This window comes from Endobacterium cereale, assembly GCF_009617585.1.
In the GTDB taxonomy this organism is placed as follows: Bacteria; Pseudomonadota; Alphaproteobacteria; order Rhizobiales; family Rhizobiaceae; genus Neorhizobium; species Neorhizobium cereale.
In genome coordinates, this window is the sequence record NZ_WIXI01000049.1 from 288,358 (window position 1) to 346,028 (window position 57,671).

Genomic DNA, 57,671 nt, shown 5'->3' on the forward strand with positions numbered 1-57,671 from the left:
CATGGTCACCTTCGTCATCGGCGGCATGACTGGCGTCATGCTGGCAATTCCGCCGGCCGACTTCGTGCTCCACAACTCGCTCTTCCTCATCGCCCACTTCCACAACGTCATCATCGGCGGCGTGCTGTTCGGCCTGATGGCAGGCGTCACCTACTGGTTCCCGAAGGCATTCGGCTACAAGCTCGATCCTTTCTGGGGCAAGATGTCCTTCTGGTTCTGGCAGATCGGCTTCTTCTTCGCCTTCATGCCGCTCTACGTTCTCGGTCTTATGGGTATTACCCGTCGTGTTTCGCAGTTCGAAGATCCGTCCCTGCAGATCTGGTTCATCATCGCTGCCTGTGGCGCCGGTATGATCGCGATCGGCATCGCCTCCTTCGTCATCCAGCTCGTCGTCAGCTACTTCAAGCGCGAACAGCTGAAGGACGTCACCGGCGACCCGTGGAACGGCCGCACACTCGAATGGGCGACCTCTTCGCCGCCGCCGGACTACAACTTCGCGCTCACCCCTGTTGTCTACGACCATGACAGCTGGGATGACATGAAGGCGCGCGGTTACGTTCGCCCGACCGAAGGCTTCCGCAAGATCCACATGCCAAAGAACACCGGCACGGGTGCCATCCTCAGCGGTCTCAGCGTCGTCCTGGCGTTCGCCCTGATCTGGTACATCTGGTGGCTCGCGATCGTCGCTTTCGTCGGCATCATCGCAGTCTCCATCGCCCATACCTTCAACTACGATCGTGATTTCTACATTCCGGTGGAAGAAGTCATCGCGACCGAAGGCAAGCGCACTGAACTGCTTGCAAAGCAGGTGTCATGACCATGAGTGAGATCAACACACAGACGGCTGAAAAGCCGGAATTCTACCTGACGGAAGACCACCACCCGGAAAATTCTACCAATCTGGGTTTCTGGCTCTACCTGATGAGCGACTGCCTGATCTTCGCAGTGCTGTTCGCCACCTATGCCGTCGTCGGCCGCAACTATGCGGCCGGCCCTTCGCCGGCCGACCTGTTCGACCTGAAGCTCGTCGCCATCAACACCGCGATGCTGCTTTTCTCGTCGATCACCTACGGTTTCGCGATGCTGCAGATGGAGCGCGGCGCCAAGGCGGAAACGCTGTTCTGGCTCGGCATCACCGGCCTGTTCGGTCTGGCCTTCCTGGGTCTCGAACTCTATGAGTTCTACCACCTGATCCACGAGGGTGCGACGCCGCAGCGTTCGGCCTTCCTGTCGGCCTTCTTCACGCTGGTCGGTACCCACGGTCTGCACGTCACCTTCGGCATCATCTGGCTGATCACGCTGATGGTGCAGGTCTCCAAGCGCGGCCTGATCCCGGAAAACCGCCGTCGCCTGATGTGCCTGTCGATGTTCTGGCACTTCCTCGACGTCGTCTGGATCGGCGTGTTCTCTGTTGTCTATCTCATGGGAGTAGTCGGATGAGCTCTAACGCCCCTTCGCACGAAGATGCACACGATGCGCATCACGCCCACAGCCACGGTCATGAGGCCAGCCACGGTTCGCTGAAAAGCTACGTGATCGGTTTCGTCCTGTCGGTCATCCTGACGGCGATCCCGTTCTGGCTGGTCATGGGCGAGGTCATCGAAAGCAAGGCCGCTCTGGTCGCTGCGATCATGATCCTCGGCGCCATCCAGATCGTTGTTCACATGGTGTACTTCCTGCACATGAACACCAAGTCGGAAGGCGGCTGGACGATGATGGCGCTGATCTTCACGATCGTTATCGTCGCCATTGCGCTCGCCGGTTCCTTGTGGGTGATGTACCACCTGAACGCCAACATGATGCCGCAGATGTCGCCTGAGATGATGCGAAACCTGCCCTGACGGGCTCAAGTCTTCAAAGGGCGGCTTCGGCCGCCCTTTTCTTTTGATGCCGCGGCGAAAACGCCGCCAATGATTTTACGGCACTCCATCGATGTCTTCCGAGAATGCAAAACCGGCCGGCAAGGGCCGCATCATCCTGTTCGTGGCAATGCTGATCGTCACGGCAGCGACCACCGCGCTCGGCGCCTGGCAGGTGCAGCGCCTGATCTGGAAACGCGAATTGATCGCCCGTGTCGACGCACGCGTTCACGCCGAACCAGTCTCGCCTCCCCCGGCCTCCGCAAGCGTCACGGCGGCGAACGACGAATACAAACACGTCCGCGTTGCGGGCACCTATCTGAACGACAAGGAAAGCTTTGTTCAGGCGGTCACCTCGCACGGCCCCGGCTTCTGGGTCGTCACCCCGCTTCTGACGGCGGACGGTTCACACATCCTGATCAACCGGGGTTTCGTGCCCGCAGATCGTCGTGATCCATCAAAGCGTGCCGAAGGTCAGGTGGAAGGCCAGACGGAGGTCACCGGACTGTTGCGCATGACCGAGCCGGGCGGCGGTTTCCTGCGTGAAAACGACGCTGCCAACGATCGCTGGTATTCCCGCGACGTCACTGCTATTGCAGCCGCAAGAAACGTTGCACCGACAGCGGCCTATTTCATCGATGCGGAGGCAAATCCGGCCGCAGCGACCGCGCCCGTAGGCGGGCTGACGGTGATAAAATTCCCCAACAACCACGCTTCCTACATCTTCACGTGGTTCGCACTGGCCGTGATGTCGGCAGCAGCAGCGTTCTACGTGCTGCGCGGTCACTGGCCGTTCATGAAGCGCAAAACAAAAGCCTGAAACGACAAAGGGCGCTCGACCCTTGCGGGGAGCGCCCTTGCCTACCCGGAGGATTTCGAACGCGATCGCTAGACGCTGAACAACGGAGCGGCTCGCAAGAAATCATCGAAACGGGTGGTAGGCCTTAGATGCGCATGCCCGGCACTGTTTTCAAGAGGCAGCTTAAACAAGCCAACCGGGCGCGACAGCGCTACTGAAGCCGATAATTACGCCAGGCGCTCGGTGTCATGCCGGTTTCCCGTACGAAGGACCGAGACAGATGGCTGTGATCGGTAAAACCGCATCGGTGCGCGATCGTCTGCAAACTAAGCGAACGCTGGCTTAGCAAATCCTTGGCGCGATCGATTCGCACCTGCATCAGCCATTGATAGGGCGTCACCCCGGTCACCTGACGGAACCCGAGCGATAATTGCCGTATCGACACCCCGGCGACGGCGGCAATCGACCCGACAGTCAGGTTCTTCTGCAGGTTCTCCAGAACATAGTCCTTAACTGCCTTTTCTTGAGCCTTGGTCAGGATATTCGGTTCGCTATCGACGAAGGTTTCCATTTCGGGCAGGCGACCATAATCATGCAGGAGATGCGTGCACAGGGCGATAGCCATATGCCGCAGCGTCGCCGTCGAACACGGATCATTTCGCTCGAAAAGTGGCAACAGCGCCTTGCCCATGTGATCGATCATTGCATCGGCAATGCCTCGACGGCATTGCAGGCTGCAGGCCGCCAGATCCGTCATCAACTCTCCAAGCTCGTCGAAAAGATCATACGGCACGATGAATGCAAGCGAGTCGAGACGTGATTGCAGCATGATCGCCGCGCCGTCTTTCAGATCGACCAGACAGATGGAACCGCGTGGATAATGCCGGGCAGCGGTGAGGGAACCATCCTGACGAATGTCGCAATGGCTGACATCATCGAGATAAAGCATGACAAGATAGGCATTCTCGGCAGGTATCCTGACGGCGGCGGGGATGCTGCGCGATACGTTCCGGCAAAGTCGCGTGACGGAGAAGGCTGCACTCCTGACGGGAACCACAGTCAAGCATGGTGCGCTCGAAACCCCAAAGCAACGACCGACCCTATCCAGATCATGAGCAAGCGTTTCCAATGACTTCACCAGAAATCCTTTGATTGGAAGTCAATCTGCAAACAGGACAGCACTACCATAAAGTAGCCCGAAATGCCGTGCAACAAAAAGAAAAGACAATTAATAATTGCATAACAAACTAACAAGGCAAAACATTTGTTCCATAAGCGCGGTGGATACCATCACGCGAAACGGCATCGTCTGCCTGATAACAGACAATTCCGTCACAGTAACATATTTTTGCGCAATATCAGGAATGCGACGTTGAGAATTGCCATTTCCGAGTCTATGGCAGGTTAGCAATTCACGCTCGGATTAGCCACCGGCCAACACAGGATTGTCCGGCAGCGGACAAAACAACCCCATCCCGAAGACGCCAAACCTTTTGAAATATCGATTTTTGACAACCTGTTAGCCTCGATCAACATCTCGTTGGGTGCAAGCCTGCTTGCTTGACTTAATTGTCGCAGGGGTGGATTCTGCCAAATTAGAAATGACTTAAGTTGAGGAGAATATTCATGAATATGGATCTCTCGCGGCGCAGCTTTATGAAGCTAGCCGGAGCGGGAGTGGCGGCAACATCGCTCTGTGCGATGGGCTTCAGCGAAGCGGAGGCAGCCGAAGTCGCGCATGTCCGCGCCTTCAAGCTGGCAACGACCACCGAAACCCGTCAGACCTGTCCCTACTGTTCCGTCGCCTGCGGCATCATCATCTATTCCAAGGGTGACGTTCGCAAAGGTGATCATGCGGAAGTCGTTCACATCGAAGGCGATGTCGACCATCCGACCAACCGCGGGACGCTCTGTCCCAAGGGGGCGGCGCTGAAGGACTTCGTGAAGTCTCCCACCCGTCTCCTTTACCCGATGCACCGCAAGCCTGGCGCAGACACGTTCGAGCGCATGTCCTGGGACGAGGCTCTCGATCGCATCGCGCGGCTGATGAAGGACGACCGCGACGCCAACCTTCTTCTGAAAAACGAGAAGGGTCTGGACGTCAATCGCTGGACGACCACGGGCATGCTCGCAGCGTCGGCCACATCAAACGAAACGGCATGGGCGACCTTCAAGTTCGCCAAATCGATAGGCATTGTAGGTTTCGACAATCAGGCACGCGTCTGACACGGCCCGACGGTGGCGAGTCTCGCCCCATCATTCGGCCGTGGTTCCATGACCAACGCCTGGACTGACATCAAGAATACCGACCTCGTCGTCGTCATGGGCGGCAACGCGGCGGAAGCACACCCCTGTGGTTTCAAGTGGGTGACGGAAGCAAAGGCCCATCGCGGCGCCAAGCTGATCGTCGTTGACCCGCGTTATACCCGCACGGCCTCCGTATCAGACTTCTATGCTCCGATCCGTCAGGGTTCGGACATCGCTTTCCTCAACGGCGTGATGAAGTACTGCATCGATAACGGCCGGGTGCAGTGGGAATATATGAAGGCCTTCACCAACGCGTCCTACATCGTCAAGGACGGCTTTGGGTACAAGGACGGCCTGTTCACCGGCTATGACGAGGAAAAGCGCGATTACGACCGCTCGACCTGGGATTACGTGATCGGCGAGGACGGCTTTGCCGTGACCGACCCGACGCTCGAACATCCGCGTTGCGTCTGGAACCTCCTGAAGGAGCATCTCGCCCCTTACACGCCGGAACTGGTCGAACAGGTCTGCGGCACACCGAAGGACAAATTCCTGAAGGTGGCCGAAATGATCTCGGAATGCTCGACGCCGACAAAAACGATGACGTCGATGTATGCGCTCGGCTGGACCCAGCATTCCAAGGGTTCGCAGAACATCCGCGCCATGGCGATGCTGCAGCTGATCCTCGGCAATATTGGTGTACGCGGTGGCGGCATGAACGCCCTTCGCGGTCACTCGAACATCCAGGGTCTGACCGACCTTGGCCTGATGTCGCACCTCCTCACCGGTTATCTGACGATGCCGAGCGAGAAGGACACCGACTTCGAGACCTATATGTCGACGCGTCAGTTCAAGCCGCTTCGTCCGGGTCAGACCAGCTACTGGCAGAACTACAAGAAGTTCATGGTCTCCTTCCAGAAGGCCATGTGGGGCGATGCCGCGACAGTCGAAAACGGCTGGGCATTCAACTACCTGCCGAAACTCGATGTTCCGGCATACGATGTCCTTCGCATGTTCGAACTGATGAACAACGGCAAGGTCAACGGCTATCTTTGCCAGGGTTTCAACCCGATCCTCGCCTTCCCCAACCGTGCCAAGATCACGTCTTCCCTGTCGAAGCTGAAGTTCATGGTCACTATGGACCCGCTGGAAACCGAGACCTCGCGGTTCTGGGAAAACCACGGCGACTTCAACGACGTGGACACGGCATCGATCAAGACCGAAGTGTTCCAGCTGCCTACGACCTGCTTTGCAGAAGAAGACGGCTCGCTGACCAATTCGGGCCGTTGGCTTCAGTGGCACTGGCAGGCAAGCTCGCCTCCGGGCGAAGCCAAGCATGACTCGTGGATCATCGCGCAGATCTTCCTGCGCATGCGCGAACTGTACCGCAAGGAAGGCGGCGCCTTCCCCGATCCGATCCTCAACCTGTCATGGGATTACGAGGACGAGAACGAACCGACGGCGGAAGAACTGGCGAAGGAGATCAACGGCCGCGCGCTGTCTGATGTCATGGACCCGACCGATCCGACCAAGGTTCTGGTTGCGAGCGGCAAGCAGGTGGTCAACTTCTCGCAACTCAAGGACGATGGCTCCACCATGTGCGGCTGCTGGGTTTATTCCGGCTGCTGGAACGAAGTTGGCAACAACATGGGCCGTCGTGACAACCACGACCCGGACGATACCGGCGCCTATCTGGGCTGGACGTTTGCCTGGCCGCTGAACCGCCGCACGCTCTATAACCGTGCGTCGGCGGATATCAACGGCAAGGCCTGGGATCCTACTCGCAAGATCATCGAGTGGGATGGTGCCAAGTGGACCGGTTATGACGTTCCGGATATCGCCCCCACGGCGAAACCCCAGGATGTCGGCCCGTTCATCATGAACCAGGAAGGCGTTTCGCGTCTGTTCGCGCGCGGCATGATGCGTGACGGTCCGTTCCCAGCTCATATGGAGCCTTTCGAGTCTCCGGTCGAAAACGTGTTCAACCGGAAAATGCGCGGCAACCCGGTTGCCCGCGTATTCGCCTCGGATGCGGCACAGCTCGGCACGTCGGCGGAGTTCCCCTATGCGGCGACCTCCTACCGCCTGACCGAACATTTCCACTACTGGACGAAGCACAACCGAGTGAACTCGGCGCTTCAGCCAGAATTCTTCGTGGAGATTTCGGAAGAGCTGGCCAAGGAAAAGAACATCGAACAGGGCGGCTGGGTCCGCGTCTGGTCGAAACGTGGTTCGGTGAAAGCAAAGGCTGTGGTGACGAAGCGCATCCGGCCGCTCATCTGCGACGGAAAGCCGGTTCATATCGTCGGCATCCCGCTGCACTGGGGCTTTACCGGCTCGGCGAAGAAGGGCTTTGGCCCCAACTCGCTCGCGGCCTTTGTCGGTGACGCCAATATCGAGACCCCGGAATCGAAGGCGTTCCTCGTCAATATCGAACCCTCGACCGCACCCAAGGACAAGGAGGTGAACGTCTGATGGCCAATACCATGGACAGCCCACGCACCGCCGTCAGCAATCCGCCGGTGCAGCCGATGGAAACCAACCTGACGCAGCGCGACCTTATCCGTCGCTCCGCAACATCCGAGCTGCCGCCACCCGAGCGGCAGCTCACCCCCGTCGCAAAACTCATCGACGTGTCGAAATGCATCGGCTGCAAGGCCTGCCAGTCGGCCTGCGTGGAGTGGAACGACACCAATCCGGAAGTCGGCGAAAACGTCGGGGTCTACACCAACCCGCATGACCTCACCGCCGACATGTTCACGCTCATGCGGTTTTCGGAATGGATCAATCCGGAAACCGATAATCTGGAATGGCTGATCCGCAAGGACGGCTGCATGCATTGTGCCGATCCGGGCTGCCTGAAGGCCTGTCCGTCGCCGGGTGCGATCGTGCAGTATTCCAACGGCATCGTCGACTTCATCCACGACAACTGCATCGGCTGCGGTTATTGCGTGAAGGGCTGTCCCTTCAACATTCCCCGCATCTCCAAGGCGGACCACCGTGCCTACAAATGCACGCTCTGTTCCGACCGTGTTGCCGTTGGCCAAGGCCCTGCCTGCGCAAAGGCCTGCCCCACCCAGGCGATCGTCTTCGGCACCAAGGAAGACATGAAGAAGCATGCGGAAGGCCGCATCGCCGACCTGAAGTCGCGCGGTTACGCCAATGCCGGCCTTTATGATCCGCCAGGCGTCGGCGGCACGCATGTCATGTACGTGCTTCACCATAACGACAAGCCGCATATCTATGCGGACCTGCCGGACAACCCGGCCATCTCAGCTGTCGTACAGACATGGAAGGGCGCAACCAAATATGCCGGCCTCGCCGTCATGGGTCTTGCCGCTGCCGGCACCCTCCTGCACGGCCTGTTCGGCCGCGCCAACCGCGTGTCGAAACACGAGGAAGAAGAGGCAAAGGAACTGGTCGACGAGAGCGTCGAGCATGTTGAAAAGCGCGAGGAGGATGCCTGATGAGCACGCCTGCCAGCACAAAACACACGAAACTCGGCAGTGAGGATTCCATCCGTCGCGGCCCGCCCGTCGAGGTGGTCCGTTACGGACCCGGCAAACGCATCAACCACTGGGTGACGGCGATCAGCCTGATCCTGCTGCTATTGTCCGGCCTTGCCATGTTCCATCCGTCGCTGTTCTTCCTCACCGAACTGTTCGGCGGCGGGCAGATGACGCGCTGGATCCATCCGTGGATCGGCGTCGTACTGTTCATCTCCTTCTTCATCCTGTTCGCGCAGTTGTGGAAGCTGAACATCCCGAACCGCGACGACGTGAAGTGGGCCTCGCAGATCTCTGACGTAATCGGCGGCAATGAGGAAAACCTGCCGGAACTCGGCAAATACAATGCCGGCCAGAAGTTCATCTTCTGGGGCATGGCATCCCTCATCATCGTGCTGATCGTCACCGGCATCATGGCCTGGGAACAGTATTTTGGTCAGCTGACAAGCATTCCCACGCAGCGTATCGCGCTGCTTGTGCATTCGCTTGCCGCCGTCGCCATCATTCTGATCTTCATGCTGCATGTCTACGCGGCCATCTGGACCCGCGGCACTATTCGGGCGATGACCCGTGGTACCGTGACTGGCGGCTGGGCATGGCGACACCACCGCAAGTGGCTGAAGGACATGGCTGGACGCGGCCGGATTGATCCGACAAAATAACCGTCACAGACGGCAAAAGCCGCGCGCCTTCCTTTTGGGCGCGCGGCTGACCGTATCCCTGAAGTGCGTGTCGCGAGCCATCAAGGCCGATACGCTTGATTTGAGAAAGCTGTGGCCGGTCGGCCCTGCGAGGTTTTATGTCCGTATCTTCCATTCAGCCCGATCCCTCGATGATCGGCGGCATTTCCAAGGCGCCCTTTGCCCTGATGCCCAATCCCGCCCGTTTCTTTCAGGAACGCGCCACCCGTTTCAAGATCCTTGCCGATACAAGCAATCTCGGCCCCTATCTCAGATTTCTGAGCGCGATCGCCGATCTGCAGGCAAAACTCATCGAAGAACTGCCACAGGTGACATCGGTCGACGCCGATCAGGTCGCTCGTGCCCGTGAAAACACCATGCCGCCGATTGATCGCGCCGCCATGGTGAAAAGCGAAGACTACCGCAAGACGCTCGCCCTTTTCCTCCAGCGCGCAAAAAGCATCGAAAAGCCGGTAGCCGCACAACAGGTTCTCGAGGCCGTTATCGCCGCCGGAGAAGACACGCTCGACTGGATGATCGGCAATGTGATCGCCGATACGATGCCGGTCGAGGGCCTTGCTCATCACCTATATATCGCCGCCGCCACGCAGGTTCATGCCGCACGTCTCGCAGCCGGCCTCGATGCGCTGAAACTCGTGCCAGTCGCGCCGGGCGTCTGCCCCTCCTGCGGCGGCAAGCCGGTCGGCTCGATGGTTTTAGGCGTTCAGGGTGCCGAAGGCGCCCGTTATGCCTGCTGCTCCGGATGCGCGACGATGTGGAATGAGGTGCGTGTGAAATGCATCGCCTGCGGCACCACCAAGGGCGTCGGTTATCGTGCCGTCGAGATCGAAGGTGATCCCGAAGGCAAGACGGCGGTCATCAAGGCGGAAGTCTGCGACGAGTGCAAAAGCTGGACAAAGATCCTCTACCAGAACAGGAACCCGTCGCTGGAAATCATCGCTGATGATGTCGCAAGCCTCGGCCTAGACCTTCTGATGAAGGACAGCGAATACAAACGTGCCGGTTTTGATCCCTTCCTTGTGGGGTACTGAGACCATGGCGGATCTTTCGAGTTTGCGCCACCTCCCCTCGGTGGACCAGATTCTCAAAGCCCCGGAAACGGCGCCGCTTCTGGATACCTATGGCCGCGCCACCGTCACCGACGTTTTGCGCACGCTTCTCGACGAAATCCGCACAGCCATGCGCGGCGGCGCGCCTCTGCCGGATGTCGCCGCTATTCTCGCCTCGCTGACCAGCAAACTCGAATATCACGATCGCTCCAACCTGCGCCCGCTGATCAATCTCACCGGCACCGTGCTGCACACCAATCTCGGCCGCGCGCTGCTGGCCGAGGAAGCGGTGAAGGCCGCCGTTGATGCCATGCGCGAGGCCGCGGCGCTTGAATTCGACCTCGACACCGGCAAGCGCGGCGAACGCGACAGCCATCTGCGCGAGCTTCTGTGCGAACTGACCGGCGCCGAAGACGCCACCATCGTCAACAACAATGCTGCCGCCGTGCTGATCGCGTTGAACGCCGTTGGTGCCGGCCGTCAGGCCATTGTCTCGCGGGGCGAACTGATCGAAATCGGCGGCGCATTCCGCATGCCCGACATCATGGAACGCGCCGGCGTCCAACTGGTCGAAGTCGGCACCACCAACCGCACCCACCCAAAAGATTACCGCAATGCCATCCGTGAAGAGACGGCGCTGATCCTGAAAGTGCACACATCCAACTACCGTATCGAGGGTTTTACGGCCGAAGTTTCGGGCGCGGAACTGGCCAAGATCGCGAAAGATGCAGACATTGCTCTGTTGAACGATCTCGGCTCCGGCACGCTGGTCGACCTCTCCCAATACGGCCTTGCCCGCGAACCGACAGTGCGCGAGGCGGTGGCTGAAGGCGCGGATCTCGTCACCTTCTCCGGCGACAAACTGCTCGGAGGCCCGCAGGCCGGTTTCATCGTCGGCCGCCGCGACCTGATCGCCGAGATCAACCGCAACCCGCTGAAAAGGGCGCTGCGCGTTGACAAGATCCGCATCGCCGCCCTCGCCGCAACGCTTAAACTTTATCGCGATCCGGATCGCCTCGGCCAACGCCTGCCGACCTTGCGCATGCTGTCGCGCCGCCAGAGCGACATTGCCGAACAGGCCGAACGCCTGTTGCCGCACGTCTCCGAGACGCTGGCAAAATTCGGCTACGCGGTGGAAACCTGCCGCTGCGCCAGCCAGATCGGCTCCGGCGCGCTCCCGGTGGATACGATACCGAGCGCGGGACTGCGCATCGGACACACCAGCGGCGGCGCTCTCGAAAAGCTGGCCGCAGTGTTTCGCGCCTTGCCCCGCCCCATCCTCGGGCACATCCGCGATGGTGCCTTGATCCTCGACCTGCGCTGCCTCAACGATGAAACCGCCCTTCTCTCCAGCCTTTCGCATGTGAATGCCAATGCGCTGGCTTGATCGCTTTTTCCGCAGCACCACAGTGCCGACTGATCGAACGCAGCAGACAGCCACAACAGGCCATGCAGGCGTATCCGACAATGCCGCAGATGCCGGGCCAACTGGTTCGCCCCGGCCATCCATGTCACCCGACACTGCGCTTGCCCAGATGAACGCCGCCCTCACCGCCGCCAAAGCCGGCGATTACGACACGGCCCTTGCCCTATGGGAGCCGCTCGCCCGCGCCGGCAATGCCCGTGCGCAAAACAATATCGGCGCCTGTTTTGCCGAAGGTCTGGGCGTGCCTTCCGACCGGCCGTTGGCGCTGAGGTGGCTGACACTCTCCGCAGACGCCGGTGATCCCGTCGGCCAGCGCAACTGCGCCGCCTTCCACATGCAGGGCAGCGATGCGACCGGTTCCGATGCCGATCCGGCCAAGGCCGCAAAACTCTATCGCCTTGCCGCCGAACAGGGTGATGCACCCTCGCAGGACATGCTGAGCTGGCTGTTGCTCGAAGGCGAGATAATCCCCTCCGATCGGGCTGAAGCCAAACTCTGGGCCGAACGCGCAGCCGAAGGCGGTGTTGCCGCCTCGATGACGCGTCTCGGCATGCTCTATCACAACGCCATCGGCGTGGACCGCGACCCGGATAAGGCCGTGTTCTGGTGGCGCAAGGGGGCGGAAGGCGGTGATGCCGACGCGCAGGCCATGCTGGGTGCTGCCTGCCATATGGGTGCCGGAACGCAGGTTGATCGCATCGCTGCTCTCGCTTGGCTGATCCGTGCCATGCATGGTGGCAGCGCTCTTGCCCAACCGTTCCTCAATCCCGTTCGCGAAAACCTGTCAGCCGCGGATATAGCGGAAGCAGAACGCCGCGCCCGTCTGCCGCTTGTTGAGATGATCATGGCAGGAGATGAATCATGATTTTTGACGGCAAAGGTTCTGCAGACACCTGCACATCGGGTGATCACCTCGCGCAAAAACCGGCGACGGCCAAACGCCGTGCAAAACGGTCTCTTTCGGCGATGATCGCGGGGAGCAACCCATGATTATCGGCACAGCCGGCCATATCGACCACGGCAAGACGACGCTGGTGAAAGCGCTGACCGGCACCGATGCCGACCGCCTGAAGGAAGAAAAGGCGCGCGGCATCACCATCGATCTCGGTTTTGCCTATGCCAGATTTGCCGGCGATGCCGTCACCGGTTTTATCGACGTGCCCGGCCATGAAAAGTTCATTCACACCATGCTGGCCGGTGCCGGCGGCATCGATTATGCGCTGCTGGTGATCGCAGCCGACGACGGCATCAAGCCGCAGGCACGCGAACATCTTGCCATTCTCGACCTTCTCGGCATTTCTCGAGGCATCGTCGCTCTCACCAAGGCCGATCTGGTTGATGCCGACCGCCTGACCGTCGTCACCAACGATATTCGCGCCTTGCTCGTCCCGACACGGCTGAGAGACATCGACATCCTGCCCGTGTCGGCCGCGACGGGTCAAGGGATCGAAGAGCTGAAATCCATCCTTGCCGAAGCCGAGCGCAACACGGTCGAAACCGCCACGGAAGGCCGGTTCCGTCTCGCCGTCGACCGTTCCTTCACGCTATCGGGCGCCGGCACCGTCGTCACCGGCACGGTATTGTCCGGCTCGGTTGCGATCGGCGATACCGTCACCGTCTCGCCCGCCGGCCTCCTCGCCCGCGTCCGCTCCATCCACGCCCAAAACATGGCTGTCGAACGCGGTTTTGCCGGCCAGCGCTGCGCCCTCAACGTTGCCGGCGAGGCGATTGCCAAGGACGCCATCCATCGCGGCGACATGGTGGTCGATCCCGCCCTGCACGCCCCGACCGAACGCATCGACGCCGAGCTTACCGTTCTCGCCAGCGAACCAAAAGCTATTGGCCAATGGTTTTCTGCCCGCTTTCATCATGAAAGCGTCGAGGCCGGTGTTCGCATCGTGCCGCTCGAAGGTCCGGTCGCGCCCGGCGACACCGCGCGTGTGCAGCTCGTGCTGGACCGCCCGATTGCCGCCGCCGTCGGCGACCGCTTCATTCTCCGCGATGTCTCTGCCCAGCGCACGATCGGCGGCGGCGCCTTGATCGACCTGCGCCCGCCGGCCAGAAAACGTCGCACTCCCGAACGGCTAGAACAACTGACGGCAGCAGCCAAACCCACGTCTGCCGAACAACTGTCCGCCCTCATCGATACCGCCCCCTATCTGGTCGATCTCAACACATTTGGCCGCGACCGAGCGATGTCGCCGCAGCAATTGAATGCCGCGATGGCAGCAGCCGGCATCGTGCTGGTCGAAGCTTCCGGCATTGCCTATGCCATGTCGGCAAAAAACCGCGCTGCCTTTACGACACAACTCACCGACCTGCTGACGGCTTTCCACACGGAAAACCCGGAACTGCAGGGTCAGGGCCGCGAGCGCCTGCGCATGGCGATGACACCCCGCCTGCCCGCCCCCGCTTTCCTTGCCGTCATGCGTACAGAGACGGCAGCAGAAAACATCGTGCTCGAGGGCGCTTTCGTGCGCCTGCCCGGCCACATCGCCCAGTTGGGCGAAACGGAAGAAGCGCTTTACGCCGAAATCCTGCCGCATCTCACCGGTGAGAACCGTTTTCGCCCGCCGCGCGTGCGCGATTTTGTTGAACTGATCGGCGGCGATGAACGCGAGATCAGGCGTGTCCTAAAACTCTGCGCCCGGCTCGGCCGCGTCGACCAGATCCGCCACGATCACTTTTTTACCCGCTCGACGACAGCTGAGATGGTGGAGATCATTCGCGAAATCGCAGTCGAAGCGGAACATGGCGAATTCCAAGCCGGCGCCTTCCGCGACCGTGTGACGAGCGGTCGAAAGGTTGCCATCGAGATCCTCGACTTTTTCGACCGACATGGTGTAACGCTTCGGCGAGGCGATCTTCGCCGCATCAATCCGCATCGGCTCGATCTGTTCGGCCCGTCCGTTCCTGATGCTGATAATGGAAGAGATTCGTCCCCGGTGGGGCGTCCGGACTTCAAATCCGGGTGGGGCAGCGACGCTGTCTTGGGTGGGTTCGACTCCCATTCTCTTCCGCCATCAGGAGAAAGATCGTGAGCAATCCTTCCGCCGAGACCGACTTCGACGACTGGGTGATCGACACTTATGCGGATGCCGGTTCCTTCACCATGCTGTTCATTCTGGTATCGATCAGCGAGACCAGGGTCGAACTGCTGCGCTCCGCCTATCTGCATGTGGTGGGTGATGAATTGCGCTGGCCGGACATGGCAAAGCTGTTTGCCGGTGCGGGTGTAAACTGGTCCGGCGTCGTCTTTTACCGCGCCGGCCGCGAAGGACTTGTCGAGGACAGGCAAGCCAAGTCACGCCTTGCGTCGCTCGTGCGCAAGCTGGATGAAGACCGCTCGCTAATCCGCGATGGCGAGTTTTTTAATGAAGACGGGTTGCGGTTGATGATCGAGGAAATCAAGCCGAATTGATTGGCGGAGGTTGGGGGCTGCCCCTCATCCGCCTGCCGGCACCTTCTCCCCGCAGGTGGGGAGAAGGAAAATCCTGGCACCGCTTCGCCTAAATCCAAGACATCGAATATGGCAAGTCCCCTCTCCCCGCCTGCGGGGAGAGGGTTAGGGTGAGGGGCAAACCCCATCCCATATTCCAGAAATCAGGCCGCGATTTCCTTCGAGGAAATCGAATAGGCAAACGTCTTCGGGCTCAGGCAATCCACTTCACCGCGCGACGTCAGCGCTGCCGGATACATGAAGAAGTTTTGGCGGATCTCATTTCCCGGAAGTGTGATGTCACGCGCCGTGTTGTAACCGATCCAGTTCATTTCCCAATTGCCGAAAGCTTTCTGGCGGAAAGCCTGCACGGCATCGTTTTCCAATGGCAGCTTTTCTTCCAGCACGACCTTGCGGACATCTGCCGGATCGACCGGCACCCAGCCCTGGCCTTGGAGATAAACTTCGGCGCGACAGTGCTGCGCACCGGTAATGTCGCCGGCACGGCCGAGTGCCTTGAACTGGTCCGAGGTGGCGACACGTACGCCAAAAACATCGCGGGCGGGCAGGCCGGCGGCGCGGGCAAGTGCCGTGTAGAGGCTGTTGATGTCGGCGCATTTGCCGCCGAAATAGCCGGTTTCCAGCATGTCCTTGACATTGCCGACACCACAACCCGCAATATTGGCATCGCGAAACGTGTTTTCGACAACCCAGTTGTAAATGGCGCGGGCCTTGTCCTCGTCCTTCTCGCGAGTGCCGATGATATTCATCGCCGTGTCCTTGACGATGCCGTCGATCGGCGCACTTGCCGTGCCGACAAGCGCGGCATCGAGTTCCGCCTGCTCAACGGCCACACCGTCAGCCTTGCGGTTGCGGGTCTGGATCGTCTGGGTGAATTCGATCGTGCGCTTGCCATCGGTCTGCCATTCGGCGGAGAGGATATCGGCGCCTGACGTGGCGTCCTTCTTCATCTCGACCTGCTTTGAGTCCGACGTCCAGTGCGGCGCCGATGCTTTCTGGTATTCGCCGGCCGACTGGGCAACAGGCAGCCAGAGCTTTGCAGGACCGGTGACGTCGGTCAGATCGACCTTGGTGGTGACTTCAAATGTGCGCCATGCAGTCGTATCGGACACCTTGTCGGCGGCAAAAACCGGATTTGCGCCGCGTGAAATAAAGGCGGCGGCAACGGATGCCGTAGCGGCATGGCCAAGAAAACGGCGGCGGTTCAACATGATGGTCCAACTCCTGTCGGCTGCACATTGCCACCAAAAACCACGAGGGTTTTCGCCAACGTCCATATACAGCGGAAATAGCGATATTATATCGCTTTGCCATACTCCCTTTGTCGCTGTCGGGGAAACAGGAATTGCCCTCATCAAGCAATTTTGACGCAGACGTCAGCAGTTTGCGGTCGTCTTATCCGGCTCTGATTTCGGCATGGGCATGGTGAGATCGAGACCGCGCGCCGTCGGGGGCTGCCAGGTCTTCGATTCCGGCAGCGCCCCTTGTGGATTGGTGCTGGTATGCTGGCCACCCGTGCCGCCGGTCCAGCCGGTGGACCCGGTATTGCCGGGCGCGGTGCCGGCGGCTGAATCCGTATCGGCGGGCGTCGCAGCTTCGGCCTCGCCAGCAGCATTGCAGGCGACGTTGCTTTCAAGACTCTGGGTCGAAGGTGGTGTGCCCGGGGCGCTGGTCTGGGCGGCCCCAGGCGCGGCCGCCAACATCAGCACCAGGGCAGGCGCCGTCGCACCAGCCAGAAAAGTCAGGGTTTTCAATCGGGATACGGGCATGGGGAACCTCCATCAGTTCCTTTCCAAACGCCCGCACCCACAAGCTTGTTCCTTCAAAGCGCTGCTCAGCCGTCGACGATTATTCCGGCAGATCCCTCTTCCACCGTGCCGACGATCGATGCGAGCGGATAACCGGCAGCCCGTATCTCTTCAACCAGTGCATCAGCCCTGTCTGCCGAGACCGAAACCAGAAGCCCACCCGAAGTCTGCGGATCGGCCAGCAGCATACGCTGCCATTCCGGCATGCCTTCCGGCAACGTGATCGCCTCCCCATAACTGGCCCAGTTGCGACCCGAAGCGCCGGTGATGAACCCTTGCTGCGCCAGTTCTTCCGCCTTGGTGAGAAACGGAATGTCAGCAAGCTTCAGCCGCAGCGTCAAGCCGGAGGCGCGTGCCATTTCCAGCCCGTGGCCGAGAATACCAAAACCCGTGACGTCGGTGATCGCGTGCACTTGCCGGTTGGCCGCAAGCTCGGTACCCACCTCGTTAAGCAGCGTCGTGGAAGCGATCATCTCGTCATAAGCGGCGGTCGGCAGTGCGTTCTTCTTGATCGCCGAGGAATAGATGCCGATACCGATGCCCTTGGTCAGGATCAGCTTGTCACCCGCTTTCGCACCGCCATTGCGGCGCACCTGGCTCGGATGGCAGATGCCGATGACGGCCAGCCCGTAGATCGGCTCGACGCTGTCGATCGAATGGCCGCCGGCAACCGGGATGCCGGCGGTGGAACAGATGGCCGCGCCACCTTCCAGGATCTTGCCGATGGTTTCCGGTGCCAGCTTGTTGATCGGCATCCCTAAAATGGCGAGCGCGAGGATCGGCTTGCCGCCCATGGCATAAACGTCGGAAATGGCATTGGCGGCGGCGATACGGCCGAATTCGTAAGGGTCATCCACCATTGGCATGAAAAAATCGGTGGTGGCGATCACGCAGGTATTGTCGTCGATCTGCCAGACAGCGGCGTCATCGGCCATCTCGTTGCCGACGAGCAGTTGCGCAAACGGCTGTGCGGCCGGCTGACCTGCCAGCAGTTTCTGCAGAACGGCGGGCGCCAGCTTGCAGCCGCAGCCACCGCCATGCGCCAGTTCGGTCAAACGGAAGGATGTTTCTGCCATAATATCGCTCCCGAGCCATTCATGGCTCGCTTATTCCGTGGCACTTCGAACCGCGAACCGACATCGAAGCCCAAGTTTGGCTCTATCATCCGAACGATCGTCCTGTCAGCGAAAACCGATCGCCTGACACGATTTTGAATGCAGTCGCATCGCCGAATCGGCACAGAAAAAGGGAGGGCCGCATGGCAGCCCTCCCCCAACTCATTTGATCATGTCAGCCGGATTTCATTGACCCGGCAGAGGAAAATCAGAACTCGGTCCAGTTCTGCTCCACGGCCACGGCAGCATTGCCGTTAAAGGCGCTGGCCACCTTGCGCACCATGGAACGGGCCGGAGAAGCAACCGGCGCATCCTGCCGGCTGGCGACGCGGGCGAGCTGCGCTTCACCCAGCTTGAACTGAGCAAGAAGCTCGTTCAGCGAGGCAACCTCGCGGGCAAGGCCATGGCTGGCGGCGGTCTGTTCTTCCACCATCGCCGCGTTCTTCTGGGTTTCCTGGTCCATCGAGTTGACGGCGGTGTTGATCTGCTGGAGGCCGGTGGACTGTTCCTGCGCGCTTTCGACGATCGCCGCCACGTGACGGTTGATCTCCTGAACTTCGACCACGATCTTTTCCAGCGCCGTACCGGTCGCACCGACCAGATCGACGCCCTCCTGAACCTGCACGTTCGAAGTGGTGATCAGCGTCTTGATCTCCTTCGCCGCATTGGCGGAACGCTGAGCAAGCTCACGCACTTCCTGTGCAACGACCGCAAACCCCTTGCCCGCTTCACCAGCACGCGCCGCTTCAACGCCTGCGTTCAGAGCAAGCAGGTTGGTCTGGAAGGCGATATCGTCGATCACGCCGATGATATTGCCGATCTCGCTCGAAGATTTTTCGATTTTCTCCATGGCGATGACAGCCCGGCGAACGACTTCACCGGAATGCTCGGCTTCCTGGCGGGTGCGCGACACCAGCGCACCGGCTTCCTGCGCACGCTTGGTCGAATCCTTCACCGTGGTGGTGATCTCTTCGAGAGCGGCAGCCGTTTCCTCCACGGCCGCTGCCTGCTGTTCGGTACGCTTGGCCAAGTCGTCGGCGGCAGCCTTGATCTCGTTGGCACCGGCATCAATGCCGCGAGCATTGTTGGCAACACTCTTCAACGCATCCTGCAGCTTGGCGGCAGAGGCGTTGAAGTCCGTGCGCACACCATCCAGCGAAGCCGCAAAACCGTGATCGATGCGATAGGCGACGTTGCCGTCAGACAGTTGCGACAGGCCGGTCGCCAGATTGTCGACTGCGAATTTGACGTCAGCGGATTCCTTGGCCTTGGCGGCTTCGCGCTCGATGCGCTCCTGCTCAGACAGCGAGCGATTGGCAGCCGCTTGCTTTTCAAGGTTGATGCGCTCTATGGCATTGTCGCGGAACACGGCAACGGCTTCGGCCATCTGACCGACCTCGTCCTTGCGCTCCAGCCCGGCGATCCCTTCTGCCGTCTCCCCACCGGCAAGAGAAATCATCCGCTGCTGCAGGCGTGCGATCGGCCCGGAAATGCCGCGCGAGGCCACGAACAGCGAAGCAACAATGGCCGCCAGAAAGATCACGCCGAGGCTGGCCAAAAGCGTGGTGATGGTGCTGCTGACGGAGGTGCTGATCGCATCCGCTTCCGCAATGACTGCCTTGGTGTTGGCGATGTTCCAGTCGCGCAGATCGTCACGCAGCTTGCCGATATCCGGATCGACGCCGGCCATGATAGCCTTTGCTTCGGCAAGTTTTCCGTCGTTGATCATCGCCACAGCCTTGTCCGTCTCGGCCGTGATGGCGCGGGCACGGTTTTCAAAAGCATCGAGCGTGGCGGACTGTTCCGGAATGAGCTTCTTGGCACTGGCGAAGCGCGCAAAAACGGCGCCCTTGCCGCTCTCATAGTTCTTGGCAACATAGGCGCGGAAGTCGGCCGCGCTGTCATAGGTCATCAGCTGATAGGCGCTGTAAGCCACAGAGTTGATGGAGGTTGCGGCGCGGGAAACGTCCGTCGCGGCCACATTGTCCTTTGCGATGAAGGCATAATAGCGATCGTCGGAGCTGCTATAATTGTAGGACAGGACGCCGACACCGGCGATCCCGACAAAACAGATCGGCAAGATCAGGGACAGTATTTTCGTGCGGATTTTCGCGTTGGATAGAAAAGACATGGCACACCACGGGGCGGGCGAGCACCGTGACGCCGCACGGAAACTCGCAAGGTGAAGGGAAATTTTTGAAAGCTGACATCGCGCTGGAACGAGCCAATCATCGGCTCGCGCAGACGCTAGAAGCAAGATGATTAATCGCAGATTAAATCAGGTTTTAATCAAACGAAAAAAGTTGAATCGCTGACGATTTCTCGGGAAACAATATATCGAAAGTGGCACAGAAAGCCGAAAACACCCTCATTGAGAGCATTTCGGTATTTCACCAGCTTACATCCGGAAAGGCATTCAATGGCAATTTCAGGTAGCGCCTGCCATCGTCTTCCGGCTCAGGCAAAGCCCCTGCATTGAGATTGACCTGCAGGGCATGCAAGAGGAGTTTCGGGAATGGCAATGTTGCATCACGCTCCTTGCGGGCTGTGATAAAATCGGCACCCATTCCCTGCAGATGGATGTTATTTTCCTTCTGCTCGGCAACCGTACTTTCCCAGAGGGGCGCGCGGCCGTCGGGACAATAATCATGGCCGGTGAACAACCGCGTCTCATCCGGCAGCGCAAGGATCTTCTCGATCGATGCCCACAGCGTCTCCGCACTGCCGCCGGGGAAATCGGCACGCGCCGAACCACTGTCGGGCATGAACAGCGTATCGTGGATAAAGGCGGCATCGCCAATCAGATAGGTGATCGAGGCCAGCGTATGCCCCGGCGAATGGATGACCTCCACCTCCATCTCGCCGATCGCAAAACGCTCGCCATCGACAAACAGCCGGTCCCATTGCGAACCATCACCGGCAAGGCCGGGCATGTTGTAGAGCTTGCGCCACAACGCCTGCACCTTCACCACCTCGGCGCCGATCGCCGTCGGCACACCGGTCTTTTCCTTGAGGTAGCTGGCGGCCGAAAAATGATCGGCATGCGGATGGGTGTCGAGAATCCATTGCAGGGTAAAACCCTGCTCCGCGATATAGGCAAGGATGGCATCGGCGTGGCGGGTCGCCGTCGAACCGGACTTTTCATCGTAATCCAGCACCGGGTCGATGATCGCACAGGCATGCGTCTTCGGGCAGGCAACAACGTACTGAATGCTGCCGGTGCGTTCGTCGTAAAAACCCTTGACCAGCGGATGTGCCGGAACCGTCATGCGTATGCCCTTCTTTATTTCCGCCATATCCCTAACCGATTGGCCTGAAAATCGGAACCCGCCTGCATAAACGCAAAAGGCCCCGACAAGCGGGGCCTTCGCATGCATTCATGACAACAATTAGAGCGCCAGGCCCGGAGCCATCTTCACTTCGCCGGCAGGTGCCGCCGGCTTGCTGTAGGCGGCCGGATCCATGGCAGGCGATGCGATGGCAAGCTGCAGGCGCTCTTCTGTCGCCGCCCATTCCTTGGCCAGCATGTCCGGGTTTTCGTTCAGCTTCTGACCGTAGCTCGGAACGATCGCATGCACGCGCTCCTGCCATTCCGGCGTCTTGAGCTTGTCCGGGAACACCTTCTTCAAGACGTCGAGCATGATCGGGGCAGCGGTGGAAGCCCCCGGGGATGCACCGAGAAGAGCGGCAATCGTCCGGTCCTCGGAAGCGACGATTTCGGTCCCGAGCTTGAGAATGCCACCCTTTTCCGCGTCGTTCTTGATGATCTGCACGCGCTGGCCAGCCTGCCAGTAACGCCAGTCTTCAGCCTTGGCATTGGGGAAATAGACCTTGAGCGCATTCAGACGGTCTTCGTCCGACATCATCAGCTGACCGGCAAGATACTGCACGAGGTTGAACTCATTGGTGCCGACCTGCAGCATCGGCCAGATGTTTTCGAGCGTGACGGAGGCCGGCAGATCGAACAGCGAGCCTTCCTTCAGGAATTTTGTCGAGAAGGTTGCGAACGGTCCGAACAGGATGTGGCGCTTGCCGTCGAATACGCGCGTATCAAGATGCGGCACCGACATCGGCGGCGCACCGGTTTCCGCCTGGCCATAAGCCTTGGCGAGGTGCTGATCGACAATTTCCGGGTTGTCGCAGACGAGGAAGGAACCGCCGACCGGGAAACCGGCATAAGCGTCGCCTTCCGGAATGCCGGACATCTGCAGAAGCGGCAGCGCGCCGCCGCCAGCGCCGAGGAACACGAACTTCGCCTTCACCATGGTGGACGAACCGTCCTTGGTGTTGGTGTAGCTGACGCTCCAGGTGCCGTCGTCGTTTTTGACGATATCCTCGACTTCCGAGGAGGTGCGCAGGGTGAACTGCTGCTGGCTCTTCAGGTGAGCGACATACTGGCGGGTGATCTCGCCAAAGTTGACGTCGGTGCCGAGCGGGCTCCAGGTGACGGCCAGCTTCTGGTTCGGATCGCGGCCTTCCATCATCAGCGGAACCCACTTGGCGATCTGCGCGTGGTCGTTCGAGAACTGCATGCCGGCGAACAGCGGGCTTGCCTTCAGTGCTTCATAACGCTTGGCCAGGAATTCGGTATTGGCATCACCCCAGACGAAACTCATGTGCGGGGTCGAATTGATGAACGAACGCGGGTTCTTCAGAACGCCCATGTCGATCTGATGCGACAGGAACTGGCGGGTCACCTGGAACCACTCGTTGATCTCGATCGCCTTGGTGATGTTGACATTGCCCTTGGCGTCCATCGGCGAGTAGTTCAGTTCGGCAAGCGCCGAGTGGCCGGTGCCGGCATTGTTCCAGCCGTTGGAGCTTTCCATGGCAACGTCGTCAAGACGTTCGATCATCTCGATCTTCCAGGTCGGCTCGAGCTGCGACAGCAGAACGCCGAGCGTCGAACTCATGATGCCGCCACCAATCAGCAGCACGTCGACAACACCGTCGGAACCCTGTTCCTGCGCCCAGGAAGGCATGGCGCTGACACCGATCGCAGCAGCGCCCGTCGCGGCGGAACCAAGCAACTGACGGCGGTTCAGCATCAGGTGACTGTTGGTGGACATCTTTTTGTTTTTGGAAGGCATGAAGCACCTCGGTTGATGAGCCGCCGGACGGGTGCCTTCGGAGCAGACGAGCAAGCGACATGTGGGCGCGCGACGTCTTGTCGCGCAGTGGTCGCGTGGGGGTTTGCGCCTTCAAATTGACAAACGCCATTAAATTGGAATTTAAGAAATCACGCAGAAGCCAGGGCTGGATTGGATTTCAATTGTCATCGATCGGCAGTAAACAGCCGCAATCACCACCGCACGATCTGACAGGGCAAGAATCTGCTGCGTGAACTGAAGCAACGCCGTCACAGTATTGTGCATCGGCATCATGAAGGCGGCGACCTCGCGGCGCTGCAGACCGAAGCCGGGAACACACGATGACCAAGGTCGTTCTGATCGAGGATGACGCAGATACCGCACAGGATATCTGCGCAGAACTGAGAGACTCCGGTTACATCGTGGACTGGGCGGAAGATGGGCTGACCGGGCTTGAGCGTGCTCGTGCGGCGGATGCCGACGTGCTGGTCATTGACCGCATGTTGCCCGGCATGGATGGCCTTGCCGTCATCGACACGCTGCGCCGGGAAAAAATCCGCACGCCGGTTCTGGTCCTGAGTGCGCTCGGCGCCGTAAACGACCGCGTCAAAGGTTTGCGCGCCGGCGGCGACGATTACCTTACCAAACCCTTTGCCGTACTTGAACTTGTTGCCCGCATCGAAGCGCTTCTGCGCCGTCCGGCCGATACTGCAGCCAAAACGCTGCGGGTTGGCCCTCTTGAAATCGACCTGATCGAACGCAGCGCCAATCGAGCCGGCCGCGAGATCGAGCTCCTGCCACGCGAATATAAGCTGCTCGAATACATGATGCGCCATTGTGAACAGTTGCTCACCCGCGCCATGCTGTTCGAAGAGGTGTGGAAATACAAGTTCGTGCCGGATTCGAACCTCGTGGACGTGCATATGGGCCGCCTGCGCCGCAAGGTCGATGTTTCCGGCGAGGCCCCGATGATTTCCAATATCCGTGGAGAGGGCTTTGTTCTTCGCGCGCCTGATTGACTGGATCTGGAACTCGACATTTCGTTACACGGTCGCGCTGTTCATCGCGATCGGCGCGACGATCATGCTCAGCCTCACGTTTGCTTATGTCACGACCAGCCGCGAGCTGGTGTCCTTTCTCGACAGCCTGATCATCCAGGAATCGGACGCGATGGTGGCTCAGTCCCGACAGGGACTGCTGACACAATACGAGGAAAGGCTGCGACAGGACCCGCGTCGTTACAAACCGGCAGGGCTGTTTACCGCCGACGGCAAACGCATTTCCGGCAATATCCGCCAATGGCCGCCGGGCCTTGAAATCGATCGCGCCCCGATCCAGGTGGATATCGATCGCGCCGATCCCGACCTGCAGATGATCCAGCCGTCCCGGGCCCTGGCTCGCAGGCTTGCCGACGGCAACATTCTTGTTGTCGGCTGGAGTACGAAGGACAACGAACAGACGGCCTCGGTGGTGCGGCGCGGGCTGATCTTCGGTCTTCTGCCGGCCTTCCTTCTCGGTCTTGCCGCTTCTCTTCTGTTTGCCGTCCGATCACAGCGGCGCATTCGCGAGATGCAGAAGCGCGCCGCAGACATCGTCGCCGGCGATTTTTCAAAGCGGCTTCAGACCCGCAACAGCGAGGACCCGCTCGACAAGCTGGCGCAGATCGTCAACGGCATGCTCGACGAAATCCAGACATTGGTCGAAAACCTCGCGGCAATCGGCGACGATATCGCCCATGATCTGAGGACGCCGCTCGCCCGCGTACGCATCGGGCTGGAACGCGCCCGCCACAGCGCCACTTCGGAAGAAGAGTTTCAGGCCGCCACCGACCGCGCCATATCAGGCGTCGATCATGCCATTTCCATCATCACCGCGCTCCTGCGCATACGCGAGATCGAACAAACCCGTCGTTTCCAGGCTTTTGGCAGCGTCGATCTGGCCGAAATACTCACCGAGGTCGGCGAACTCTATGAGCCGTTTGCCGAGGAGAAGCAGCTGGCGCTGACCGTCCACACCGATATGCAAACCAGCGTACAGGGCGATCGCGACCTCCTGTTCGAGGCCGTCGCCAATCTTGTCGACAATGCCGTAAAATACACACCCGAAGGCGGCCGGATCGATGTTGCGCTGGTATCCGAGAGCGGCCACACACTGATCCGCGTAAAAGACACCGGGCCGGGTATTGCCGAAAACGAACGCGAACTCCTGGCCCAACGCTTCTACCGCTCCGATCGCAGCCGTCACACCAAAGGGCTTGGCCTCGGCCTTACGCTGGTATCGGCCATCGTCAAGCTGCACGGGTTCCGGTTCGAGATACGCCCGGGTGACGGGTTCACTGCAGAGATTGTGTTGCCGCCTGACGGCGTCGAGTGCGACAAGGGCTGAACTTTCTCTGGGCTGCCAAGGGATGCGCCCCATACCTACCGGGACAGCGCAATCACCATCTCATGCCACGCGACGCCACCATGATCCGAATCCGATGGCTTCACATAACGGTAGCCGAACTTTTCGTAGAGCCCGACATGGCTCTCCCGGCACATCAGGTGGATGGTCTTCTTGCCCATCGCCTGCATGCGCGCGATAAATTCCCGCATCAGCAACGCGGCATAACCTTTCCCCTGCTCTGCCGGATCGACCACGACCGACATGATCACGACATTGTCCGCATCCGGATCGTGCCCGACCAGTTCCTTGAACGCCTCGTCGGACATCACGACGTTTTCGGCGCAGCCGCTGTTGATGAAACCGACGATGTTGCCGCCGACCTCCAGCATAAGAAAGCCCTGAGGATATTGATTGATGCGCAGCGCGATCTTTTCCTGCGTTGCAGCCTCATCGCCCTCGTAAGCAGAACTCTCGATTTCATAACAACGCTCGGCATCCGCCGGCACGGCATCGCGAAACTGGGGTCCAGTCGTCACTTGCGCACCAGAACGCCCGCTTCGACGGCCGCGGCCACAAAGGCCTGACGCGCATCCTCATCCGGGCGCTTGCCCTTGGAGACATCGGCGCAGATCAGCAACGCCTTGTCGAGCGCCGGCTCGTCCTCGATCGGCCAATCCTCGATCATGGCCCAGGAGGCCGCCTGTGTCGTCTCGATCGAGGTTTCGACCGGCGGTTCGCCGATGATCACGACAACCGGTTTGCTCCAGGGCTTCTGCATAGTCTCAATTCCCGTTCTGAAAGTCGCCCCTCATAGAACGGTTCAGCGACGAATGTAATCGGGAAACTCGGCGCTGATCACATCGATGATGGAAAGCGTGCCGGACAAATGTTTTCTCAAGGCCGCCGTCGCCACATCTGCCTTGCCGGACCGGATCCCTTCAACGATCGCTTCATGATCGGCCAGCACCGTTTGCATCTTGCCGGGCATGGGCAGGTTCAACCGCCGCAGCCGGTCCAGATGTACGCTTTGGCGACGCACATTGACCCACAGCTGCTCGATACCCGTGCGCTCATAAAGGTGGCGATGAAACTCGCGATCTATCTCGTCGAACCTGTCGTAGGTATCAGGCGTCGCAACGGCCCGCTGGCGGAGCAGGATTTCGGAAAGCTCAGTTGCCGTCACGGCAGCCCGTTCCTCTGTCAGTCGCCGCACCGCCTCCAGTTCGATCGATAGCCGCAGAAACTGTGCCTGGCGGGCATGGCCCACATCGATCTTGGCAACCACTGTGGCATATTGCGGATATACATCGACCATGCCCTCTTCCTGCAACCGCATCAGCGCGTCGCGAACCGGCGTCTGGCTGACCCCGAATTCCAACTGCAGCGATGCACGGGATAAAACCGTCCCCGGCACCAGCTCGACCCGCAATATCCGTTCCCGCAGAATCTCGTGCACCTGCAGTGCCACCTGCCGCGATCGATCCAGCTGCCCACCCCTGATCATGCCACTCATCTATGCTTCCAACCCGATTTCTTCGCTGGTCACTACAGCATAAAAACGGGGTTGATGCACTGATGTTTTAGTGCTTCAATGCAATTATCCGCTTTGGGAGTAAGGCGGCCAGCCGGGCCGGGAGGGCCCGCACATCCTTGGGAGGATTACCATGCGACTGCTTATCGGCGGCGTGACCGCGCTTGCCATGGCTCTGGGGCTTGCCTGTCCGAGCCAGGCTCAGGACAAGACCAATCTGTCGATCACACGCCAGCCGGGCATTCTTTACCTGGCCAGCCACGTGATGGAGACCCAGAAGCTCATCGAGAAACAGGCCGCGAAGGACGGCCTCGAGGGCGTCACCGTCGAGTGGCGGACCTTCAGCGGCGGCGGCGCCCAGACCGACGCCCTGCTGGCCGGCAATGTCGATGTCGTCAATACGGGCACCGGCAATCTTCTGCTTCTGTGGGATCGCACCCGCGGCAAGGTCAAGGGCATCATCACCAGCTCGGCGCAACCGGTCATCTTCGTGTCAAACGATCCGAACGTGAAATCGCTCAAGGACATCAAGCAGACCGACAAGGTCGCCGTTCCGACCGTGGGCGTTTCCACCCAGGCGATCCTTTTGCAGATGGCTGCCGCCAAGCTGTATGGCGAGGATCAGGTCAAGAAGTTCGATCCGAACACGGTGCAGCTCGGCCATCCCGACGCGGTGGCGGCCATTGCCAATCCCAACCATGAAGTGAAGAACCACTTCTCCGCTCCGCCTTTTCAGTATGTCGAACTGAAACAGAAGGGCGTTCACAAGGTCACTGACTCGCGGGAAATCCTCGGCGGCGCGCTCACCCAGGCGACCTTCTTCACCACGACGCAGTTCGCCGAAGCCAATCCGAAACTGGTCAAGGCGCTGCGCACGGCAACCGAAGAAGCAGTCGCTTTCATCAAGAAGGACCCGAAGGCAGCACTCGAAGCCTACAAAAGCGTTTCGGGCGACAAGACCAGCCTCGACGATCTTCTCGCCATGCTGAAGGAACCCGGCATGGACGAATGGCGCACCGACCCGCAGGGCACGATGAAATTTGCCGAACATCTCCACAAGATCGGCACGCTGAAAAGCATGCCAAAAGCATGGACGGACTACTACCTGCCTGACAGCGCTTATCTGAACGGCAACTGACGGCCGCATCGAAACCGCAGCGGCGCCCGTCGCCGCTGCCCCTTTTGACCGGAGCAAGTTCCATGATGCAGGCAACCGTTGCCAGGGCAGAGCCGATCGTACCGGCGCCCGAAAAGGCCCCTCTTCTTTCCGTTGATCGCGTCACGCTGCGCTACAAGACACCCAATCTTCTGATCACCGCGACCGAGGACGTCAGTTTCGACGTCCGCCAATCCGACCGTTTCGTGCTGCTCGGCCCTTCCGGCTGCGGCAAGTCCACGCTGCTGAAGGCCGTCGGCGGCTACATGACGCCATCATCCGGCAGCATCCATATCAACGGCCGTCAGGTGAAGTGTCCCGGGCCGGACCGCATGATGGTGTTCCAGGAATTCGACCAGCTGATGCCGTGGAAAACGGTGCTGGAAAACGTCATGTTCCCGCTTCTCGTCGCCCGCAAGATGCCGAAGGCGGAAGCCGAAGCGCTGGCGCGTGAATACATTGACAAGGTGAAACTTACTCGGGCCATTGATGCCTATCCGCACACGCTGTCGGGCGGCATGAAGCAGCGCGTGGCGATTGCCCGCGGCATGGCCATGCAGCCGGATATCCTGCTGATGGACGAACCGTTCGCAGCGCTCGATGCACTCACCCGCCGGCAGATGCAGGACGAATTGCTGCAGCTGTGGGAGGACACAAAGTTTACCGTCATCTTCGTCACCCATTCGATCGCCGAGGCGATCAAGATTTCCAACCGGATCCTGCTGCTTTCGCCGCATCCCGGCCGGGTCAAGGCGGAGGTCGTCGATGTCGACAAGGTCAGCCATGAGGATGGCAGTGCCGCGGCACTCGAACGCGACATCCACAATCTCCTGTTCTCCCACGAGACCGGCCACAAGGAATAAAGCCATGCTGTCGCCCAACATCATCATGGCTTCCGAGGTCGAAGCCACCAAACCCTACGACAATGTCCGACCGGTCGAGCAGAAACTGAGTTCGTTCGAAACGCTCTGGGGCATCAGCGCGCTGCGCAAGGGGCTGCTCATCCTGGTTTTGGCTGTCATCTGGCAGGTCTACGCTTCCTATCTAGACAACCCGCTTCTGTTCCCGACGTTGAGCGACACGATCCTCACGCTGATCGACCGTTTTGCCGACGGCACGCTGCCGGCACGCATCTGGACGACATTGCAAATCCTCTTCATGGGCTATGTCGTCGGCACCCTGCTCGCGGCCCTTCTCACCGTGCTTGCCATCAACACCCGCATCGGCACCGATTTCCTCGAAACGATGACGGCGATGTTCAACCCGCTGCCGGCGATCTCGCTTCTGCCGCTGGCGCTGATCTGGTTCGGGCTCGGCGCATCCAGCCTCGTGTTCGTGCTGGTTCATTCGGTGCTCTGGGCTGTCGCCCTCAATACCCATTCCGGCTTTCTCGGCGTGTCGCGCACGCTGCGTATGGTCGGCGCCAATTACGGGCTCACCGGCATATCCTATGTGCTGCGCATCCTCGTGCCCGCCGCCTTTCCCTCCATCCTCACCGGCCTTAAGATCGGCTGGGCCTTTGCCTGGCGAACGCTGATCGCCGCAGAACTTGTCTTCGGTGTCTCTTCCGGACAGGGCGGCCTTGGCTGGTTCATTTTCGAAAACCGCAACCTTCTCGATATTCCGGCAGTGTTTGCCGGCCTTCTCACCGTCATCATCATCGGCCTGATCGTCGAAAATCTCGTCTTCCAGACGATCGAGCGCCACACAATCCAGAAATGGGGCATGAAGGAGTAGCCGTCGGCTGCTCCCTATCCCCGACGAGGTCATATCCATGTCCAACAGCAACCTGCCCAAAACCAAGAAACCCGAAGACCTGCGCAGCGCCCGCTGGTTCGCGCCCGACGACCTTCGTTCCTTCGGCCACCGCTCGCGCATGATGCAACTCGGATATTCGGAAGAAGAGTTTCGCGACAAGCCTGTCATCGGCGTGCTCGACACATGGTCCGAACTCAACACCTGCCACTCGCATTTCAAGGAACGCGTACAGGACGTCAAACGCGGCATCTTCCAAGCCGGCGGTTTTGCCGTGCAGATGCCGTCGCTGTCGCTGGATGAAAGCACGTTAAAGCCCACCTCCATGCTTTACCGCAACATGCTGGCCATGGAGACAGAAGAGATGATCCGCGCCCATCCGCTCGATGGCGTGGTGCTGATGGGCGGTTGCGACAAGACCACGCCCGGCCTGGTGATGGGTGCGATCTCGGCCGGCGTGCCGATGATCTATCTGCCGGCCGGCCCGATGCTGCGCGGCAATTATGCCGGCAAGATTCTGGGCTCCGGCTCAGACGGCTGGAAATATTGGGATGAACGCCGCGCCGGCAATATCACCGACGAGGAATGGCTGGGCGTCCAAGGCGGCATTGCCCGCTCGGCCGGCACCTGCATGACCATGGGCACCGCCTCGACCATGACGGCGATCGCAGATGCCATGGGCCTGACGCTGCCCGGCGCCTCCTCCATTCCGGCCGTCGACAGCAACCACCAGCGCATGGGATCGGATTGCGGCCGCCGCATCGTCGACATGGTCTGGGAGGATCTGACGCCAGACAGAGTCGTCACCGACGCCGCCTGCCGCAATGCCGCGATCGTCGCCATGGCCACCGGCTGTTCCACCAATGCCGTCGTGCATCTGATCGCCATGGCCCGCCGCGCCGGCGTTGACCTGACGCTTGATGATCTTGATGCGCTTGGCCGCGTCACGCCTCTGATCGCCAATGTCCGTCCTTCGGGAAAAGACTATCTGATGGAGGACTTTTTCTACGCCGGCGGCCTGCGCGCACTGATGAAACAGATGGAGGACCGACTCGACCTTTCGGTCATGACCGTCACCGGCCGCACGATGGGCGAAAATCTCGAAGGCGCAAAAGTCTATAACGACGACGTCATCCGCCCGCTCTCCAACCCGGTCTATCACGAGGGTTCGCTCGCCGTGGTGCGCGGCAATCTCTGCCCGAATGGTGGCGTCATCAAGCCTGCGGCCTGCGATCCAAAGTACCATGTGCACGAAGGTCCGGCCATGGTGTTCGACAGCTACCCCGAGATGAAGAAGGCGATCGACGATGAAAACCTCGATGTCACGCCCGATCATGTTCTGGTTCTGCGCAATGCCGGCCCGCTCGGCGGCCCCGGTTTTCCCGAATGGGGCATGTTGCCGATCCCGAAAGCGCTGATCAAAAAAGGCCACCGCGACATGCTGCGCATTTCCGATGCCCGCATGTCCGGCACGTCCTACGGCGCCTGCGTACTGCATGTCTCGCCGGAAAGTTTTATCGGCGGCCCGCTGGCGCTTCTGAAAAACGGCGACATCATCCGCCTCGATCTGCCCAATCGATCATTGGACATGCTGGTGAGCGACGAGGAACTGGCCCGCCGCAAGGCCGAATGGAAGGCACCGGAGCCGCGCTTCCAGCGTGGATATGGCTGGATGTTTTCCAAACACGTCACCCAGGCCGATCAGGGCTGCGATTTCGATTTTCTGGAAACCGGGTTCGGCAAGTCGGCCGGCGAACCGGACATCTATTGAGAGAGGACAAGACGATGAGCGACTACGTTCTGAGCGAAACAACCCGCGCAAAATTCAAGAAAATTTCCACTGCTTCTCTGGCAACCGCAATGTTCAAGCGCGGTTTGCGAAACCAGTTCATTCAGGGCGTCGTGCCGGTCGCGCCCAAGACGGAAACAATGGTGGGCCAAGCCTTCACGCTGCGCTACATCGTGGCGCGCGAGGATCGCAATCCGATCACCGTGTTCCGCAATGCCGATCATCCGCAGCGCGTTGCCATCGAAACCTGCCCGGCCGGCCATGTGCTTGTCATGGATAGCCGCAAGGACGCCCGTGCCGCCACGGCCGGCTCGATCCTGATTACGCGGCTGGCGCTTCGCGGTGCGGCCGGCGTCGTCACCGATGGCGGTTTTCGTGATGCGGCGGGTATCGGCGCGCTCGACATGCCGTCCTATCACGCCCGTCCATCGGCTCCGACCAACCTCACCCTGCACGAGGCGATCGATATCAACGTGCCGATCTCCTGCGGCGATGTCGCGGTGTTTCCGGGCGATGTTCTGGTCGGCGACAATGACGGCGTGATGGTCATTCCTGGCCACCTGGCCGAGGAACTGGCAGATGAATGCACGGCCATGGAAAGCTACGAGGATTTTGTGCTCGAACAGGTGAAAGCCGGAACGCCGATCATCGGGCTTTACCCGCAGACCAAGGATGAATTCCGCGACAAATACGAGGCATGGCGCAAGGCGAACGGTCGCTGACACCCTGATCTTTTTTCCGCACGAGCAGAAGAAGCGCATGACCCAACCCGGTCATGCGCTTTTTTCGTTTCCGGCCCGGGCGCTCCACCATAACTCTCGAAAAAGCTGCAATTCCAAGGCACTCACACGCCCGTCGAAATTTGCGCATATGCAAAGCATAATTTGTCATACTAATCGGCATGAAATATTGACATTCAAGCGTTTTTTAGTGGTATAAAGATTACAACATAAACGTGGTACGATTTCATGCTCGCCATTCTCGCAGACGATCTGACCGGCGCACTCGATAGTGCCGCCCCCTTTGCCGGGCGCGGCCTTCGCACCGAGGTGGCACTCGCCCGCGAAGCAATTGCCGGCATCGTCGAGGATCGACCGGACGTCATTTCCATCAACCTCAACACACGCGAAATCGGTGCGGATGAGGCACGCGAGACGACTGCAGCCGTGATGGCGCTGCTGCCGTCGGGCACACTTCTCTTCAAGAAGGTCGACTCCCGCCTCAAGGGCAATATCGTCGCCGAACTCGATGCCATTCCGTTTTCACGCGCCCTCGTCGCCCCCGCCATCCCGGAATTCGACCGCATCGTCGAAAATGGAGCCGTTTGCGGTTTCGGCATCGACACGCCGATCGTCATCGCGGCAAAGCTCGGCAGCCACGCCGCCCGCGCCCACACCCCGGACACCCGCTCGCCAGCCGACATGGATGCCGTGCTCGACGCCGCCCAGACGGACGGAACCGACCTCCTGATCGGCGCACGCGGCTTGGCCGAAGCGCTCGCCCGCCGCATGACCGCAGGACGCAACGCGCAGCCGGCGAAAATCTCGACGGGCCGCACCACTTTCGTGATCGGTTCGCGCGATCCGATCACACTTGCCCAGATCGACGCATTGCGCGCTGGCCATGATCTCGATTATCTGGCCGCACCGAATGGTGAACTCACCGAAACACCCGATACCGACGCCACATTGACGCTTGTGCAGGTCACACCGGGCACAAGCGAAATCAATCCGGTGCTCGCATCCGAGGCGCTGGCAGAAGGCCTCAAGGACAGTCTGTCCGGATACAACGGAACGCTGCTTCTGTCCGGCGGCGCCACAGCTGAGGCGGTGATGCGGGTGCTCGGCGTTTCCCGCTTCACCCTGCACGGCGAATGTCTTCCGGGCCTTGGCCTTGCCTCCAGCGAGGGGCGTTGCATCATTGCCAAATCGGGCGGCTTTGGTAAGCCGGACACATTGAAGACGATTGCGGACATGGTCCTGGGGAGGGCGATTTGAAGATGGGACTGGAAACGGGAACGCCTCGCAAGGGCTTGGCCGACATCGTGTTCGAACGCATGTTGCGCGCCATCAAATCCGGCGCCTACAAGCCGGACGAACGCCTGCCGACAGAACATGATCTCGCCGCCGAATTCGAAGTGTCGCGCCCTGTCATTCGGGAGGCGCTGAAACGCCTGCGTGACCAGAGCCTGATCTATTCCCGTCGCGGCGCCGGCAGCTTTGTGCGCTCGACGGGCCTTAGAAATCCGCTCGGTTTCGGCCAGCTGGAAAACGTCGCCGACCTTTTGAACTGTTACGAATTCCGCCTGACGCTGGAACCGGCAGCCGCCGCTGCCGCCGCCACTCGCCACGATGCCGACAGCCTGAAGGCGATCCGGCAGGCGCTGGAATTGCTGCGCGATGCCACCAACCGCCAGTCACACCGCGAAGACGCCGATTTCCAGTTTCATCTGGCCATCGCCCGCGCCGCCCAGAACAACTATTTTTCCACCGCCATGGAAGCGCTGAAAGATCACATCGCAGTCGGCATGAAGTTTCACGGTGCCTCGATCAAACGCGAAGCATCAGGCCTCACGCGGGTGTTCGGCGAGCATGAAGCGATCGCGTCGGCCATCGCCAACCGTGACGAAGACGAAGCGCGAAAGCTGATGCTGGAGCATTTGAAAGGCTCGCGCGAACGGCTGTTCCAGTCGTCGCACCAGTAGCTCTCAGGCACCGCCCAGCCAGGCTGTTTTCGAAACATCGTTGCTCTCCGGCGGCAGAAACGGTATCTGGCGGCATGCAGCCCGTATCGATGAGAGCGATATGAGCGCTACGTGCATCCTTTACAAAAAATGGCAGAAGACCGATGGCTCGCAAGATCAGAGAAGATTTCTCGTCGTCGCAGGAAGAGCAGGAGCCGACGCTTTGCCCCCTGTGCGAACGGATGATCCCGGTTGGCGATGAAGACGCCCATCACCTTGTTCCGAAAAGCAAGGGCGGCAAGCAGACCGTTCTGCTGCATAAGGTCTGCCATGACCAGATTCATGCCGTCTTCACCAATGCGCAGCTCGCCAAGACATTTTCGACGATCGAGGCCATCCTCGACAACCCCGACATCCAGAAATTCGTTTCCTGGGTAAAAAGCAAGCCTGCCGGCTTCTCCGGCTCGGCAAAGGAATCGCAGCAGGGCCGAGGACGGCGATAAGAGACGTCGTCCAGCCCCAAGCATGTGAAAACCGGGGCGAAGGCCTGTTCGGCCTAGATGCAAAAAAGGCGGCACGATCGCTCGCACCGCCTCCTTCCTCCAAACCAGCATCTTCAGAAGCTGGCCCGGCAAATCCCCAAAACATCCTCGACGCTCATATCCACCGGATTATTTTCCATCAGTCGGCGGATCGCATGCACGTCGGCGGCATCACGCGAACGACTTCTTCAGCGTCGCATAAATAGCCACTCCCATGTCAGCTTCGGCCCTGCGTATACCCTCATGGGCTAAATGGACGCGTCAAAAGAAACCTGCAGTCTATCGACCCGTAGCTTGATCTTCCTGCCATCAAGGTACTCGAGTCCTGACAAAATTTCGTCAGAAATCCGCAAGTCCCCGACATGCAGCACCTCACCCCGAAGCGTGCCGGTTACCGAATATCCCCATGCGTCATCGATGGAAACAATCTCCTCGGCAACATCATCTCCGACTTCGCTCATCTCCCAGTCATCTCCAACCTCATCGAAGAAGAAGAAACCGAGGTCGGCGGGATAGCGCTTCCCGGCTTCAATCGGCTCATGGCACCAGACCATAAAACACGACAACACATGTCGGCCAATTTTCAGCGTAACATTCTCTTCGACGTCATTGTCGATCTCAATGACTTCTGCGTCTTGAGTCATCCCGCATGCCCCTGCGATTATCGGTAGACTGACCCTTCCCACAGCCTGCACACACTCGCAAATGCAAAAAGGCGGCACGATCGCTCGCACCGCCTCCCTCCTCCAAAACCAGCATCCTCAGAAGCTGGCCCGGTAAATCGCGAGCACATCCTCGACGCTCATATCGGCTGGATTGTGATCCATCAGCCGGCGAATAGCATGCGCATCAGCGGCAAAGCGCGGCAAGTCCGCTTCTGTCGCACCGTGCTTGGCAAGCGACATCTCAATGCCGAGATCGGCACAGAAACGATGCGCCGCACCGCTCAAATCCGCCTGCGACAATCCCTTGCCGAGACCAAGTGCTTCCGCCACTTCCGCCGTCTTGTCAGGCACGACCGGCTGGTTGAAGGCCAGAACATGCGGGAACACGATGGCATTGGCGAGCCCGTGCGGCAGATGCAGGAGCGTGCCGAGCGGATAGGCGATGGCATGACCCGCCGCCGTATTGACCGGCCCGAGGCAGATGCCGCCGTAATAGGAGGCGAGCATCATGCCCTCACGGGCTTCCCGGTCCGATCCATCCTTTACGGCGCGGGCCAAAAATTTGCCGACGAGATGAAAACCCATGCGGGCAAACCCGTCGATCATCGGATGCGCGCGTTTGCTGGTAAACGCCTCGACGCAATGCGCCATGGCATCCACGCCGGTCGCGGCAGTCACAGCCGATGGCACCGAATAGGTCAGTTCCGGGTCGAGCACAGCGAGATCGGCAATCAGATGCGGGCTTTCGACAGCGATCTTGGCTCCGGAAACCGGGTCGGTGATCAGCGAGCGGATACCGGCTTCCGAACCGGTGCCGGCCGTCGTCGCCACCTGCGCCAGCCGCGTGTTTCTACCGGCAACCTTGTTGGGACCGGCAACATCGGCAAGCACCTGTTCGCCATCCCAGAGCGCTGCCACCAGCTTGGCGACGTCCATGACGGAACCACCGCCGAGACCGACGACGAGATCGGGCTTGGCCGCGCGGGCAGCAGCCAGCGCCGCATTGAGCGTGGCGATTTCCGGCTCGCCGGGAATGGCGTCAAACAGAGAAACCTTGCCCGGCAGTTTCAGGCGATCGACAAAACCGGCGGTGATCGGCGTTGCAATCACCAGCGTCGAGGCAACGTCGCCGGCCCAGTTACCGACTTCACCGACAGTGCCGGCGCCGACAATCAGCCGCTTTGGCTGATGCAGGATGATGACGGGAGCGCTGCTCATGCCTTGCCCCCCTTACCGCCGGTCACCAGCTTGCGGGCATAGGCGATCGCCTCCAGCATATTGCCGTGGTTGGCGATGCCCTTGCCGGCAATGTCGAAGGCCGTACCATGGTCGACCGACGTGCGGTCGATCGGCAGATCGACGGAGACGTTGACGGCCGTATCGAAGGCAACGAGCTTGATCGGGATATGGCCCTGATCGTGATACTGCGCGACAACCAGATCGAAGGCACCCGAATAGGCGCGGTGGAACACGGTGTCGGCCGAGATCGGGCCATAGGCATCAATGCCTTCGGCCCGCGCGGCGGCAACGGCCGGGGCGATCTGGTCATCGTCTTCGGTGCCGAAAAGGCCGTTTTCGCCGCAATGGGGGTTGATGCCCGCAATCGCGATACGCGGCGCGGCATAACCGGTGCGCTTCAGGTGGTCGTTGCCGGCCTTGATCGTTGCCAGAACCCGTTCGGTGGTGGCGCGGCGGATGGCCTCCTGCAGCGAAACGTGGGTGGAAACGTGGATGACCTTCAGCTTTTCCGAGGCCAGCAGCATATAGGCAGCCGCCGATTTCGTCAGGCTGCGGAGCATGCCGGTATGGCCGTCGTAATGATGGCCGGCGAGGTTGAGCGCTTCCTTGTTGATCGGCGCGGTGACGACGCAACCGATCACGCCCGCTTCGGCATCGCGCACCGCCTTTTCGATAAAGCGGAAGGCCGCATCACCGGCAACCGGCGACAGCGTGCCCCATGGCAGCGGCGCACCTTCGATCGGCAGATCGACGACGTAGGGCGTCAGATCGATGTCAACGTTGAGCGCTTTGCGGGCGGCTTCCAGCGTCGGCAGATTGCCGTAGATGCGGGTATTGGCGCGGTCTGCGTCGCCCATTTCGGCCAGCGCCCGAACCGTGATTTCCGGTCCGACGCCGCACGGGTCACCCATGGTGATGCCGATGATATTGCTCATGATTATTCTCCCACTGCGGTGCTGGCCCAGCCCGGTGCCAGACGAACATATTTAATAGTGCGCCTGTAATAGGTGTAGGCGATGTGAAGACTGCCGTCGGTGCCTTCCAGCAGCCACGGATAGGACATTTCCTTGTTGTGACCGTCGATGGAATTGTTCGACAGGCAGGTGCCCGGACCATCCTCGATGACGATCCGTTGCGAAAAGCTTTTTGCTCCGTCATCGGAAATGCAGACGGCAACCGGCGCACGCGGCACGCCCCAAATCGGCACGCAGCCGCCATCCGGGTTTGCATCCGGCCGATCGTCATCCTCGCCCAGCTCGTCGTAAAGCGATGCGCGGCGGTCGCTCGACATTTCCGCATTCACTGGATTGCAGATCATCGCGATACGACCGTCTTTCAGCGTGATCGCGGCAACGGAAGAGTTGTTATTGGGCACATCCGTCGCCTGCGGCACAGCCCATGTGCGGCCGCCATCAGCGCTCTCGGTACGATAGACGAAATCCGCCTGACGACGGCGAAACACCGCCACCAGCTTGTCACCGCCGAGCGAGACCGGGCCCATATGCACACAGCCGGTCGACTGGTCGAGATCTTCGAGAACCCAGGTCTTGCCGCTATCCTTCGAGATGCCGACAGCAGCACGATCATGGCTGCCGTTCCATTTCTGGCCCGGACGCTGGATGCAGCGAAAGATCGGCAGAAGCCATGCGCCATCTTCCCGCACGGTCAGCGGCGCGCGAACAAAACAGCCGCGCGGCAGGTCGAGATAATCTCCTTCGCCCGCCGTCAGTTTTGTCGGATCGCCGGCATCGCGCGAAATTTCCGCCATGCGGATCCGGCATTCGTCCTGATTGCCGGACGGCTGCGAGGTATGGAACAGGATCAGCTTTCCGCTAGGCGCGGCAAACAGAACCGGGTTCTGTTCGGAATGCTTTGGGTCAAAACTCAGACGCTGCGGTTCGCCCCACTGGTCTGAACCGTCGGCGAGAACAGACGCGAAGACGGAAATGTCCGACTTGCCTTCCAGCGTGCCGCCGAACCAGGCGCAGATCAACGCGCCGTCATCGGCCAGATGCAGGAAGGATGCATGGTTCTGGATCATCGGCGAGGCAAGCATTGCCTCATGTCGTCCGGGGCCAACGGCTTTCACCGTGCCGTTCATGACGGTTGCAATCTGTTCAGGCGTCATCAGGGTCTCCTCTTATCTCCATGAAAATCACCCAAATAACAAAGTTGTCAAGTTTGAAAAATTTGCCAATTTGCCATTGACGATCACATTACCAGACACATGTTGTTGAAATTAAATCGTTTTATGAAAGGCAAATTTGTACAAATTGACACTTCCGAATATTTAATTTGACAAACTTGCAAAGAAATCCGATGGTCTCGGCCAGCTCAACAGGCGCCGATCAAGGGACGGAGGCATCCCGGTCGAAGCAAAGGGCCAAGGAGGAATGCCTTCAGACCGCGCAAGTAAGAACAGCCGGCGCGTCATGAACAGCAAGCGGTGCACGTTTGCACCCAGAGGGAGGAGAATGACATGAAGACTTCGAAATTGCTTGGAGCCCTGCTGGGGTCCGTTCTCGCACTCGGCACCGGCATCGCGCCGGTTCAGGCCGCGTCGACAGATATCAAGATCGTCCTGCCGGAAGAGGCCGACCTGCTCGAGCCCTGCATGGCGACCCGTTCCAATATCGGCCGCGTCATCATGGAAAATGTCAGCGAAACGCTGACCGAACTCGACGTGCGCGGCAAAGAGGGTGTCATGCCTCGCCTCGCTGAAAAATGGGAACAGACCGGCGATGGCGCCTGGCGTTTCCATCTGCGTCAGGGCGTCAAGTTCTCCGACGGCAAGGCGTTCGGCGCCAAGGATGTCAAATATTCGTTCGACCGCATTTTCAGCGACAAGAACATCTGCGAATCCCGCCGTTATTTCGGTGGCATGAAGTTCGACGTGAAGGTGGTTGACGAAAACACCATCGATTTCAAGGTCGACCCGGTTCAGCCGATCCTGCCGCTGCTGCTGTCGCTGGTCACCATCGTTCCGGAAGGCACGCCGCTGGAATTCGTGCGCGAGCCGATCGGCACCGGCCCTTACAAGCTGTCCAACTGGACGCCGGGCCAGCAGATCGTTCTCGATGCCCGTGATGATTATTGGGGCAAGAAGCCTGCCGTCACCAAGGCAACCTATCTGTTCCGTTCCGATCCGGCCGTTCGCGCCGCCATGGTTCAGGCCGGCGAAGCAGATCTCGCACCGTCGATCTCGCAGGTCGAGGCCACCAACGAAAAGACCGACTTCTCCTATCTCGACAGCGAAACCGTCTATCTGCGTATCGATGGCAATATCGCACCGCTCAACGACGTCCGCGTCCGCAAGGCGCTGAACCTGGCCATCGACCGTCAGGCCTTCATCGGCACGCTGGTTCCGCAGGATGCCGTTCTCGCCACCGCTCTGGTGCCGCCGACCACACTCGGCTGGAACCCGGACGTCAAGGTACCGGCTTACGATCCGGATCAGGCCAAAAAACTGCTCGAAGAAGCAAAGGCTGCAGGCGTTCCGGTCGACACCCCGATCACCGTTGTTGCCCGCACGGCCAACTTCCCGAACGTGACGGAAATCATGGAAGCCATCCAGGCGCAGTTGCAGGATGTCGGCTTCAAGATCGACCTGAAATTCGTCGAAGTCGCCGAACACGAGGTCTATTATTCGAAGCCGTTCAAGGAAGGCCGCGGCCCGACGATCGTCGCTGCCATGCACGACAACTCCAAGGGTGACCCGTCCTTCACCATGTTCTTCAAGTATGACTCGAAGGGCACGCAGTCCGGTTACGCCGATCCGAAGGTCGATGACCTGATCGCTCGCGCCTCTGCCGCCACCGGTGACGAACGTGCAAAACTGTGGTCGCAGCTGATCGCTTACGTCCACGATGATCTGGTCGCCGACGTCGCCCTCTTCCACATGGTCGGTTATTCGCGCGTCTCTGAACGTCTGGACTTCAAGCCCAGCATCGCCACCAACTCCATGCTGCAGCTCTCCGAGATCGGCATCAAGAAGTAACCACCCCAACCTCAGAAGCGATCCCGCACCACAAGCGCCGGGATCGCCCCAATCGAAGCGAAATGGGCGGCGGCTGCGTCGCCGTCCATTCCAGCAATCGAGGTCACCATGCTCAGTTTCATCCGCAAGCGCGCCTTTGCCAGCCTCATCTCCCTTATCGGGTTGCTGGTCATGGTGTTCTTCCTGTCGCGCCTGACGGGCGACCCGGCATCGCTCTTCCTTCCCGTCGAAGCTTCCGCCGAAATGAAGGCCGAGTTCCGCGCCCTTCATGGTCTCGACCAGCCGCTGCTCGTGCAGTTCGGTCAATATGTCGGCAACGTTCTGACCGGCGATCTCGGCGAGAGCTTGCGCAAGGCCCGCCCTGCCCTTGATGTCGTGCTCGAAGCCTTCACATGGACACTCTGGCTCGCCGTCATCACCATGACGCTGGTCACGGTCTGCGCCATCGTCGTCGGCTCGCTCGCCGCCTTCCGCACCGGCGGTTTCTTCGACCGCTTTTCCTCGATGGTCTCGCTGATCGGCGCATCCGTCCCGGATTTCTGGCTCGCCATCGTCGCCATCGTCGTCTTCGCTATCCAGCTCTCATGGTTGCCGACTTCGGGCACCGGCTCGCTGTCACACTGGATCCTGCCAATCTGCGTGTTGTTCGTGCGCCCCTTCGGCATCATCGTTCAGGTTGTGCGCGGCTCGATGATTTCGGCGCTGTCGTCGGCCTATGTAAAAACGGCCCGTGCGAAGGGCGTCAAATCCGGCCCGATCATTTTTGTCCACGCCCTGCGCAATGCCATGCTGCCGGTCATCACCGTCATCGGCGACCAGGCCGCAAGCCTCCTCAACGGTGCCGTCGTCATCGAAACCATCTTTGGTTTCCCCGGCGTCGGCAAGCTGATGATCGACAGCATCCTGCAGCGTGACTTCAACGTCGTGCTGGCGGCGATCCTCGTCACCGCTTTCGCCATCTTCCTCATGAACCTCGTGATCGACCTTGCTTACGCGCTTCTCGATCCACGCATCCGCTACTGAGGAACGATATGACCATGGCCATTCAATCCACACCCGCCCCCAACCCTAAAGAAACCATCGCGGAAGAACCGAGCGCTCTGGTGCGCATGGGTCGCATGCTCTGGGCCGACAAGTTCGCCCTCTGTGCCGCGATCTTCCTCGTCTTCGTCATCGTCATGGCGATCATCGGCCCGACTTTGCTCGATGATCTCGCCACCAAGCAGAATCTTCGCGGCCGCAACCTCGCGCCCTTCATGTTCGACCGCGAATGGTTCATGTGGCTCGGCGCCGATGCGCTCGGCCGCCCGCTCTGGCCGCGCATCATCGTCGCCACCCAGAACACCATCATGGTCGCTGCCGGCGCCGTGCTGATCTCGGCCATCATCGGCACCCTGCTCGGTCTGATCGCCGGTTTTGCATCGGAACGCACCAGCCAGATCATCATGCGTCTCGCCGACGTCATCATGTCCTTCCCGTCGCTGCTGGTCGCGGTGATCGTGCTCTACATTCTCGGTTCGTCCATCATGAACCTCATGCTGGTCCTGTCGATCACCCGTATCCCGGTCTACCTTCGAACCACCCGCGCGGAAGTGCTGGAAATCAAAAGCCGCATGTTCGTGCAGGCCGCCAAGGTCATGGGCGCATCATCGAAGCGCATCCTGTTCCGCCACATCCTGCCGGTGGTGCTGCCGACGCTGACAACGCTTGCCACGCTCGATTTCGCCTATGTCATGCTGGCGGAAAGCGCCCTCTCCTTCCTCGGCATCGGCATCCAGCCGCCGGAAATCACCTGGGGCCTGATGATTTCTCAGGGCCGTCAGTACCTCACCAATGCCTGGTGGCTGTCCTTCTGGCCGGGTCTGGCGATCATCTTGACCACGCTCTCGCTCAACCTTCTGTCCAACTGGCTGCGTATCGCGCTCGACCCCGTCCAGCGCTGGCGCCTGGAAATGAAAGGACCGAAAAATGGCTGATCATCTTCTCGAAGTCCGCAACCTCTCGGTCGATTTTCACACCGCAACCGGCACCGTTCACGCCGTGCGCGACATCTCCTATTATCTCGACCGTGGCGAAACGCTCGCCATCCTCGGCGAGAGCGGTTCCGGCAAGTCGGTATCGTCGTCTGCGATCATGAACCTGATCGACATGCCGCCCGGAAAAATCGCCTCGGGCGAAATCCTGCTCGACGGCAAGGACCTGTTCAAGATGAGCAACGAGGCCCGCCGGGAAGTGAACGGCCGTCGCATCGCCATGATCTTTCAGGACCCGCTCAGCCATTTGAACCCGGTTTACACCGTCGGCTGGCAAATGCGTGAGGCGCTCAAAACCCACGGCAAGGGCAATACTGAAGCTCAGGCCGAAGCATTGCGCCTGTTCAAGCGCGTCGCCCTGCCCGATCCGGAACGGTCGCTCGACAAATATCCGCACGAATTTTCCGGCGGCCAGCGCCAACGTGTCATGATCGCCATGGCGCTCGCGCTCAAGCCTGACCTGCTGATCGCCGACGAACCGACGACCGCTCTCGACGTGACGGTGCAGGCGGAAGTGCTGAACCTGCTGAAGGAACTGCAGCGCGAAACCGGCATGGGCGTGCTGATCATCACCCACGATCTCGGCGTCGTCTCCGAAGTCGCCGACCGCGTCGTCGTCATGGAAAAAGGCCAGCTGGTCGAAAGCGGCACGGTGCGCGAGGTCTATCACAACCCGCAGCACGCCTATACGAAAAAGCTGATTGCCGCCGCCCCCGGCAAGGGCGACATGCACGAACCGGAAGCAACCGGCGACGCCATCCTCAGCGTCAAGGATGCCCGCAAGTTTTACGGCGGTTTCGAAGCCCTGAAGGGCGTGTCCTTCGACCTGAAGGCCGGTGAAACCGTCGCCGTCGTCGGCGAAAGTGGCTCCGGCAAATCCACCCTTGCCCGTATCCTGCTGCGTCTGGAAGAGGCCGATGGCGGCACCGCCAAGTGGAAGGGAAAAGACCTTTTCACCATGTCGCCGGGTGACCTGTTCAAGCTACGTCGCGATCTGCAGATGGTGTTTCAGGACCCGACCCAGTCGCTCAACCCGCGCATGACGGTATATCAGCTGATTTCCGAGGCCTGGGTCATCCACCCGGAAATCCTGCCCAAGGCCAAATGGCGCGAACGCGTGACCGAACTGCTCGGTCAGGTCGGTCTTTCGCCGGAACATATGGGCCGTTACCCGCACCAGTTTTCCGGCGGCCAGCGTCAGCGTATCGCCATTGCCCGCGCGCTTGCGCTCGAACCGCAGCTGATCGTCTGCGACGAGGCCGTCTCGGCGCTCGACGTTTCGGTTCAGGCGCAGGTGATCACACTGCTCGACAAGCTGCGCAAGGAAATGGGCATCGCCTTCATCTTCATCGCCCACGACCTGCCGCTGGTGCGCGATTTCGCCGATTACGTGATGGTCATGCAGAAGGGTGAAGTGGTCGAATTCGGCACCGTCGCCCAGGTCTTCGACAACCCGCAAAAGCCCTACACGCAGGCCCTTCTCGCCGCCAGCCTCGATCCCGACCCGGATGTGCAGGCGGCAAACCGCAATGCGCGTCTGGCAACAGCATCCTGATTTGATTGATACCGGAGTAGAATGATGACCAAGAAAGCTTTTGTCGCGATCGTGACATGCTTCAACGACGACGAAACCATCAATTACGAAGCGACGCGCGCGCAGGTGCGCCGTCAGGTGGCTGCCGGAAACAACATCATGTGCGCCGGCACCAATGGCGATTTTTCCGCCCTCACCTTCGGTGAAAAGGTAAAACTGCTGGAAGAAGTGGTCGATGAAGTCGGCGGCAAGGTCGATGTCATCGTCAATGCCGGCATGCCCGCCACGTTCGAAACCTTGCAGCTGGCCAAGGAATTCGACCGCATCGGCGTCACCGGCATTGCCGTCATCACGCCCTTCTTCATCGCCTGCACGCAGGACGGGCTGATCCGCCACTTCTCGACAGTTGCCGATGCCGTCAACACGCCGGTCTATCTTTACGACATCCCGGCCCGCACTCAGAACCATATCGAGCCGGAAACCGCGCGCAAGCTGGCCACCCACGGCAACATTGCCGGCATCAAGGATTCGGGCGGAGCGCAGGAAACGCTGGCCGCCTATCTGCAGGTCTCCAAGGACATCGAAGGTTTTGAAGTCTATTCCGGCCCGGACCATCTGGTCCTGTGGTCGCTGCAGAACGGCGCCGCCGGCTGCATTTCCGGTCTCGGCAATGCCATGCCAGACGTTCTCGCCGGCATCGTCGGCGGCTTCAACTCCGGCAATATCGCCGAGGCAGAGCGTCAGCAGGAAATCTACACCGCCTTCCGCACCGACCTCTACCAGCACGGTTTCCCGCCGGCGATGGTCAAGCGCGCTCTCTACCTGCAGGATTCGTCCGTCGGCGCCAGCCGCCAGCCGGCTCTGCTGCCGAACGCCGAGCAGGATGCAAAAATCGGCGAGACGCTAAAGAAGTTCGGCCTGCTGTAATCAGCCTGACCAGATCCAAAGAAAAAAGCGCTGCGGAGAAATCCGCAGCGCCTTTTGTATTTCGCCCCTCTCTACGCCGTCCTCCTCGGGCTTGTCCCGAGGATCTAACCACCTCGCCTCAAACGAGACGCAGCAGATGCTCGGGACAGGCCCGAGCATGACGACGTCAGCGCCAAATCAAGCAGCGCTTGCCGCCTTCTTCTCAGCGATACGCGCGCGGATAGATTCCACGTCGGCCTTCGGCGTCGCCTTGAACAGGGTCTGCGTGTATTCGTGCTTCGGGTTCGAAAACACCTCGTCGCGCGTGCCGTATTCGACCGCCTCGCCAAAATACATCACCATCACCTCGTCGGCGATGTAACGCACGACCGACAAGTCGTGGCTGATGAAGACGTAGGTGAGGTTGAACTCGTCCTGCAGGTCGGCCAGCAGGTTGAGAACCTGTGCCTGAACCGAAAGGTCGAGCGCCGAGACCGGCTCGTCCAGAACCAGCAGCTTCGGGTTCATCATCAGCGCGCGCGCGATGGCGATACGCTGGCGTTGACCGCCGGAGAACATGTGCGGGTAGCGGTTATAGTGTTCCGGACCAAGGCCGACCTTGATCAGCATTTCGGTGGCGCGGTTGCGGCGCTCGGCGGCCGACAGGTCGGTGTTGATCGCCAGCGGTTCGCCCAGAACATCGCCGATTTTCTGACGCGGGTTCAGAGAGCCGTAGGGGTTCTGGAAGATGATCTGAACCTTCTGGCGCATGTCCGAGGTCAGATGGCCCGGACGGGTGTCCATCTTCTTGCCGTCGATGATCAGGTCACCCGAGGTCGGCTCGTCGATGAAGGTGATCATGCGCGCCAGCGTGGACTTGCCGCAGCCAGATTCGCCGACGATCGCCAACGTCTTGCCGCGTTCCAGCTTGAAGGAAACGCCCTTCACGGCATGCAGGGTCTTTTTCGGCTTCATGAAGCCGCCCGGCAGTTCGTAATCGCGCTTGATGTCGCGAACTTCGAGCATGGTGTCGGTGGTCTTGATGTCGCTCATGCCGATGCTCCTGCAGAAGGGGCAGCTTCCGGATTGCCGTCGAAGAAGGCGGAAACCGTGGTCAGGCGGTCACCGGTGGCGTTTTCCGGCAGGGCCGCCAGCAGCGCCTTGGTGTAGTTGCTCTGCGGGTTTTCGAAGAGGGACAGCACGTCGGCCTCCTCCATCTTGCGACCCTTGTACTGCACGACGACGCGGTCGGCGGTCTCGGCCACGACACCCATGTCATGGGTGATCATGATCAGGCCCATGCCGGTGCGTGCCTGCAGGTCCATGATCAGGTCGAGGATCTGCTTCTGGATGGTGACGTCGAGAGCGGTGGTCGGCTCGTCGGCGATCAGCAGTTTCGGATCGCAGGCGATTGCAATCGCGATCATAACGCGCTGGCACTGGCCACCCGACATCTGATGCGGGTAGGCATGCAGGCGCTCTTCCGCATTCGGCAGGCCGACCAACTTGAAAAGCTCGATGGCGCGGGCGCGGCGGGCCTTTTTATCCAGTCCGAGGTGAATGCGCAGCACTTCCTCGATCTGGAAACCCACCGTGAAGCACGGATTGAGGCTGGCAACCGGCTCCTGGAAGATCATGGCGATATCCTTGCCGATCAGCTTGCGGCGTTCAGCGCCGCTCAGCTTCTGGATATCCTGGCCTTCGAACAGCATGCGGTCGGCGGTGATCTTTGCCGTTGCCGGCAGAAGACCCATCACGGCCAGCATAGAGACCGACTTGCCGGAGCCGGATTCACCGACGATGGCAAGCACTTCGGCCTTGTCGACGGAAACCGAGACGCCATCGACGGCGCGGAACCAGCCGGTCGAGGTTTCGAATTCGACGATGAGATTATCGATTTGCAGAAGCGACATGATCAGGACCTCTTCAGCTTCGGATCAAGCGCATCGCGCAGGCCGTCGCCCATCAGGTTGATGGCAAGAACGGTGATGAGGATTGCAAGGCCGGGGAAGGTAACAACCCACCAGGCGCGCAGGATGAATTCGCGGGCTTCGGCCAGCATCGTGCCCCATTCGGGAGACGGCGGCTGCACGCCCATGCCGAGGAAGCCGAGCGCGGCAAGATCGAGAATGGCGTTCGAGAACGACATCGTCGCCTGCACGATCAGCGGTGCGGTGCAGTTCGGCAGAATGGTGCGGAACATCAGGCGCAGCGGGCTGGCACCGGCGATACGGGCGGCCGTCACGTAATCGCGGGACTTTTCGGCCATCACGGCGGCACGTGTCAGGCGCACGAAATGCGGCTGCAACGTCACGGCAATGGCGATCATCGCGCTGTTGAGACCGGCACCGAGAATGGTGACGAGCACGAGAGCGAGCAGCAGCGACGGGATGGCGAGGATCATGTCCATCAGGCGCATGATGACCGTATCGACCCAACCGCGATAATAGCCGGCGATGACACCGACGACGATGCCGGCAACCAGCGACAGCGTGGTGACGACGAGGCCGACGAACAGCGAGTACTGTGCGCCGTAGATGAGGCGGGACAGGATATCGCGACCGATCGGGTCGGTGCCGAGAATGAAGGTCCAGCTACCGCCTTCCACCCATGCCGGCGGCTTCAGCACCGCATCGCGATACTGTTCGAACGGCGAATGCGGGGCGATGACCGAGGCGAGGATCGCGACGACAACGAGAGCGACGAAAACATATAGGCCGATAACGGCACCACGGTTTTCGGAAAAGTAGAACCAGAACTCCTTGAGCATCTGGCGGCGCATCTGGGCGCTGGAGACGGGCTCCGCAGCCTTCTGTGTGAGAGTGGCGTCGGCCATGGGATTTTGCTCCTTCTTAGTGGCGAATACGCGGATTGACGAGACCATAGAGCAGGTCGACGATCAGGTTGACGGTCATGATGATCGCAGCGATCAGCAGCAAGCCACCTTGGATGACGGCATAGTCGCGGCGGAACACGCTATCGAGGATCCACTTGCCGATGCCCGGCCACGAGAAGATCGTCTCGGTCAGGATGGCGCCGGCGAGCATGACGCCGACCTGCAGGCCGACCGTGGTGACGACCGGGATCATGGCGTTGCGCAGCGCATGGATGCCGATGACGCGGAACGGCGACAGGCCTTTTGCACGGGCGGTGCGGACGTAATCTTCCGACAGCACTTCCAGCATAGCCGAACGGGTCTGGCGGGCGATAACGGCCAGCGGAATGGTGGAGAGCACGATCGACGGCAGCGCCAGATGGCTGAGTGCCGAGGCAAACGCGCCCTTCTGGCCCGAGATCAGGCTGTCGATCAGCATGAAGCCGGTCACCTGCGGGAAATAGAACATCAGCGAGATGCGACCGGTAACCGGGAACCATTGCAGGATGCCGGAGAACAGGATGATGAGCAGCAGGCCCCACCAGAAGATCGGCATCGAATAACCGACCAGCGCGATACCCATCAGGCCCTGATCGAAGATCGATCCACGCTTGACGGCGGCGATGATGCCGGCCGGAATACCGAGAGCGACGGCGATGATGATGGCGCAGAAGGACAGTTCGACGGTCGCCGGGAACAGCGTCAGGAACTGGTCGAGAACCGGCTTCTTGGAAACGATCGAGGTGCCAAAATCACCGGTCAGAACGTTGCCAAGATAATCGAAATACTGGACGACCATCGGCCGGTCCATGCCGAGCTGCGCGGAAATCTGCGCATGGCGTTCCGGCGACATGACGCGCTCACCCGAAAGGAGCGCGACCGGATCGCCCGGAAGAAGGCGGATGAACGAGAACGCGATGATGGAGACCCCGATGAACGTCGGGATCAGGACGGCGAGGCGCCGCAGAAGGAAGCCAAACATTTTAAGCCTTTGCGGAAAGGGGGCGCGCCAGATTCATGTTTATTGTCAAGCCATGCATCGGGCCATTTCGGCGTAACCGCCATATTTTTAGGCATCTCATAAGAAAATGCCGCGGGAAACGCAATGTCTCCCGCGGCAAAAAGTTGTCAGAGTGCCAGATTACTCGGCGATATCGACAGCTTCGAAGGTGAAGTCGCCGAGCGGGCTCTGCGTGAAGCCGGTAACGCCCTTACGCATCGGAACGACGGACAGGGAGTGGTCGAGGGTCGCCCAGGGAGCGTCCTTCTTGAAGATGACCTGTGCCTGTTCGTAGAGCTTCGAGCGCTCTTCCTGATCCGAGGTCGACTTGGCCTTCTTCACGAGGGCGTCGAATTCCTGGTTGCACCACTGCGCGCGGTTGTTGCCGCCGACAGCATCGCAGCCGAGCAGGGTGTCGAGGAAGTTGTCCGGGTCGCCATTGTCGCCGGTCCAGCCGAGGATGGCGGCACCGTCACGGTCCTTTGCCTTCGAACGCGACAGGTATTCTGCCCATTCGTAGGAAACGATCTCGACCTTGACGCCGATCTTGGCAAAGTCGTCCTGGATGATTTCGGCAGCGCGACGTGCATTCAGCATGTACGGACGCGAAACCGGCATCGCCCAGACCTTCATGGAGAGGTCCTTGACGCCAGCGTCGGCCAGCATCTTCTTGGCGGCGTCGAGGTCGTACGTATCGTCCTTGACGTCATTATTGTAGGACCACATGGTCGGTGGGATCGGGTTGGTGGCAGGAGTTGCCATGCCCTGGAAGACGGCGTCAACGATAGCGGCCTTGTTGATCGCCTTGTTGAGAGCGATACGAACTTCCGGCTTGTCGAACGGAGCCTGCGTGGTGTTGTAGGCGAGGTAGGCGATGTTGAGGCCTTCCTGCTCGAGTACCTGCAGGTTCTCGTCAGCCTTCATGGCCTGCACGTCGGCAGCGTTCGGGTAAGGCATCAGGTGGCATTCGCCGGCCTTGAGCTTCTGGTAACGAACGGCAGCGTCGGTGGTGATCGCGAAGACCAGATCGTCGATCTTCGGAGCAGTGCCCCAGTAATCGGCGTTCTTCTTGTAGCGGATGATGGCATCCTGCTGGTAAGCGACGAAGGTGAACGGACCCGTGCCAACCGGCTGCTGGTTCAGCTGTTCCTTGGTGCCGGCCTTTTCGAGGCTGTCGGCATATTCCTTGGACAGGATCGAAGCGAACGGCATCGCAATGTTGGCGAGGAACGGTGCTTCCGGACGGTTGAGCGTGAACTTGACCGTCAGGTCATCGACCTTATCGATCGACTTGATCAGCTTGGGGAAGCCCATGCCCTCGGCATATTCCCAGGTGCCGCCGGTGATGTACTTGTTCCAGGCGTTCTTTTCGTCGACCATACGGCCGATCGAGAAGATGACGTCGTCAGCGTTGAATTCGCGGGTCGGCGTGAAGAATTCGGTGGTCTGGAATTTCACGCCCTTGCGGAGCTTGAACGTGTAGACCGTACCGTCCTCAGAAATCTCCCAGCTCTCTGCGAGGCCAGCTTCCGGCTGCGTCGTGCCCGGCTTGAATTCCAGGAGGCGGCTGTAGATCGGGTGGCCCGATGCGTCGAAGGTCGTTCCGGCGGTGTAAAGACCCGGATCAAAACCTTCCGGCGAACCTTCGGAGCAATATACGAAGGTTTTTGCGGCGGCGACGGTCGGAAGCATTGGCAGTGCGGCCAGTGCGAGTGCGGCGATAAGCGCGCGTTTCATGGAAAACTCCCCTTTTGTGACTTCTTGCCTCTGAGGCACCCCAGAGACAAACACCCGGACTGTAATCCGAGGTGGCCCTCTTACCTTCCCCTGGTGCCAGTTCGAGTCGGTGCGACAGATACAGAACGGCAGGCGGGGGTTGTCAACACACAATCGCGCAGGGAACCCCACTGCAGCAAGATTTACGTTAATGTATCATATCATTTGTTAAAGCAGAGGCCAGCGGATTGCTGCGCAACACAGGGCAGCGGAGCAGCCGACACTATTTCACAACAGACTTTATAAGAAAAATTGGGAAAGACATCACAAGCTCGATTGTATCGACTTCACACACACAAGAAGGCCAATACACCAGCCATTCGGAAAGCCGACAAACGGGAAAAACCAGAGGGTCGCTGCAGCCCGATATTCAACCGGATCCGCAAGCCGCACGCTCTTTCCGCGAAGGCTCTAACAGCCGGCCAACAACATCCACGCGGACGAGGCAATACCACGCAACGTGTGAGCCACAGGCACGCCGTCAGACGCACCTGCGGTACAAAAGGACCGGCCCCGTCCGTTCAAGCTGGCAAGGCGCCGGATCTCTTCGCAACCCAGGTCGCGACATAATCCATCAGTGGCGGTGACAGGCAATCATAAGGCTGCAGCCCCAGATCCTTCAATCTCGCCCTGACACCGTCCATCCGGCCCGGATCAACACCGGATTCAATGATTGACGACACGAAGGCGGCAAAACCCGGAGGCGCCCAGCCGCTTTCCTGAAACCGCTCGGGATGTATGAAATCCAGCCCCTGAAACGCATGCTCGCGCTCGACCGGTCCATACATATGAACTCCGCACTGCTTGCAGGCATGCCGCTGGATCAGCGCCGATGGATCGACCACGGCGAGCTTGTCACCATTTTCCGTAACCGTCACCTTGTCATGCGGCACCACGGCGACGATGGAAAAGTCGACACCCTTGGGTTTCCAGCACTTGGTGCAACCACAGGCGTGATTATGCGCCACCTGCCCGTCGATTTTGACCTTGACCGGCCTGTCAACGCATTCGCAGACCAGCGTGCCGCCGGAAAAACTCGAGCTTTCCGGTTTTACGCCACCATCGACCGCGGGATGAATGCGGACCTGAACTGCACTGTCCATAACAACGCTCCTCCTCCTAAGCGAGGTCCGTCCCGATCATCGGCGGCTGCCTCGTTTCATCACTGCTTCACTGCCGACGTGCCCGTAAAGGCATGAACATGAGGCCTCTCGAGCGCGCCGCCTGATCTCGCCGGCGACAGCCCATGGCATGCGACGGTTGCGTCACCCCTCCTCCCCTCAAACGGGAACAGTGTCGAAAGCGACAAAAGCAGAACCCGTCGCAAACGATGCGCTCGAAGCCGCCCCCCCCATTCGCTGATCTGCATCTTCTGCCCGCCAGCGGCAAGAAGGGCCTGCGCTCCACCATCAGCACCACAAAAGATAACGTCGCCACTGAAAACAGAAGTCGAAAGCAGCCGCCCTTTCTTTTCAAACGCAACGACTTCAAGGCACCTCCCAAACACGAGCCACCCTCACGCCATCAGCCGCTCAGTAAATCACCACGCCGCGGATGCTTTCACCCGAATGCATCAACTCGAAACCCTTGTTGATGTCCTCGAGCGGCATCGTGTGGGTGATCATCGGGTCGATCTGGATCTTGCCTTCCATGTACCAGTCAACGATCTTCGGCACATCGGTACGACCGCGCGCGCCGCCAAACGCTGTGCCCATCCAGTTGCGGCCCGTGACCAGCTGGAACGGACGCGTCGAAATTTCCTGGCCGGCACCCGCAACACCTATGATGACCGACTTGCCCCAGCCGCGATGCGAACTTTCCAGCGCCTGACGCATGACCTTGGTATTGCCAGTGCAATCGAACGTGTAGTCGGCACCGCCGATCAGGTCGCCGTTCCGCTTCGTCATGTTGACGAGGTAAGGCACGATGTCGTCACCAACTTCCTTCGGATTGACGAAATGCGTCATCCCGAACTTTTCGCCCCATGCCTTGCGGTCGTTGTTGATGTCGACGCCGATGATCATGTCGGCGCCGGCAAGGCGCAGACCCTGCAGCACGTTCAGACCGATACCGCCGAGACCGAAGACGATCGCCGTCGAGCCGATCTCGACCTTGGCTGTGTTGATGACCGCGCCGATGCCGGTGGTGACGCCGCAGCCGATATAACAAACCTTGTCGAACGGCGCGTCTGGATTGATCTTGGCAAGCGCGATCTCCGGCAGGACCGTGAAATTCGCAAAGGTCGAGCAGCCCATGTAATGGTGGATCTTGTCCTTGCCGATGGAAAAGCGGCTTGTGCCGTCCGGCATCACGCCTTGCCCTTGCGTCGAGCGGATCGAGGTGCACAGGTTGGTCTTGCGCGAGGTGCAGGAATAACATTCACGGCATTCCGGCGTGTAGAGCGGAATGACGTGATCGCCCTTCTTCAAGGAAGTGACGCCGGGGCCGACATCGACCACCACGCCCGCACCTTCATGGCCGAGAATGGCCGGAAACAGGCCTTCCGGATCTGCACCGGAAAGCGTGAAATCGTCGGTATGGCAGATGCCGGTGGCCTTGACCTCGATCAGCACTTCGCCGGCCTTGGGGCCGTCCAGCTGAACCGTCATCACTTCCAGCGGTTTGCCGGCCTGAACGGCGACTGCGGCGCGTACGTCCATATCCTACTCCCCTCTCTCCTTCACTGCGTGATCCTGCGGTCGCGTTCATCCAGCAGCGGCACATTGTATTCCATCAGCAACCGGTCGATTTCCGGCTGTTTATCCTTGATGAAGGCGTTCAAAACCCGCTTGAAACTCTGGTCGGCCGGCCGCACCCCCATGGTGATACGATAGACCATGCGCTGCCCGCGCTGCTCATGGATCAATGGCACAAGTACCATGTCCTTGCCCGCCCGCGCCGCATAATAACCGGCCATCGGGCCCCACAAGACGGCAGCGTCGATCGTACCCGTTGTCAGATCCTTCATCGCCAGTTCCGCCATAGATGGCATGACCCGCGTATCCACCATCAGTGGATAGACCTTGGCTTTGCCCATCAGCTTGGCCGCTGCCATGTTGGCGGTCGGTGGCGTGCCTTCCACGACGCCGATGCGTTTGCCGGCAAGTTTTGGATCGGCCAGCGTCTCGACACCGGCAAGATCGCTGGCCTTCGCATAAATCAGCACATAGGCGGAGCGGTAATAGGCATTGGTGTTCTGCACCAGTTCGTCACCCTGCGCATATCCCATGATGATGTCGCAGCGATTGGCACCCAGCGTGTTGCGCACGAAACCGGTGATCGACGGAAACCACGTGTAGGCAACCGACTTTCGCCCTGTTCCCTCCGCCACCATGTTCGCCAGCTTGTCCTCGAACCCGTCGCCGCTCTGATCGGAAAACGGCATGTTGGAGGGATCGGCGCACACCCGTAGCACGTCGGGATCGACAAGCTCGCCCGCTGCCCCCAGCCCCGCGCCTTGCGCCAGCACGGTATGCGGCAGGAAACTGACAGCCAGGCCCAACATCACGCCGCAAAGCAATGAAAGCCACGTGCACCTTGACCATCCAACCAAGACACCGCCCGCCATCTCTCAACCTCCCATGCAGGAGGCTTCGTAATCCTTGGCCCCTTTAGGCTTGTCCGCCTTTTTTGGCGGTCTCCCGCGCGGCGCGGCTTCAACCGCGCGTGCCCGCAGATAAACGTAGATATCGTCGAGATAACAATAGACGTTCTTGTTGTCGCCGAAGGCAGGCATGACGTTTTCCTTGCCGCCGCCGACATTTTTGCGGCCTTCCGCCACGATCGAGAGAAAACTCGCATAATCGAGTTTTTTCAGGCTACTGGCCAGTGCCGGGGCGTAACTCGAACCGACGCCATCCGGCCCATGACAGACATGACAGTCCGAATGATACCGCCGGTAGCCGCTGAACGTGTACCAATCGACGGTTCCGTCGGCGGAAATCCGAAAAGTCGGAGTGCCATCCTTGTCGAAGAATTTCCCGTCCTCTTCGCTCGCCACCGCCGCCTTTTCCTTGTCGTCGTCGGCAAAGACCGTTCCAGAATGCGAAAGAAAGAATATCGCTGCACAAAACCCGAAAACTGCCATGCGAAAAGCCATTGAAAAACCTCACACATCAAACATTTTTTGCATGCACGGAAGAACGCCGTTAGGACGCTTGCCCTTCGACACCAACAAGCCGCACGCCATGTCATCACAATGAACGATCCACCGATCCCGTGACGGGCCGCGCCCGACAGGCGCGACCCGTCTGCTCAGGTCCGTCATTCAGGAAGACCGAAAACCGTCAACTGACCGCCAAGCGTGGTGTAATCGGCAAGCGCCGCATAACCACCGACCGCACCGAGACCGGCCGTGCCGACCACCGCCGCGTCATCCTGGCCGCCGCGTCCCTGATCGACCGCACCATGCCAGGCGGCGGCGTTTTCAGGCGACAGCAACCCGCCGGCAAGACCGATACCGGCCCAGCCGCCAACGCCCGACAGCACGGCGATGTATTGCTTGCCGCCATGTTCGAACGTGTTGATATTGCCGATGATGCCGGAGGGCGTCTTGAACTTGTAAAGCTCCTTGCCGTCCAGATTGACCGCCTTGATGTAGCCTTCCAGCGTGCCGTAGAAGACCACGTCACCGGCTGTGGCGAGCGCACCCGACCAGACGGAGAACTGTTCAGGGATCGACCAGACGATTTCGCCCTTGGCGGCATCCCAGGCAATGAAATTGCCCATGCCGCCATGGCTGTCAGGTGCGGGATACATCGACACGGTCGCGCCGACATAGGGCTGCCCGGCCGTATAGCTCACCTTGTAGGGTTCGTAATCCATGCAGACATGGTTGGTCGGTACGTAAAAGAGTTTTGTCTTGGGTGAATAGGTTGCTGGTTGCTGGTCTTTGGAACCGAGCGCCGCCGGGCAGATACCGGTCGAGTTGGTATCCTCACCGTTCTGCTGTGTCGAATATTTGGCGACCACCTGCGGCCGACCATATTGCTCGCTGTTTTTGTCCATGACCACTTCGGTCGCCCAGTTGACCTTGGGATCATATTTCTTGGCGACCAGAAGCTCACCGCTGACCCGGTCGAGCGTATAACCGAAGCCGTTGCGGTCGAGATGCACCAGCACATCATGTGCCTTGCCACCGATCTCCATGCCGTCAACAAGGATGTTTTCGTTGACGCCGTCATAATCCCACTCGTCATGCGGGGTCATCTGATAGAGCCATTTCGCCTGGCCCGTATCGGCATCGCGCGCCATCAGCGTCATCGACCATCTGTTGTCGCCGGGCCGCTGCACCGGGTTCCAGGTGGATGGGTTGCCGGTGCCATAATAGATCAGGTTGCTCTTGGCGTCATAGGAGAACCAGCCCCAGGTCGTGCCGCCACCAGTCTTCCACTGCTCGCCCTCCCAGGTATTCATGCCGGAATCTTTGCCGACAGGCTTGCCCAGATGCATGGTTTTTTCCGGGTCAATCAGCGTTTCCGCATCCGGCCCGGTGGAATACGCCTTCCAGGCAAGCGACCCGTCTTTCAGATTGTAGGCCGCAGTCCAGCCACGCACGCCAAATTCGGCGCCGGAAACCCCGATGATCACCTTGTCCTTGACCACCATCGGCGCGGCAGTGCCGGACTCACCCTTGCCGCCATCGATCTGATCGCCGTTCTTTATCGACCATGCCACCTTGCCGGTCTTGGCATCGAGGGCCACCACCGTCGTATCGGCCTGGTTGAGGATGATCTTGCCGTCGCCATAGGCCACGCCGCGATTGACGGTATCGCAGCACATGATGCCGATGACGTTCGGATCCTGCTTAGGTTCGTATTTCCAAAGAATCTTGCCATCGTTCTTGAGATCGAGCGCGTAAACGATGTTGGGAAACGGCGTGTGGATATACATCACGTCGCCGATCACCAGCGGGCCACCTTCATGACCGCGCAAGACACCGGTGGAGAAGGTCCACTTCACCTGCAGGCTCTTGACGTTGTCCTTGGTGATTTCCTTCAGTTCCGAATAACGGTGATTGGCGTAATTGCCGGTCGGCATCGCCCAGTTTTTCGGGTCCTCCGACAATTTCGTCAGGTCGTCATTGGCCAACGCCGTACCGGCAAGCCCGACAGCCATGCTCGCGGCCAGAAGGCCGGCGGCTGCTAAAGGTATGAAAAGACCAGGCAGACACTCAATTTTTCCGATTACACGCATGCGACATCCTCCCGATGCTTATTATTCACACGAGGTTCGTCTTCACGAACGCTCGCATGCTCCAAGGCAGCCAGCGCTTCATGCTATGTGCGGGAATATTTCCGTCAGCGTGTCACGGTAAAAGGATGGGCCGAGGGCACCGTTACTGCCCACCCCACAAACCTTCGAAACCTCGCCCTCCCAAAAGCAAGGCCTTGAAGCCGGAAATTGCTTTTGACAATAGGTCATTAAATGACATACGGCAAGTGCAATAAAAAGATAGACTTACATAACGAATAAAAATGCTGCCACGCATCAACATATTTTGCGAAGGCGAAGGAGTATTACTTAAGAAAATCCAATAATATTACAAAATTGAACATATGACATATTTTCGCTTCGTTAACAAAACCCGGTCAAAGAAAGGGAAATATGAATGTCTAACGGATTTTTTCGCATTGCGATCTTCTTGGTTTCATTCCCGACGGCCACGATCGCATCAGCAACCGGAGACTACCCGACGGTTGCAGTCTACGATTACGTTCACGGATGCATGAAAGCCAATGGCGAA

At 59.8% G+C, this 57,671-nt stretch carries 51 protein-coding genes, 1 tRNA gene and 1 pseudogene (2 of these 53 only partly in view); 29 read left to right on the forward strand and 24 right to left on the reverse strand.

Annotated elements, in window-relative coordinates:
- The 4 genes from cyoB to GAO09_RS23275 form a co-directional block, all read left to right on the forward strand.
- A protein-coding gene (gene cyoB / locus GAO09_RS23260; RefSeq protein ID WP_153358216.1) for a cytochrome o ubiquinol oxidase subunit I crosses the window boundary here: on the forward strand, positions 1–817 show its final stretch. It extends 1,187 nt beyond the left edge of the window; 817 of the gene's 2,004 nt are visible here — the last part of the coding sequence; its start codon lies beyond the left edge, outside the window; it ends in the stop codon at positions 815–817.
- The gene (gene cyoC / locus GAO09_RS23265; protein WP_153358218.1) at positions 814–1,440 is read left to right on the forward strand and encodes a cytochrome o ubiquinol oxidase subunit III; all 627 of its coding nucleotides are present in this window, start codon (positions 814–816) and stop codon (positions 1,438–1,440) included. Before cyoB ends, cyoC begins: the two co-directional genes overlap by 4 nt.
- Complete coding sequence (gene cyoD / locus GAO09_RS23270; RefSeq protein WP_153358220.1) at positions 1,437–1,841, forward strand: cytochrome o ubiquinol oxidase subunit IV; 405 nt, start codon at positions 1,437–1,439, stop codon at positions 1,839–1,841. Before cyoC ends, cyoD begins: the two co-directional genes overlap by 4 nt.
- 91 nt (positions 1,842–1,932) lie before the next feature.
- A complete protein-coding gene (locus tag GAO09_RS23275; RefSeq protein WP_153358222.1) occupies positions 1,933–2,679 on the forward strand; it encodes an SURF1 family protein in 747 nt (248 codons plus the stop codon).
- 190 nt (positions 2,680–2,869) lie between these two features.
- Here GAO09_RS23275 and GAO09_RS23280 read toward each other — a convergent pair whose 3' ends face one another.
- On the reverse strand, positions 2,870–3,607 hold the full coding sequence (locus tag GAO09_RS23280; protein ID WP_153358224.1) for a helix-turn-helix domain-containing protein: 738 nt from the start codon (positions 3,605–3,607) through the stop codon (positions 2,870–2,872).
- 677 nt (positions 3,608–4,284) lie between these two features.
- Between GAO09_RS23280 and fdnG the strand changes: the two genes are divergently transcribed.
- The 9 genes and pseudogenes from fdnG to GAO09_RS23325 all read left to right on the forward strand — a co-directional run bounded on the left by fdnG (position 4,285) and on the right by GAO09_RS23325 (position 15,008).
- Positions 4,285–7,380: a formate dehydrogenase-N subunit alpha gene (gene fdnG / locus GAO09_RS23285; protein ID WP_209018807.1), complete on the forward strand. Its 3,096-nt coding sequence runs from the start codon at positions 4,285–4,287 to the stop codon at positions 7,378–7,380.
- Positions 7,380–8,372 carry a formate dehydrogenase subunit beta gene (gene fdxH / locus GAO09_RS23290; protein WP_410768213.1) on the forward strand — a complete coding sequence of 331 codons (993 nt, stop codon included), beginning with the start codon at positions 7,380–7,382 and terminating at the stop codon, positions 8,370–8,372. Before fdnG ends, fdxH begins: the two co-directional genes overlap by 1 nt.
- On the forward strand, positions 8,372–9,073 hold the full coding sequence (locus GAO09_RS23295; protein WP_153358227.1) for a formate dehydrogenase subunit gamma: 702 nt from the start codon (positions 8,372–8,374) through the stop codon (positions 9,071–9,073). The genes fdxH and GAO09_RS23295 overlap by 1 nt, the downstream gene beginning before the upstream one ends.
- A 137-nt stretch (positions 9,074–9,210) precedes the next feature.
- On the forward strand, positions 9,211–10,143 hold the full coding sequence (gene fdhE / locus GAO09_RS23300; RefSeq protein WP_153358229.1) for a formate dehydrogenase accessory protein FdhE: 933 nt from the start codon (positions 9,211–9,213) through the stop codon (positions 10,141–10,143).
- 4 nt (positions 10,144–10,147) lie between these two features.
- Positions 10,148–11,548, forward strand: coding sequence for an L-seryl-tRNA(Sec) selenium transferase (selA, locus tag GAO09_RS23305; RefSeq protein ID WP_153358230.1), 1,401 nt, complete (start codon positions 10,148–10,150; stop codon positions 11,546–11,548).
- A gap of 121 nt (positions 11,549–11,669) precedes the next feature.
- Positions 11,670–12,452: a tetratricopeptide repeat protein gene (locus tag GAO09_RS23310; RefSeq protein WP_235938424.1), complete on the forward strand. Its 783-nt coding sequence runs from the start codon at positions 11,670–11,672 to the stop codon at positions 12,450–12,452.
- A gap of 121 nt (positions 12,453–12,573) precedes the next feature.
- Positions 12,574–14,490: pseudogene (gene selB, locus GAO09_RS23315) on the forward strand (selenocysteine-specific translation elongation factor); the annotation flags it as partial.
- Positions 14,491–14,514: 24 nt separating this feature from the next.
- A tRNA-Sec gene (locus tag GAO09_RS23320) sits at positions 14,515–14,610 on the forward strand.
- Between the two features lie 14 nt (positions 14,611–14,624).
- Entirely contained in the window at positions 14,625–15,008 is a 384-nt protein-coding gene (locus tag GAO09_RS23325; protein WP_235938400.1) for a hypothetical protein, read from the forward strand.
- Positions 15,009–15,190: 182 nt separating this feature from the next.
- Here the strand turns inward: GAO09_RS23325 and GAO09_RS23330 are convergent, their stop codons facing one another.
- From GAO09_RS23330 to mqo, 6 genes are all read right to left on the reverse strand, one after another.
- Entirely contained in the window at positions 15,191–16,258 is a 1,068-nt protein-coding gene (locus GAO09_RS23330; protein WP_153358234.1) for a transglutaminase-like domain-containing protein, read from the reverse strand.
- Between the two features lie 165 nt (positions 16,259–16,423).
- Positions 16,424–16,816 (reverse strand): hypothetical protein, encoded by a 393-nt coding sequence (locus GAO09_RS30135; protein WP_153358236.1) that lies wholly within the window; start codon positions 16,814–16,816, stop codon positions 16,424–16,426.
- A gap of 65 nt (positions 16,817–16,881) precedes the next feature.
- Positions 16,882–17,931 carry a selenide, water dikinase SelD gene (selD, locus tag GAO09_RS23340; protein ID WP_153358238.1) on the reverse strand — a complete coding sequence of 350 codons (1,050 nt, stop codon included), beginning with the start codon at positions 17,929–17,931 and terminating at the stop codon, positions 16,882–16,884.
- A gap of 247 nt (positions 17,932–18,178) precedes the next feature.
- Entirely contained in the window at positions 18,179–20,101 is a 1,923-nt protein-coding gene (locus GAO09_RS23345; RefSeq protein WP_153358240.1) for a methyl-accepting chemotaxis protein, read from the reverse strand.
- Positions 20,102–20,360: 259 nt separating this feature from the next.
- Positions 20,361–21,266 carry an MBL fold metallo-hydrolase gene (locus GAO09_RS23350; protein WP_235938403.1) on the reverse strand — a complete coding sequence of 302 codons (906 nt, stop codon included), beginning with the start codon at positions 21,264–21,266 and terminating at the stop codon, positions 20,361–20,363.
- 93 nt (positions 21,267–21,359) lie between these two features.
- Positions 21,360–23,060, reverse strand: coding sequence for a malate dehydrogenase (quinone) (mqo, locus tag GAO09_RS23355; RefSeq protein ID WP_153358244.1), 1,701 nt, complete (start codon positions 23,058–23,060; stop codon positions 21,360–21,362).
- Between the two features lie 341 nt (positions 23,061–23,401).
- Here mqo and GAO09_RS23360 point away from each other — a divergent pair, with 341 nt between their 5' ends.
- Positions 23,402–24,079, forward strand: a complete 678-nt coding sequence (locus tag GAO09_RS23360; RefSeq protein ID WP_153358246.1) for a response regulator transcription factor — start codon at positions 23,402–23,404, stop codon at positions 24,077–24,079.
- A complete protein-coding gene (locus GAO09_RS23365) occupies positions 24,057–25,445 on the forward strand; it encodes a sensor histidine kinase (RefSeq protein WP_235938404.1) in 1,389 nt (462 codons plus the stop codon). The genes GAO09_RS23360 and GAO09_RS23365 overlap by 23 nt, the downstream gene beginning before the upstream one ends.
- A 35-nt stretch (positions 25,446–25,480) precedes the next feature.
- Here the strand turns inward: GAO09_RS23365 and GAO09_RS23370 are convergent, their stop codons facing one another.
- From GAO09_RS23370 to GAO09_RS23380, 3 genes are read right to left on the reverse strand one after another with little or no spacing between them, the layout of a single operon-like run.
- Positions 25,481–25,981, reverse strand: coding sequence for a GNAT family N-acetyltransferase (locus tag GAO09_RS23370; RefSeq protein WP_324185050.1), 501 nt, complete (start codon positions 25,979–25,981; stop codon positions 25,481–25,483).
- Entirely contained in the window at positions 25,978–26,223 is a 246-nt protein-coding gene (locus GAO09_RS23375; protein ID WP_153358247.1) for a DUF982 domain-containing protein, read from the reverse strand. The genes GAO09_RS23370 and GAO09_RS23375 overlap by 4 nt, the downstream gene beginning before the upstream one ends.
- A gap of 42 nt (positions 26,224–26,265) precedes the next feature.
- Entirely contained in the window at positions 26,266–26,958 is a 693-nt protein-coding gene (locus GAO09_RS23380; RefSeq protein WP_153358249.1) for a GntR family transcriptional regulator, read from the reverse strand.
- Between the two features lie 151 nt (positions 26,959–27,109).
- Here GAO09_RS23380 and GAO09_RS23385 point away from each other — a divergent pair, with 151 nt between their 5' ends.
- The 8 genes from GAO09_RS23385 to GAO09_RS23420 all read left to right on the forward strand — a co-directional run bounded on the left by GAO09_RS23385 (position 27,110) and on the right by GAO09_RS23420 (position 34,862).
- Positions 27,110–28,114, forward strand: coding sequence for an ABC transporter substrate-binding protein (locus GAO09_RS23385; RefSeq protein WP_153358252.1), 1,005 nt, complete (start codon positions 27,110–27,112; stop codon positions 28,112–28,114).
- Positions 28,115–28,176: 62 nt separating this feature from the next.
- A complete protein-coding gene (locus GAO09_RS23390; protein WP_209018808.1) occupies positions 28,177–28,995 on the forward strand; it encodes an ABC transporter ATP-binding protein in 819 nt (272 codons plus the stop codon).
- A 4-nt stretch (positions 28,996–28,999) separates the two neighbouring features.
- Entirely contained in the window at positions 29,000–29,869 is an 870-nt protein-coding gene (locus GAO09_RS23395) for an ABC transporter permease (RefSeq protein WP_153358254.1), read from the forward strand.
- A gap of 37 nt (positions 29,870–29,906) precedes the next feature.
- Complete coding sequence (gene araD, locus GAO09_RS23400) at positions 29,907–31,658, forward strand: L-arabinonate dehydratase (RefSeq protein WP_153358256.1); 1,752 nt, start codon at positions 29,907–29,909, stop codon at positions 31,656–31,658.
- 14 nt (positions 31,659–31,672) lie between these two features.
- Entirely contained in the window at positions 31,673–32,398 is a 726-nt protein-coding gene (locus GAO09_RS23405; protein ID WP_153358258.1) for a ribonuclease activity regulator RraA, read from the forward strand.
- A gap of 246 nt (positions 32,399–32,644) precedes the next feature.
- The gene (locus GAO09_RS23410; RefSeq protein ID WP_153358260.1) at positions 32,645–33,673 is read left to right on the forward strand and encodes a four-carbon acid sugar kinase family protein; all 1,029 of its coding nucleotides are present in this window, start codon (positions 32,645–32,647) and stop codon (positions 33,671–33,673) included.
- 2 nt (positions 33,674–33,675) lie between these two features.
- Positions 33,676–34,380, forward strand: coding sequence for a FadR/GntR family transcriptional regulator (locus GAO09_RS23415; protein ID WP_153358357.1), 705 nt, complete (start codon positions 33,676–33,678; stop codon positions 34,378–34,380).
- A gap of 143 nt (positions 34,381–34,523) precedes the next feature.
- Complete coding sequence (locus GAO09_RS23420; RefSeq protein ID WP_153358262.1) at positions 34,524–34,862, forward strand: HNH endonuclease; 339 nt, start codon at positions 34,524–34,526, stop codon at positions 34,860–34,862.
- A gap of 287 nt (positions 34,863–35,149) precedes the next feature.
- Here GAO09_RS23420 and GAO09_RS23425 read toward each other — a convergent pair whose 3' ends face one another.
- The 4 genes from GAO09_RS23425 to GAO09_RS23440 all read right to left on the reverse strand — a co-directional run bounded on the left by GAO09_RS23425 (position 35,150) and on the right by GAO09_RS23440 (position 38,933).
- On the reverse strand, positions 35,150–35,545 hold the full coding sequence (locus tag GAO09_RS23425) for a hypothetical protein (RefSeq protein ID WP_153358264.1): 396 nt from the start codon (positions 35,543–35,545) through the stop codon (positions 35,150–35,152).
- Between the two features lie 117 nt (positions 35,546–35,662).
- Complete coding sequence (locus tag GAO09_RS23430; RefSeq protein WP_153358266.1) at positions 35,663–36,784, reverse strand: iron-containing alcohol dehydrogenase; 1,122 nt, start codon at positions 36,782–36,784, stop codon at positions 35,663–35,665.
- The gene (gene pdxA, locus GAO09_RS23435; protein WP_153358268.1) at positions 36,781–37,740 is read right to left on the reverse strand and encodes a 4-hydroxythreonine-4-phosphate dehydrogenase PdxA; all 960 of its coding nucleotides are present in this window, start codon (positions 37,738–37,740) and stop codon (positions 36,781–36,783) included. The genes GAO09_RS23430 and pdxA overlap by 4 nt, the downstream gene beginning before the upstream one ends.
- 2 nt (positions 37,741–37,742) lie before the next feature.
- Positions 37,743–38,933 (reverse strand): sialidase family protein, encoded by a 1,191-nt coding sequence (locus tag GAO09_RS23440; protein WP_153358270.1) that lies wholly within the window; start codon positions 38,931–38,933, stop codon positions 37,743–37,745.
- 351 nt (positions 38,934–39,284) lie between these two features.
- Here GAO09_RS23440 and GAO09_RS23445 point away from each other — a divergent pair, with 351 nt between their 5' ends.
- From GAO09_RS23445 to GAO09_RS23465, 5 genes are all read left to right on the forward strand, one after another.
- Positions 39,285–40,802, forward strand: a complete 1,518-nt coding sequence (locus tag GAO09_RS23445; RefSeq protein ID WP_153358272.1) for an ABC transporter substrate-binding protein — start codon at positions 39,285–39,287, stop codon at positions 40,800–40,802.
- A 108-nt stretch (positions 40,803–40,910) separates the two neighbouring features.
- Positions 40,911–41,825: an ABC transporter permease gene (locus GAO09_RS23450; protein ID WP_153358274.1), complete on the forward strand. Its 915-nt coding sequence runs from the start codon at positions 40,911–40,913 to the stop codon at positions 41,823–41,825.
- 14 nt (positions 41,826–41,839) lie between these two features.
- The gene (locus GAO09_RS23455; protein WP_153358276.1) at positions 41,840–42,778 is read left to right on the forward strand and encodes an ABC transporter permease; all 939 of its coding nucleotides are present in this window, start codon (positions 41,840–41,842) and stop codon (positions 42,776–42,778) included.
- The gene (locus GAO09_RS23460) at positions 42,771–44,390 is read left to right on the forward strand and encodes an ABC transporter ATP-binding protein (protein WP_153358278.1); all 1,620 of its coding nucleotides are present in this window, start codon (positions 42,771–42,773) and stop codon (positions 44,388–44,390) included. Before GAO09_RS23455 ends, GAO09_RS23460 begins: the two co-directional genes overlap by 8 nt.
- A 24-nt stretch (positions 44,391–44,414) precedes the next feature.
- On the forward strand, positions 44,415–45,296 hold the full coding sequence (locus GAO09_RS23465; protein WP_153358280.1) for a dihydrodipicolinate synthase family protein: 882 nt from the start codon (positions 44,415–44,417) through the stop codon (positions 45,294–45,296).
- A gap of 177 nt (positions 45,297–45,473) precedes the next feature.
- Here GAO09_RS23465 and GAO09_RS23470 read toward each other — a convergent pair whose 3' ends face one another.
- The 10 genes from GAO09_RS23470 to GAO09_RS23515 form a co-directional block, all read right to left on the reverse strand.
- Positions 45,474–46,328: a dipeptide ABC transporter ATP-binding protein gene (locus GAO09_RS23470; protein WP_153358281.1), complete on the reverse strand. Its 855-nt coding sequence runs from the start codon at positions 46,326–46,328 to the stop codon at positions 45,474–45,476.
- Positions 46,325–47,188, reverse strand: coding sequence for an ABC transporter ATP-binding protein (locus GAO09_RS23475; protein WP_153358283.1), 864 nt, complete (start codon positions 47,186–47,188; stop codon positions 46,325–46,327). The genes GAO09_RS23470 and GAO09_RS23475 overlap by 4 nt, the downstream gene beginning before the upstream one ends.
- 2 nt (positions 47,189–47,190) lie before the next feature.
- Entirely contained in the window at positions 47,191–48,111 is a 921-nt protein-coding gene (locus GAO09_RS23480) for an ABC transporter permease subunit (protein ID WP_153358285.1), read from the reverse strand.
- A gap of 16 nt (positions 48,112–48,127) precedes the next feature.
- On the reverse strand, positions 48,128–49,132 hold the full coding sequence (locus GAO09_RS23485; RefSeq protein WP_153358287.1) for an ABC transporter permease subunit: 1,005 nt from the start codon (positions 49,130–49,132) through the stop codon (positions 48,128–48,130).
- A 159-nt stretch (positions 49,133–49,291) separates the two neighbouring features.
- On the reverse strand, positions 49,292–50,887 hold the full coding sequence (locus tag GAO09_RS23490) for an ABC transporter substrate-binding protein (protein ID WP_153358289.1): 1,596 nt from the start codon (positions 50,885–50,887) through the stop codon (positions 49,292–49,294).
- Between the two features lie 560 nt (positions 50,888–51,447).
- Positions 51,448–52,029: an S-(hydroxymethyl)glutathione synthase gene (gene gfa / locus GAO09_RS23495; protein ID WP_153358291.1), complete on the reverse strand. Its 582-nt coding sequence runs from the start codon at positions 52,027–52,029 to the stop codon at positions 51,448–51,450.
- Between the two features lie 429 nt (positions 52,030–52,458).
- Positions 52,459–53,586 carry an S-(hydroxymethyl)glutathione dehydrogenase/class III alcohol dehydrogenase gene (locus GAO09_RS23500; RefSeq protein WP_153358292.1) on the reverse strand — a complete coding sequence of 376 codons (1,128 nt, stop codon included), beginning with the start codon at positions 53,584–53,586 and terminating at the stop codon, positions 52,459–52,461.
- Between the two features lie 20 nt (positions 53,587–53,606).
- On the reverse strand, positions 53,607–54,431 hold the full coding sequence (locus tag GAO09_RS23505) for a quinoprotein dehydrogenase-associated putative ABC transporter substrate-binding protein (RefSeq protein WP_235938406.1): 825 nt from the start codon (positions 54,429–54,431) through the stop codon (positions 53,607–53,609).
- Positions 54,432–54,497: 66 nt separating this feature from the next.
- Positions 54,498–55,013 (reverse strand): c-type cytochrome, methanol metabolism-related, encoded by a 516-nt coding sequence (locus GAO09_RS23510; protein ID WP_235938407.1) that lies wholly within the window; start codon positions 55,011–55,013, stop codon positions 54,498–54,500.
- A 176-nt stretch (positions 55,014–55,189) separates the two neighbouring features.
- Positions 55,190–57,043 carry a methanol/ethanol family PQQ-dependent dehydrogenase gene (locus GAO09_RS23515; protein ID WP_209018809.1) on the reverse strand — a complete coding sequence of 618 codons (1,854 nt, stop codon included), beginning with the start codon at positions 57,041–57,043 and terminating at the stop codon, positions 55,190–55,192.
- A 493-nt stretch (positions 57,044–57,536) separates the two neighbouring features.
- On the opposite strand from GAO09_RS23515, the gene GAO09_RS23520 reads away from it, so the two are divergent.
- Positions 57,537–57,671: the beginning of a hypothetical protein gene (locus GAO09_RS23520; protein ID WP_235938409.1), read on the forward strand. It continues 210 nt past the right edge of the window; only the first 135 of its 345 coding nucleotides appear in the window; the start codon lies at positions 57,537–57,539; the stop codon falls past the right edge of the window.

Coding starts and splice junctions, on each gene's coding strand:
- GAO09_RS23420 (WP_153358262.1), top strand. CDS start 34,524: ATGGCTCGCAAGATCAGAGAAGATTTCTCGTCGTCGCAGGAAGAGCAG.
- GAO09_RS23430 (WP_153358266.1), bottom strand. CDS start 36,784: ATGAGCAGCGCTCCCGTCATCATCCTGCATCAGCCAAAGCGGCTGATT.
- cyoD (WP_153358220.1), top strand. CDS start 1,437: ATGAGCTCTAACGCCCCTTCGCACGAAGATGCACACGATGCGCATCAC.
- GAO09_RS23375 (WP_153358247.1), bottom strand. CDS start 26,223: ATGCAGAAGCCCTGGAGCAAACCGGTTGTCGTGATCATCGGCGAACCG.
- GAO09_RS23465 (WP_153358280.1), top strand. CDS start 44,415: ATGACCAAGAAAGCTTTTGTCGCGATCGTGACATGCTTCAACGACGAC.
- GAO09_RS23390 (WP_209018808.1), top strand. CDS start 28,177: ATGATGCAGGCAACCGTTGCCAGGGCAGAGCCGATCGTACCGGCGCCC.
- GAO09_RS23500 (WP_153358292.1), bottom strand. CDS start 53,586: ATGGACGTACGCGCCGCAGTCGCCGTTCAGGCCGGCAAACCGCTGGAA.
- GAO09_RS23455 (WP_153358276.1), top strand. CDS start 41,840: ATGGCCATTCAATCCACACCCGCCCCCAACCCTAAAGAAACCATCGCG.
- GAO09_RS23415 (WP_153358357.1), top strand. CDS start 33,676: ATGGGACTGGAAACGGGAACGCCTCGCAAGGGCTTGGCCGACATCGTG.
- GAO09_RS23460 (WP_153358278.1), top strand. CDS start 42,771: ATGGCTGATCATCTTCTCGAAGTCCGCAACCTCTCGGTCGATTTTCAC.
- gfa (WP_153358291.1), bottom strand. CDS start 52,029: ATGGACAGTGCAGTTCAGGTCCGCATTCATCCCGCGGTCGATGGTGGC.
- GAO09_RS23275 (WP_153358222.1), top strand. CDS start 1,933: ATGTCTTCCGAGAATGCAAAACCGGCCGGCAAGGGCCGCATCATCCTG.
- GAO09_RS23475 (WP_153358283.1), bottom strand. CDS start 47,188: ATGTCGCTTCTGCAAATCGATAATCTCATCGTCGAATTCGAAACCTCG.
- GAO09_RS23330 (WP_153358234.1), bottom strand. CDS start 16,258: ATGTTGAACCGCCGCCGTTTTCTTGGCCATGCCGCTACGGCATCCGTT.
- cyoC (WP_153358218.1), top strand. CDS start 814: ATGACCATGAGTGAGATCAACACACAGACGGCTGAAAAGCCGGAATTC.
- araD (WP_153358256.1), top strand. CDS start 29,907: ATGTCCAACAGCAACCTGCCCAAAACCAAGAAACCCGAAGACCTGCGC.
- GAO09_RS23405 (WP_153358258.1), top strand. CDS start 31,673: ATGAGCGACTACGTTCTGAGCGAAACAACCCGCGCAAAATTCAAGAAA.
- selD (WP_153358238.1), bottom strand. CDS start 17,931: ATGGCAGAAACATCCTTCCGTTTGACCGAACTGGCGCATGGCGGTGGC.
- GAO09_RS23485 (WP_153358287.1), bottom strand. CDS start 49,132: ATGTTTGGCTTCCTTCTGCGGCGCCTCGCCGTCCTGATCCCGACGTTC.
- GAO09_RS23380 (WP_153358249.1), bottom strand. CDS start 26,958: ATGAGTGGCATGATCAGGGGTGGGCAGCTGGATCGATCGCGGCAGGTG.
- fdhE (WP_153358229.1), top strand. CDS start 9,211: ATGTCCGTATCTTCCATTCAGCCCGATCCCTCGATGATCGGCGGCATT.
- GAO09_RS23280 (WP_153358224.1), bottom strand. CDS start 3,607: ATGCTTTATCTCGATGATGTCAGCCATTGCGACATTCGTCAGGATGGT.
- GAO09_RS23425 (WP_153358264.1), bottom strand. CDS start 35,545: ATGACTCAAGACGCAGAAGTCATTGAGATCGACAATGACGTCGAAGAG.
- fdxH (WP_410768213.1), top strand. CDS start 7,380: ATGGCCAATACCATGGACAGCCCACGCACCGCCGTCAGCAATCCGCCG.
- GAO09_RS23490 (WP_153358289.1), bottom strand. CDS start 50,887: ATGAAACGCGCGCTTATCGCCGCACTCGCACTGGCCGCACTGCCAATG.
- GAO09_RS23480 (WP_153358285.1), bottom strand. CDS start 48,111: ATGGCCGACGCCACTCTCACACAGAAGGCTGCGGAGCCCGTCTCCAGC.
- GAO09_RS23470 (WP_153358281.1), bottom strand. CDS start 46,328: ATGAGCGACATCAAGACCACCGACACCATGCTCGAAGTTCGCGACATC.
- GAO09_RS23440 (WP_153358270.1), bottom strand. CDS start 38,933: ATGACGCCTGAACAGATTGCAACCGTCATGAACGGCACGGTGAAAGCC.
- GAO09_RS23385 (WP_153358252.1), top strand. CDS start 27,110: ATGCGACTGCTTATCGGCGGCGTGACCGCGCTTGCCATGGCTCTGGGG.
- mqo (WP_153358244.1), bottom strand. CDS start 23,060: ATGCCTTCCAAAAACAAAAAGATGTCCACCAACAGTCACCTGATGCTG.
- GAO09_RS23350 (WP_235938403.1), bottom strand. CDS start 21,266: ATGGCGGAAATAAAGAAGGGCATACGCATGACGGTTCCGGCACATCCG.
- GAO09_RS23395 (WP_153358254.1), top strand. CDS start 29,000: ATGCTGTCGCCCAACATCATCATGGCTTCCGAGGTCGAAGCCACCAAA.
- pdxA (WP_153358268.1), bottom strand. CDS start 37,740: ATGAGCAATATCATCGGCATCACCATGGGTGACCCGTGCGGCGTCGGA.
- GAO09_RS23450 (WP_153358274.1), top strand. CDS start 40,911: ATGCTCAGTTTCATCCGCAAGCGCGCCTTTGCCAGCCTCATCTCCCTT.
- GAO09_RS23345 (WP_153358240.1), bottom strand. CDS start 20,101: ATGTCTTTTCTATCCAACGCGAAAATCCGCACGAAAATACTGTCCCTG.
- selA (WP_153358230.1), top strand. CDS start 10,148: ATGGCGGATCTTTCGAGTTTGCGCCACCTCCCCTCGGTGGACCAGATT.
- GAO09_RS23295 (WP_153358227.1), top strand. CDS start 8,372: ATGAGCACGCCTGCCAGCACAAAACACACGAAACTCGGCAGTGAGGAT.
- GAO09_RS30135 (WP_153358236.1), bottom strand. CDS start 16,816: ATGCCCGTATCCCGATTGAAAACCCTGACTTTTCTGGCTGGTGCGACG.
- GAO09_RS23515 (WP_209018809.1), bottom strand. CDS start 57,043: ATGGCTGTCGGGCTTGCCGGTACGGCGTTGGCCAATGACGACCTGACG.
- GAO09_RS23510 (WP_235938407.1), bottom strand. CDS start 55,013: ATGGCAGTTTTCGGGTTTTGTGCAGCGATATTCTTTCTTTCGCATTCT.
- GAO09_RS23360 (WP_153358246.1), top strand. CDS start 23,402: ATGACCAAGGTCGTTCTGATCGAGGATGACGCAGATACCGCACAGGAT.
- GAO09_RS23445 (WP_153358272.1), top strand. CDS start 39,285: ATGAAGACTTCGAAATTGCTTGGAGCCCTGCTGGGGTCCGTTCTCGCA.
- GAO09_RS23310 (WP_235938424.1), top strand. CDS start 11,670: ATGTCACCCGACACTGCGCTTGCCCAGATGAACGCCGCCCTCACCGCC.
- GAO09_RS23410 (WP_153358260.1), top strand. CDS start 32,645: ATGCTCGCCATTCTCGCAGACGATCTGACCGGCGCACTCGATAGTGCC.
- GAO09_RS23505 (WP_235938406.1), bottom strand. CDS start 54,431: ATGTTGGGCCTGGCTGTCAGTTTCCTGCCGCATACCGTGCTGGCGCAA.